The sequence below is a fragment of the Actinomadura fulvescens genome, assembly GCF_039533225.1.
Classification (GTDB): Bacteria; Actinomycetota; Actinomycetes; order Streptosporangiales; family Streptosporangiaceae; genus Spirillospora; species Spirillospora fulvescens.
In genome coordinates, this window is the sequence record NZ_BAAATD010000025.1 from 1 (window position 1) to 57671 (window position 57671).

Here is a 57671-nt window from a genome sequence, read left to right on the forward strand (position 1 = left end):
CCATCCCGAACCCGGAAGTTAAGCCCTTCAGCGCCGATGGTACTGCACGGGAGACTGTGTGGGAGAGTAGGACACCGCCGGACACAAACAAAGGGAAAGGCCCCGCCACCACGGCGGGGCCTTTCTTTATTTCCGCGTGTCCCTTAAATCTCTTCGCCCGCAAGCACCGCGTCCGCGTCCACGATGCGATAGGCATAGCCCTGCTCCGCCAGGAACCGCTGGCGGTGCGCGGCGTAATCCTGGTCGAGCGTGTCCCTGGCCACCACCGCGTAGAACCGCGCTCCGTGCCCGGAAGCCTTCGGGCGCAGCAGACGTCCCAGTCGCTGGGCCTCTTCCTGCCGCGACCCGTACGCTCCCGAGACCTGGACGGCGACGGACGCCTCCGGCAGGTCGATGGAGAAGTTCGCGACCTTCGACACGACCAGCACGTCGACCTCTCCCGAACGGAAGGCGTCGAAGAGCCGCTCGCGTTCCCGTACCCGCGTCTCGCCCTTGATGACCGGAGCGTCCAGCAGCTCGCCGAGCTCGTCGAGCTGGTCGATGTACTGGCCGATGACGAGGGTCGGCTCGCCGCGGTGCCGGTCGACGAGGGCCTGGACGAGCCTGGTCTTGGTGTCGGTCGTCGCGCAGAAGCGGTAGCGCTCCTCCGGCTCCGCCGTCGCGTACGCGAGGCGTTCGGAGTCGGTCAGCGTCACCCGGACCTCGACGCAGTCGGCCGGGGCGATCCAGCCTTGCGACTCCATGTCCTTCCAGGGGGCGTCGTAGCGCTTCGGCCCGATGAGGGAGAAGACGTCGCCCTCGCGGCCGTCCTCGCGTACGAGCGTCGCCGTGAGGCCCAGCCTGCGCCGGGCCTGCAGATCGGCGGTCATACGGAAGATCGGCGCGGGCAGCAGGTGCACCTCGTCGTAGACCACCAGGCCCCAGTCACGGGCGTCGAACAGCTCCAGATGCGAATAGGCGCCCTTCCGGCGGGTCGTCATGATCTGGTACGTGGCGATCGTGACCGGCCGGATCTCCTTCTTCGTCCCGGTGTACTCGCCGATCTCGTCCTCGCTCAGCGACGTGCGCTTGATCAGCTCCTGCTTCCACTGGTGCGCCGAGACGGTGTTGGTCACCAGGATCAGCGTGGTGGCCTGTGCCTGCGCCATGGCGGCCGCGCCGACGATGGTCTTGCCCGCGCCGCAGGGGAGGACGACGACGCCGGAGCCGCCGTGCCAGAAGGCGTCCGAGGCCTCCTTCTGGTACGAGCGCAGCTCCCAGCCCTGCTCGTCCAGCGAGATCGGGTGCGCCTCGCCGTCGACGTACCCCGCGGCGTCCTCCGCCGGCCAGCCCAGCTTGAGCAGCGCCTGCTTCAGCGCGCCGCGTTCGCTCGGGTGCACGACCACGGCGTCCTCGCCGACCCGGTCGCCGAACATGCCCTTGATCTTCTTGGCGCGCAGGACCTCCTCCAGGACGGAACGGTCGGTGGAGGAGAGGACGAGGCCGTACGTGGGGTGCTTCTCCAGCCGGAGCCGCCCGTACCGCGCCATCGTGTCGGCCACGTCGACCAGCAGCGCGTGCGGCACGGGGTAGCGGGAGAACTTGAGCAGCGTGTCGACCACCTGCTCGGCGTCATGTCCGGCGGCGCGGGCGTTCCAGAGGGCGAGCGGCGTCACGCGGTAGGTGTGGATGTGCTCGGGAGCCCGCTCCAGCTCGGCGAACGGGGCGATCTCCTTGCGGCACGCGTCGGCCAGCTCGTGGTCGGTCTCAAGGAGCAGGGTCTTGTCGGACTGGACGATGAGCGGACCCTCGGTCACAGGAAGAAACCCCCGGTTGGGACTGGAAGATGATGCGCGACTGCTGCACGGTACCCGAGCGCGACGTCGGCGTACCGGCACTCGGCCTGGAGGCCCGGCCTGAGGTCCAACAGCCGCGGCCCGTCGTCTCTTCCCGAGCCGCGTCTTCCCGAGCCCCGTCTCTTCCCGGGGCCCGTCCGCGCCGCCGGTGTCTCAGCGGCTCACCGTCCGGAGGCTCAGATGCTCCCGGTCGACGAGTCGGCCTGGCTGATGATCACGGCGACGTAGACCACGATGATGATCAGGCCGATGACCAGGGAGACACCGAAGATCACCCAGCTCCAGGTGGTGAGCTTGCGCGCGGCGGCGGGATCGGTCTTGACCTTGGACATGGCCATGGCGGACGTGATGATCCCGGCGATCCCGAACACGCCGCAGCAGAAGAGCGTGACGATGATGTTGGCCACGAGGGCCCCGATGGCCGAGCCCTCGCTGGCCGGCGGTCCGTACACCCCGGGCGGGCCGTAGCCGTACGAGCCGCCGCCCTGGTTGTACTGGCCGTGGGGATCCCAGCCGGGCTGCTGCCCCGCCCCACCCTGCCCGTACGGGCCTTGCTGCTGCCCGTACGGGTCGTTCCAGCCGGGCGGTTGGCCTCCGTAGCCGCTCACCGGCAACCTCCCCGCGCCGATCGGACCGGGCACGGCCCGTCTGAATCCCACATGAATCGCACGCTACCTGCCCGGTGTCTCATTTCATTGGACTGAGGAGGTTATCGGTTGGTTCCTGGTCCCGGTGGCCGGTCCCGGGCATTCTTGATCGAGGACACCGTGACGAAGCGAGGGGATCGATCATGACCTTGACGATGAACGCCGCCGAGCGGGAACGATTCCTGGCCGATCCGCACGTGGCGATCCTGAGTGTCACCGCGGAGGAGGGCCGTGCGCCGCTGAGCGTGCCGGTCTGGTACCTGTACGAGCCGGGCGGCGAGATCTCGTTCGTCACCGGCCAGGACAGCCGCAAGATGGAGCTGATCCGCAAGGCCGGCAGGCTCAGCCTCACCGTCCAGAACGAGCAGCTGCCGTACGGGTACGTCTTCGTGGAGGGCGCTGTCACCACCATCGAGCAGGCCCATCCCGAAGAACGCCGCGCCCTGGCCGAACGCTACCTCGGCGCTGAGGATGCCGCCCTGTACCTGGAATCCACCAGCGAGATAGCCCACACCATGGTCGTCGTGCGCGTCCGCCCCGAACACTGGCTCTCCCGCGACTACGCCAAGCAGTAGCCCCGGGTCATTCGTCGGAGGTGGGTTCGGAGTCGACTTCGGCCACGCCGGTGATGCGGTGGAGGGCGAAGCGCTGGACAGCGGCGCGGGTGGCGTCGTAGCCGGTGAGGAAGCCGCCCTCGACGCGGACGGGCTCGACGATGCGGCTGGAGGCCTGGCCCTGCTGGTCCAGGTAGCCGATCCACATGCGGGCGCCGCGTTCGACGGCGTCCCGGAGCTGCTCGATGGTGGCCATGGCGGGAGAACGGGGCGGCTCACCGGACGGCGTCTCGGCGCGCAGCCGGGCCTGTTCGGCGCCGTGGCGGGTGGCCTCGTCGCCCGCCCGCAGGGCGCGGACGGCGGCGGCGATCATGGCGGTGTCGGCGTTCGCGTCGGGGCCGAGCCGGACGATCTCCGTGCTCGGCGGCGGCTCGGCGCGGTGCGCGTCCGGACGGGTCACGATCACGCCGCCGCCGGGGGCCTCGGCGACCGGGGCGAGGCCCATCGCGCGAAGTGCGTCGAGGAGCTCCTGCCGGGGCAGCGCCGAGGCGAGCACGGTCGGGGCGAGCCGGAACAGGCGCAGCGTGCCGGAGCGGCGGTCGGCCATGATCTCGTCCAGGGTGGCGGGCGAGTCGGTGCGGACGTACGAGGTGAGGCTGCCGACGCGCAGATGGCCGTGGCGCCGGGCCACGTCCTCGATCAGGTACGTCAGGGGCTGTGGCAGAGGCGTCGCCGAGTGCCTGGCCAGGAAATCGACCAGGTCGGCCCCCGTCCGGCCCGCGTCCAGGGCACGCCGGACCGACTCGGGGGTGAAGCGGTAGACCGTGGCGCCGCCGGTCGACTCGACGTCGGCGCAGAGCGCGAGCTCGCGGGCCAGGTCGGTGACCAGCGGGCCGGGGGCCACGGCGGTCAGGTCGGCCTGGATGAGGATCCGCTCGACCGGGGCCGGCAGGTACTTTTCGAGGCGCGGTTCGGGATCTCCGCCGTCGAGGAGATCGCGGGTGTACGGGACGACCTGGCCGAAGCCCGTGAGGCCCAGCGCGGCGGCCTCGCGCAGCGTCCAGTCGACCATGCGGTCACGGAACGGGCCGCCGCGGCGGGGCCGCGCCCAGGTCAGGTAGGTCCTGATCGTGTCCGCGTCCGGGACCTCGCCCGTCGCCTCGGCCAGGACGTCGAGCGTCGTCCGGCGAAGGGCGGGGGCGGAGCCGCGGACCATGCCCTCGCTGAGGGCGTTGATCAGCCGGTCGCGTTCATCGCGTTCCCCGGCCAGCCCAGCGGCGCGGTCGCCGCGCAGCCAGCCGCGCGCCAGTTCGGCCCACCGGCCGGCGATGTCGCGCAGCAGCCACAGGTCGTAGGCGGGGGTCGGCAGCCATTCGCCGTCCAGATCGCCGCTGCGGGTGAGCAGGCCCGTCGCGTACGCGACCTCGACGAGCAGAGCCGCCCGCCATTCCTCGACGTCCAGCGACGCGGCGGCGGCCCGCAGGTCGCGGACCGCGAGCCCGCCGCTGCGCAGCACCGCGGGCGGCTCGACGCCCCAGCGTTCGAGGAGTTCCTCGGTCTGGCGGACGGCGGTGAACGCCTCGCCCGCGGCCGCCCGCACGGCGAGCTCCTCCGGCCGGGCGGGCGGGCCGGTCAGCGGGGGCGGCCGCGGGGTGACGTCGCGGAAGAGCCGCCCGCCGCGCAGGTGGAGGGCGACCTCCCGGGGGAGCGTCACGGTGCGGTCGTCCTCGGCGGCGAGAAGACCGCGGGCCAGCAGGCGTTCGATGGGGGTCTCGGCGGTCTTCAGCCGGACCGGGCGGCGGGCGTCGTTGACCCGCCCCATCGGCGGCCCCCAGACGAGCTGCTCCAGGGCGGCGCGGGCCTCTGGACCGGCGTCGCCGACCAGCGGCCCGGGGTCGGCCAGGACCGTCGCCAGGCGCTGCAGGAGGCCGCCTGCGTCCACGAAGCCACGGGGCTCCTCGCCCTCCAGGTCCGTGATCAGCGTGGTGAGGCGGTCGAGTGGGTAGCCGGCGAAGGCCTCCTGGACGGGCGGGCCCAGACCGGCCGGATGGGGCAGGGCCTGACGCACGCCGGGAGCCGGGCTGCTCGTCCCGTTCCCCCAAACGAGCCCGTACCGGCGCAGGACGTCGAGGGCCGCCTCCGTCTCCTCGGGCGTGGCGTTCAACGCCGCGGGCAACGCCTCCGGCTCGGGAAGGGCGGACTGGACGAGCAGGGCCTCCAGAACGGCCAGCGAGAAACGGTCGAGCCGGTCCAGGGCGCGGGAGATCGCGGCGGGCGTGGCGGCGCGGGCGGCGAGAGCGGTGAGGTCGGCCGGAACGGGCGCGACCAGTTCCGGCCGGACGGACAGGAGCGCACGCAGCTCGTCATCGCTGCGTGCGCGCAACCAGTCCGCGTACGTGTCCATCCCGCTCCAAACTTAATGTGGCGTGCCCAGTGCTTCCCCGGCACTATCAGCGTAGGAGGCGGGGCGGCCTCCCTGGGCGCACTGCCGGAGCGAGGTGGCGCTATGACCGAGGTTGCCGATCAGCTGGTCCTTGAGTATCTGGGGAAGGTCGCCGATGCCGCCCACGGCGAGCTCAGCTCGCGGGAGCGTCTCGACTTCTGCAACCGGCTGCGCCGGCGGATCGACGAACACCGGCACGGCAGCACCGATCCCAGACGGGTGCGGCAGGTCCTGGCGCGCTTCGGCGACCCGACGTTCCTGGTGGCCCGGGAGCGGCGCCGGCTGGACGAGATCAGGGCGGCGACGGACTCGGCGGCTGCGGGCGACGGAGAGGTCCGAACGCCGGAACGCGCGTCCAAGGCCGACGCCAACGACACGGCCCAGGACGCCCAAGACGACGCTGGCGACGTCCAGGGAGGCCTACCGCAGCCGAAGCCGCGCGCCCCGGTACCCACCGTTCGCGGCGGTGGCCGTACGACCCGCCGATTCACCTGGAGCCCCTCCGGCGCCGTTCAGCTACGTCGCGAACGGCGAAAGGAGAAGGTCCGCGGCCCGTTCGCCCGCGTCATGGCCGCACTGCGCGGGGCACGGCGCGTGTCGTTCCGCCGAAGAAGCAGAGGAACCGGCTGAACGGGGCCAGCGGGCTCAGGGCGCGGCGGTCGACTTCTCCAGGTTGACCAGGCCCAGGCCCAAGCGCGCCCAGCTGGCCACGAAGCGTTTCTCGTCGATGCGGGTGGGCGGCTCGTACATCGACTCGTTGGCCAGCCAGTAGTTGACCACCGCGCCGCCCAGGATGGAGGCGATGGCGGCCCAGTCCTCGTCGATGCCCTCGAACTCGGGCTGTGCGCCCAGCCACGTCGCGATGCCGTCGTAGAGCGGGTTGACGATCCCCTCGCGCATCTCCGCCACCAGGTGCGGGAACTGGTCGAGGTCGCGGAACAGCACCCGGATGAGGTCCTGTTCCTCGCGCATCTTCGCCAGCCCGGCCTGGCAGGTCATCTTGAGCCGGACTTCGAGCGGCCGGTCCTCGTACGCGACGGCATGGTCCAGCACCTCGCTGACCTGCTGCCGGGTCCGGTCTATATGCTCGCGGATGGCCGAGGCGAGCACTTCCTCCTTGGAACGGAAGTGGCGGTAGAGGCCGCCCGCGCCAGGGGACAGCCCCGCTGCGGCCTCGATCTCCGCGACCGAGGTCGCGGCGTAGCCCCGGTCGGCGAACAGCCGGAGCGATTCGGCCACGATCCGCTCGCGCGTAGAAGTCGTCATGTTCTGTAGTTCCTCCGCAAGAACACTAAGGCATGTTCGACCAGGTGTCCGTGCTCCGCGCTAGGCACGCCCGAATTCGTGATCTGTCTCGCACCGGCGGGCGGCCTACTAGAGTTCGTTCCTCCGCGCCCCGTCGCCGTAGGGGCGTTGCCGGAAGGGTCGACGATGCCTGAATTCCTCCCCGAGGATTTCGTGATCCCCACCCTGGTCGCCGGGCCGCGGTTCCGGATCCGCCCCATCACCGTGCACGACGTGGTCAAGGACTACGGCGCGATCGTGGGCAGCATGGACCGCCTCCGCGATCAGTTCGGGCCCGAATGGGGCTGGCCCGCGCCGGAGTTCACTTTCGAGCAGGCCCTGATCGACGTGGCCTGGCTCCAGAAGGAGGGCCAGCTGCGGCGGTCGTTCAGCTACGTGGTGACGACGCCGGACGAGGAACGCCAGCTGGGCCGCATCCACGTGGCCCCCTCCGACGACCCCGACGCGGACGCCGTCGTGGTGTTCTGGGTGCGCTCCGACCAGGACGATCCGACCCTGGAGAAGGAACTGGAGGAGTTCGCCCGCGAGTGGGCCACCACGGCCTGGCCCTTCGAGCTGGTCCGCTTTCCCGGCCGCGAGCTTTTCTGACCGACCCGACCCGACCCGGCCGCGACCCGCCGGTCAGGACGGGACGCGACCTGCGGGTCAGGAGAGGCGGCGGACGAGGGACGTCAGGATGCGGCCGACGATCAGGTAGACGAGGGCGGCGAGCCCGTAGTTGACGGCGACTTCGACCTTGTGGTCGTCGGGCTGGAAGACGTCCTTGAACTGCCAGGCGAGGCCGTCCGCCCAGTCGCCGACGGTGTTGACGAGGTCGTTGGCGGTGTTGGCCTCGAACGTCACGAAGACGATGTGCACGGCGAGGATCAGCACGACGACGGTCGTGACGAGGGAGATCAGCCAGGCGACCACGTTCACGGCGCGTTTGCGGGCCATCGCCATGGTCTCGCCGCGCGGGGAGCGCGGGCGCCGCGCACGGCCGTGGCGAGAAGTCTCCGTGGGCGCAGGCGAAGGGCCGGCCACCTTGGTCTCCGCCGGGTGCGGGCCTGTGTCTCCCGGATGCGGGTTCTGGGTGCGATCGGTGTCGTCTGCCATGACGCCTCCCTGTGGGCCGGGCGGGGCGGGTGACGCCCGGGGTGGATTATTCGGGTCGCGTGTTTTTCCTGGTAGCACGGTTTACGGCTGCGGAGGCGGGTATATCCGGATCACGAAACGCTGTTTCGGTCGGCCGGACCAACCAGTTCCGGTCAAGTAAAACCGGAATCGCCGTTACGCGCACAGATTCCCGCGCCCTCCTACTCGGATCCCGTCGCATCGCCACTACCAGGGGGGCGCGGGTGCGCGTGCTGGTCAGGCCCCACATCGAGCGTACGGAGACGACGGTCCGGGCTCGGGCCCAACGCCTGGTCATCTCCGTCATACCTTCCCTTTACCCTGTGGAACGTGCTGGAGCTAGATTCTCGCGGCGCCGATGTCCCCGCGGTCGCGGTGGGGTTCGACCTTGATCTGACCCTGGCCGACACGCGTGCGGGCATCAGCGCCGTCTATGACGCCCTCGCCGCCGAGACCGGCGTGCCGATCGACACCCGGCTGGTCGTGACCAGGATCGGGCCGCCGCTGGAGGCCGAGCTCGGATACTGGTTCCCGCCGCACGAGGTCGCCGCCATGGCCGCACGCTATCGGGAGATCTATCCGGACATCGCGATCCCGGCGACCGTGGTGATGCCGGGCGCCGCCGCGGCGATCGAGGCCGTCCGGGCGCGCGGCGGCCGGACGATCGTGGTCTCGGGCAAGAACCAGCGCGACACCGAGCGCACCGTGCGCTTTCTCGGCCTGGAGGTCGACGAGGTGGTGGGCGGGGTCTTCGGCGCCGACAAGGGGGTGGCGCTGCGCCGGTTCGGTGCCGGCGCGTACGTCGGTGACCACACCGGTGACGTGGACGCCGCCCGGGCCGCGGCCGCCGTGGCGGTCGGCGTCGCCACCGGCCCGTTCGATAGCGCGGCGCTGACGGCCTACGGCGCCGACATCGTGCTTCCCGATCTTCTGGCGTTCCCCGGGTGGCTCGGCGGGTTCTCTGCTACGGGGCGCGGCGGCGACGGCCGATAGTGGCCTCTGCCTGCAATCTTCCTGGGATGATCTGTTCTGGCCGAATATCTGGATGCCATCGGCGCCGGTCACCTGTAGCTTCTGTCCGTTGGCTCGCAGCCGTCTCCAGCCGTCGCTCGTGTGTTCACCGTCTCGCGGCCGGGCGCTAATCTTGGGGCCAATTCAGGACGAGATTCGAACGAGGTCCACCGTGCCGACTGGCAAGGTCAAGTGGTACGACGCCGACAAGGGTTTCGGCTTCCTCACCCGCGACGACGGCGGGGAGGTCTTCGTGCACTCTTCCGCGCTCCCCGGCGGCGTGCCGGCGCTCAAGCCCGGGCAGCGCGTCGAGTTCGGCGTGGTCGAGGGCCGGCGCGGGCAGCAGGCGCTCCAGCTGCGCGTGCTCGACACCCTGCCGTCGGTCGAGAAGGCCGTGGCCAAGGCCCGCCGCAAGAAGCCCGACGAGATGGTGCTGATCACTGAGGATCTCATCAAGCTGCTCGACGGCATCTCCAACACCTACCGCCGTGGCAAGCACCCGGCTCCGGCCGAGGCGAAGAAGATCGCGACCGTGCTCCGCGCGGTCGCCGACGACCTCCACTCCTGACGCACGGTGGCGGCGGGAGGTCAGCCGGGGCGGGCCGGGGTGGCGGGCGAGTCGTCCAGATCGAGCTGAGGGCGCAGGGCGCGGCCACCGGACCGGCGTGCCAGGAGGGTAGCGAAGGCCAGGGCCAGGACGCCGGCGACGATCGCGAGGGCGAGCCGGCCGTCGGCGACGATCGACATGCCGAGGCCCAGCAGGCCGCCGATGACCCAGACGAGCTGGTGCAGGGTCTCCGAGACCGCGAACGTGGACGAGCGGACCTCCTCGCCGATCTCGCGCTGGACCACGGCGTCCAGGGAGAGCTTGCCGAGCGACTGGCCGAGCCCGGCGGCCAGGGCGACCGCGAGGGCGGCCCAGAGACCGAAGAAGGCGGCGCTGACCGCGGTCACGGCGGTGACGAACGCGAGGGTGGCGAAGACGATGATCCGCGGCGCCCGCGACTTCATCCAGGCGCCCAGGGCCGTGCCCGCCAGGCCACCGGCTCCGGCGGCGGCCGCCAGGAGGCCCAGCGCCACGTTCGGCGAGACCTGGTCGAAGCGCGCCTGCCGCAGCAGGAACGCCAGGTAGAGGATCAGGAAGCCCGAGAAGGCGCGCAGGATCGCGTTCGCCTCCATCGCCTCGGCGACGACGGGGCCGACGCGCGGAAGCGTCCGCCAGCGGTGCCTGCGGGGAGGAGCCCGGTCTTCGGAGTCGGCGGAGTCGGCGGAGTCGGCGGGGACCACGGGGACGGTCTCGGGCGAGTCGACATGGCCCGGCAGCCGCATGCTGAAGAACACGCCGATCAGGAAGACCAGCATGGCGAGGCGGAGCAGCCAGGCCGGGCCGATGAGCACGGTGAGGCCCGCCGCCAGCGGCGCGGCGATCGAGGCCGCGATCAGCCCGGCGAACGAGGCGCGCGCGTTGGCGGTGACCAGCGTGATCTGGTCGGGCAGGACCCGTGGCGTGACCGCCGCGCGCAGGACGCCGAACGCCTTCGACAACACGAGCACGCCGAACGCGGCGGGCAGGAACGTCACCACGTCGTCGTTGGAGACCGCTCCCGCCATGCCCCAGCACAGCAGGCCGCGGGCGACGAAGGTGCCGGCGACCGCGTAGCGCCGGGCGTGCCGCATCCGGTCGAGCGCCGGGCCGATCAGAGGCGCGACAAGGGCGAACGGGGCCATCGTGACCAGCAGGTAGAGCGCCACCTGGCCGCGTGCCTGGTTGACGTCCAGCCCGAAGAACAACGTCCCGGCCAGGGCCACCGCGACGAGGGCGTCACCGGTGGAGTTGACCGCGGCGGCCTCGATGAGGCTGCCCAGACCGCTGCGGCCCGCGCCCTGGGCGTGCGTGGCGCGGCGGGTCAGCCTGCCGGTGGACCGGGCGGCGGCGCCGACCCGCCGAGCGGCCCGTCCCGCCCCGCGCGTGGCCGTTCCCACGCCGTCCCGGAAACCCATGCGGCTTGTTCCCCCAGTCCGCTCCGCCTCATATCTCTCTGGTGTGCCCTCGACCATCTTCACCCGGGAAGGCCCCGTCTTCACCCCCCACCAGGCCAGGACTGACGTTTACCCGGGCGATCGGCGAGCCAACCTCGGGCTCCGCGGGCCCGCAGATCTACGGGAGTTTGTGGGGTCTTGAACGGACGGGGTGGGCGCTGTGGCCGACGGGGTGCGCGGCCACGTCATTCCATGAGCGAGAATTGGGATGTGAGCCCACTGCGTCAATCCCGTCCCGCACCTTCGTCCGCCACCGTGGCCGCCCGGCGCAGCCGTCCGCCGGCCGTCGACGCGGCCTGCGCGGAAGCCGTCGATCTTGCCCGGGAGGCCGCGGTGCAGACCGCGCGGCCCAACCCGGTCGGCGAGCATCTGGGTGTACGGGCCGAGGGCGACCGGCTGGTCACGCACTACTTCGACTGCCTCGACCCGGCCTACCGCGGGTGGCGCTGGGCCGTCACCGTGACGCGGGCCGCCCGGGCCAAGGTGGTGACGGTCGACGAATGCGTCCTGCTGCCCGGCGACGACGCCCTGCTCGCGCCGCCGTGGGTGCCGTGGCTCGAACGCCTGCGTCCCGGCGACCTCGGCCCGGGAGATCTGCTGCCGACGGCGCCCGACGACGTCCGGCTGGCGCCCGGGTTCGCCCAGGTGGGCGATGCCGCCCCGGGGTCCGGGTACGCCCAGGCCGGTGACGCCGCTGATCAGCAGATGGTGTGGGAGCTCGGGCTCGGCCGGGTGCGCGTGCTGTCCCGGGAGGGGCGCGACGAGGCCGCGACCCGCTGGTACGAGGGGGTGGCGGGGCCGCGCGCCCCGATCGCGGCCTCGGCTCCGGCGCAGTGCTCGACCTGCGGCTTCTACGTGCAGCTCGCGGGTGAGCTGCGCCAGGTCTTCGGCGTCTGCGCCAACGGGTACGCCCCCGACGACGGCCGGGTCGTGTCCGCCGACCACGGCTGCGGCGCGCACTCCGAGGCGGTCAGCCTCCCGGCGGCCTCCGAGCACAACCCGCCGGTGATCGACGACCTCGGTTACGACCTGATGCCCGCGTCGGGCGCGGCCCCGCCGGACACCGCGGCCGAAGAGGCGCTCGGTCACAGCTGATCGCCTCGTACGGTCCCTGTTGATGTCGTGCGGACGGGTGGGTGAACGGGCCGGTGGCTGAACCGTCGGGTCGCGGCGCGGCTCCGGATCCGTTCGGGACCGGGGCGCTCCGGGAACGGGTGCTCCGCGCCTGGGCGGAGTCGCCCGCGCGGTTCCGTGAGGACGCCAACGCCGAGGAGGACTACGCCCTCGGCGGTTACCGCGACCGTGTCGTCGTCGAGCTGGCGCAGAACGCCGCCGACGCCGCCGCGCGCGCCGGGGCGCCGGGGCGGCTCTGGCTGAGCCTGCGCGACGGCGTCCTGGTCGCCGCCAACGACGGGTCGCCGCTCGACGCCGCCGGCGTGGAGGCGCTGTCCACCTTGCGGGCGTCGGCCAAGCGCGACGACGAGGGGGCCGTGGGACGGTTCGGCGTCGGGTTCGCCGCCGTGGTCGCGGTGAGCGACAACCCCTCGATCGGGGGCGTCGAATGGTCGGCCGTCCGGGCCCGTGAGCTGGTGGCGCGGATTCCCGCGCTCGCCGACGAGCTCGCCCGGCGGGGCGGCCAGGTGCCCCTGCTCCGGCTGCCGTTCCCGCTCACCGGCCCGCTGCCGCCTCCGCCTATCCCCGAGGGCGCTATGACGGTCGTCCGGCTCCCGCTGCGCGACGACGCCGCCGAGGCGCTCGTACGGGATCAGCTCGACCAGGTGGGCCCGGCCCTCATGCTCGCGCTGCCCGCCCTCGCAACGATCGAGATCGAGGTCGACGGCGTCCTCCTCCGTACCGTCACCGCCGACCACCGCGCGCCGGGCACGGCGGTGATCGACGAGGTGCCCTGGCGGACGGTCGAGGCGCACGGCCGGGTCCCGGCCGAGCTCCTGGCCGACCGTCCCACCGAGGAGCGTGCCCGTCCGACGTGGCAGGTGCGCTGGGCCATGCCCGAGTCCGGCGGGCTCCCCGCGGGCACGCCCGCGGTCGTGCACGCCCCGACGCCGAGCGACGAACGGCTCGGCCTGCCGGCCCTGCTGATCGCCTCGTTCCCGCTCGCGCCCGACCGCCGCCACGTCGCGCCCGGACCGCTCACCGGCTTCCTGGTGGAACGGGCCGCCGAGGCCTACGTACGGCTCCTGCGGGAGCTGCCGACGACGCCGAGCCTGCTCGACCTGGTCCCCGGCCCGGTCGGCGCGGGCGAGCTCGACGCCGCGATCCGCCGCGCGGTCCTGGCCCGCCTCCCCGAGACCCCGCTGCTTCCGACCGCGGCGACCCAGGACGGCGAGGTCGTCCGGGGGCGTGACGCGGTGGCGGTCGACGGACCGCCGGCGCTCATCGAACTGCTGGCCGGCGGTCCGGCGGGTACGGAGGTCGTCGTACCGGGCCTGCTTCCCGCCGGGTGGCCCGTCCGGCACCAGGCGCTCGCCGCGCTCGGCGTCCGGCGCATGGAGCTCGCCGACATCGTGGACGAACTGGCCGCGCTCGACCGGGAGCCCGCGTGGTGGCGGCGGTTGTACGAGGCGTTCACGGGCGCGTCCACCGACTCGCTCGGGGCCCTGCCGGTGCCGCTGGCGGGAGAGCCCGATCCGTTCAGGGAGCACGCCGCCCGGATGGTGCGCGGGCCGCGCGGGCTCCTCGTCGCCGCCGAGGGCATCGACCCGGCGGCGCTCGGCGCCCTCGGGCTGCGCTTCGTTCACCCGGAGGCCGAGCATCCGCTGCTGCTGCGGCTCGGCGCGGTGGAGGCGGGGCCGCGCACGGTGCTCGCCGATCCGGCCGTACGGGCGGCCGTGGACGGCTCGTTCGACGCCGACGACCCCGACCGGGTCGCCGGGGCCGTGCTCGGGCTGGCCGCGGCGGCGCACCTCGACCCCGGCACCGAACCGTGGCTCGCCGAGCTCGCGCTGCCGGGCGACGACGGCGAGCTCTACGCGGCGGGAGAGCTCCTGCTGCCCGGCAGCCCGCTGCGCGACATCATGGCCGGCGACGCGCCGTTCGGCGTGGTGGCGGGCGAGCTGGTGGAACGCTGGGGCACCGAGCCCCTGGAGGCCGTCGGCGTGCTCGACGGATTCGCCCTCGTCCGGGGCGAGAACGTCAGCCTGACGGCCCTCGCGGATCTGGCCGACTCGTTCGACCTCGACGGCGAGGACCTGTGGGCGGAGGAGGTGCTGGACCGGCTCGGGCTCCAGGAGCTGCCGCCGCTGGTGCCGGAGTTCCAGGCCGTCCGCGACCTCGAACTCGTCGCCGACTGGGACGCCGCGCTCCGCTGCCTCGCCCGGCCGCCGTGGCGTGCCGCGCTGGTCGAGCCCGCCCACGTCACGCTGGACGACGGCCGTCGCGTCTCGGTGCCCTCCTACACCGCCTGGTGGCTCGGCCGCCATCCTGTCCTGGACGGGCGGCGGCCCGCCGAGCTGCGGTTCGCCGCCGGTTCGGAGCCGCTGGCCGGGCTGTACGAGGCGGTGTCGGGCGACCTGGACCGCGAGCTCCTGCTGGCACTGGGCGTGCGCACGTCGCTGGACGCGCTGCTCGCGGAGCCGGGTGGCGCCCAGGAGCTGCTCGACCGTATGGGCGACCCGGACCGCGCCGTGGCACGCGACCAGCTGAGCGTCTTGTGGACGGCGCTGGCCGATCTGCCCGAGGACGCGCGGATACGGCCTCCGGAACGGGTGCGCGCCGTCGTGGACGGTGAGGTGGAGGTGGCCGACGCCGCCGACGCGCTCGTGCTCGACCGCCCGGACCTGCTGCCGCTGCTGGTGGGCCAGCCGCTCGTCATCGCCGCGTACGGACGGGCCGAGCGCCTTGCCGAGCTGCTCGACCTGCCGATGGCGGCCGAGGAGATCCCGGGCGTCGTCGAGTCTCCCGGCGAGAAGCGTTCCGTCCCGCACGTCGTCCACGCCCTGCTACCGGACGCCCCTGAGACCTACCTGGCGCACGAACGCCTCGTCGTGGACGGCCAGCCCGTGCCCTGGTGGTACGAGCACGGCGAGATCCACGCGTCCGGTCCCGCCGGACTGGCCCGCGGGCTCGCCTGGGCCTGTGAACGCTGGGACGACCGGCTCCTCCTGGAGGCCGCCCTCCGCGACCCGTCCGCCCTGCCTGCCCTCCAAGCCGAATCCGACCTGCGCACGACCTGAGCAGCGACGCCGCCGAGCACCGGCGGCGAGCGCCGGCGGCGCTGAGGTCACTCCGGGTCGGCGGGGGCGCGGTCGGCCGCTCGGGCGGCTTCCTGGCGGGCACGGCCCGACTGCAGGCGCGGGACGTACCAGATGGCGAAGAGGCCGATGGCGATACCGGTCACGCAGACCCACAGCCACCAGCGGTCGGCGCCGACGATCAGGAGCACGACCAGCGCGACCGCCCAGGCGGCGGTGCCCGCCACGGCGATGCGCACGTCGTTGGTCTCCAGCGGCGGCGGATCGGGGCGGCGGGGTCGGGTCATGCGCTCAGCCTAAACGGCGATTGAGGTCTTTTGGGTCAGCCACGTTTCTGTCACCGTGCGCGCATGAGCACAACCGATGAGGCACGCGGGCGGCGGGTGAGCCCGCTCGACCGGTACTTCAAGATCTCCGAACGCGGCTCGACCGTGGCCCGCGAGGTCCGCGGCGGGCTGGCCACGTTCTTCACGATGGCCTACATCGTCGTCCTCAACCCGCTGATCATCGGGACCGTCGCCGACGCGGACGAGCAGTTCCTCGGCGACCTGACCACGCCCGGCGCGAGCATTCCGCTGGTGGCGGCGGCGACTGCGCTGGTGGCCGGGATGCTGACGCTCGCGATGGGCGTGGTCGGGCGCTACCCGTTCGCGATGGCGGCGGGCCTCGGCCTGAACGCGCTGCTCGCCTACAGCATCGCCAGCGGCATGTCGTGGGAGGACGCGATGGGCATCATCGTCCTCGAAGGCCTGATCATCCTCGTGCTGGTGCTGACCGGGTTCCGGGTGGCGGTGTTCAGGGCGATCCCGGCGGGGCTGAAGACGGCGATCGCGGTCGGCATCGGGTTGTTCATCGCATTGATCGGATTCGTGGACGCCGGGTTCGTGCGGCGCATCCCGGGAGCGGCCGGTGAGGCGACGGTGCCGTTGCAGCTGGGCGCCACGGGCAGCCTGTCGGGCTGGCCGACGCTGGTCTTCGCGTTCGGGCTGATGCTCACCGTGCTCCTGGTCTCCCGCCGGGTCCGCGGCGCGATCCTGATCGGCATCCTCGGCACGACGGCCGTCGCGATCGTGGTGGAGGCGCTGGCCGAGGCCGGGCCGTTCAACAAGGGACCCGGCCCGGACGGCAAGCCCGTGATCAACCCGGACGGCTGGCAGCTGAACGTGCCGGAGCTGCCCGACAAGATCGTCGATACGCCGGACCTCAGCCTGATCGGTGACTTCAGCCTCTTCGGGAGCTTCGAGCGCGTCGGGGTCACGGCCGCGATCCTGTTCGTCTTCACGGTGATGCTGGCCGACTTCTTCGACACCATGGGCACGGTCGTCGGCGTCGGCAAGGAGGCCGGGCTGGTCGACGAGAAGGGCGAGCTGCCCGGCATCCGCGAGGTCCTGCTGATCGACTCGGTCGGGGCGGCGGCCGGCGGCGCGGCGTCGACCTCCTCCAACACCACCTACATCGAGTCGGCCGCGGGCGTCGCGGAGGGCGCGCGGACCGGGCTGGCGAGCGTGGTGACCGGCGGGCTGTTCCTGGTGGCGATGTTCTTCGCGCCGCTGGTGACGATCGTGCCGTTCGAGGCGGCCACGCCGGCGCTGGTGGTGGTCGGCTTCCTGATGATGACGCAGATCAGGCACATCGATCTGAACGACTACGACATCGCGATCCCGGCGTTCCTCACGATCGTGCTGATGCCGTTCGCGTACTCGATCACGGTGGGCATCGGGGCGGGCTTCATCAGCTACGTGGCCATCAAGGCGGCCCGGCGCCGGTTCGCCGAGATCCACCCGCTCATGTGGCTGATCGCGGCGTTGTTCGTGCTCTACTTCGCGCTCGACCCGGTCAAGGAGCTGCTGAACGTCGGCTAGTCCCGGTGGAGGCCGCCGACGACCATCTGGATGAGCAGTTCGTAGCTGGTCTCCAGATCCTGCGGGAGGCCGAAGCCTCCCGACGCCTCCAGAATGGCGAAGCCGTGCGCGGTCGACCGCAGGGCGCGGGCGGCGTGGACGAGACCGGCGTCGTCGAGCTCGTACGCGCGGAGGGTGGCGAGGATGATGCCGAGGAGCCGGCCGGAGGCGGCCTCCAGCCGCGGATCGGGGTCGGGTGCCTGGTCCATGGCGGCGTAGCGGCCCGGGTGGTCGACGACGTACGAGCGGTAGGCGCGCATGATGGCGCGCACCGCGTCGTCGCCGGACCGGCCGAGCACCGCCTCGCCGAGCCGTTCGGCCAGCTCGTCGAGGACGCGCAGGTTCACCAGCCGGCGCAGCTCGGCGAGGTTGCGCACGTGCTTGTAGAGGGACGGCGTCTGCACCCCGGCCCGCCCGGCGACGGCGGAGAGGGTGAGGGCGGCGGGGCCTTCGGCGTCCACGATCGCGATCGCGGCGTCGACGACCCCGTTGGGGGAGAGCCCGGCGCGCGGCATCAGACGTCTCCCCGGGTGGCCGGCGCGACCCGGCCGAGGAAGGCCAGGACGGCGGCGGCGGTCTCGCCGGGGAACTCCTGGTGCGGATAGTGGCCCGAGCCCTCGATCATCACGGTCTCCGCTCTGCCCGCGAGCTCGCCCGCGACGAGCGCGGCCTCGGCCCGGGGGTCGGGGAAGTCGGGGTCCTTGGCGCCCATGACGACGAGCGCGGGCTGGGAGACCCGGGCCAGCACGCCCGACAGCTCGGCCTTGCGGTCCAGGCCCATGGTGCGGGCCGCCGCCAGCCTGCCGCGCTCGCGCAGGTTCGCCTTCAGGGCCTTGACGTACGCGGGGAAGTCGGCGGGCTTCGGGCCCTTGAGGAGGCTCTTGTAGTACATCGCCCACAGCGCCGGGCTGCTGAGGACGACCCTGACGAGCTGCCGCGTCACCGCGTTCATGGTGACGGGCCGGGCGAAGGGGGCCTCCAGCACGATGCCGCTCACCAGGGAGGGCTCGGTGGCGGCCAGCCAGGCAGCCGTGCCGCTGGAGAACGAATTGCCGAGCACCACCGCCGGCCCGCCGCCGAGGTGCCGGATGAGCGCCGCCAGGTCCCGGCCGCCATCGGCGATGCCGTACGAGTCGAACGGGACGCTCGACTCGCCATGGCCGCGCAGGTCGACCGTGGCGACGCGGTGGCCCGCCTCGGTCAGCTTGGGGACGAGCAGCCGGAACGTGGCCCGCACGTCGCCCATCCCGGGAGCGAGGACCACGAGAGGTCCTTCGCCGGTGATGTCGTGGGCGATCCGTCCGCCCGGGACGTCGAGGTGATCGGTCATGCCGTCGCACTCCTTATGTCTGATAGCCGTAAAGCTAATTCCATTAGCCATCCTTGTCAAGCGGGCCCGTGGGACGATGAGGGCCGGGAGTCCAGCGACCGATCGGAGGGGCCGGAGTCGTTGCGCGCCGCCGCCGGTGGCGGGGAATAGCAGAGCCCCGGCGGATCGTTAGCAAAAGCAATGACTTCTGCGAACGAACATGACGATGTCACCGACCGGAGAGCCCGTGCCGTCCGCGCACGGGCTGGCCGAAGACCTGCGCATCTCGATCGCGCGGCTGTCGCGCCGGCTGCGCACGCTGAGACCCGTCCCCGCCGCGGGCGCCGGCGCACCGGGTCCGCTGTCCCTGACACAGTTCGCCGCGCTCGCCGCACTGGAGCGCCATCGGTCGATGACCCCGCGGGAGCTGGCCGATCACGAGAAGGTGCAGCCGCCCTCGATGACCCGAGTGATCGCGTTCCTGGAGGGTCGGGGGCTGGTGGAGCGCAGCCCGCACCCGACGGACGGGCGCCAGGTGATGCTGAGCGCGACGGCGGCGGGACGGGACCTGCTGGCCGAGGAACGGCGCCGCAAGGAGGCGTGGCTCTCGCAACGCCTGGGCGAGCTGACGCCGGACGAACGGGCGATCCTGCGGGAGGCGGCCCCGATCCTGGACAAACTCAGCCAGGCCTGACGCCGGCGGCCGGTGGGACGTTCCGGTCGCTGCGCAATCGCAACTACAGGCTCTTCACCGCCGGCCAGGTCGTCTCCAACACCGGTACCTGGATGCAGCGGGTGGCCCAGGACTGGCTCGTCCTCGAACTCACCCACGGCAGCGGCGTCGCGCTCGGCATCACGACCGGGCTGCAGTTCCTGCCGCTGCTGCTGTTCGGGCTCTGGGGCGGTGTGATCGCCGACCGCTACGCCAAGCGCCGGCTACTGATGATCACCCAGGTGTCGATGGGCGCGCTCGCGCTGGTCCTCGGCGTGCTCGCCTTGAGCGGGACGGCGCAGGTCTGGCACGTCTACCTGCTGGCGTTCGGCCTCGGGCTCGCCACGGTGATCGACAACCCCGCCCGGCAGGCGTTCGTGGTCGAGATGGTCGGCAAGCGCGATCTGCCCAACGCCATCGCCCTCAACAGCGCCACGTTCAACGGCGCGCGGCTGCTCGGACCGGCGCTCGCCGGACTGCTGATCGCGGCGATCGGCACCGGCCCGGTCTTCCTGGTGAACGCGGCGTCGTTCGGCGCCGTGCTCCTCGGGCTGTACGCGATGCGCGAGCGCGAGCTGAACGTCGCCGAGCCGGTCGCCCGCGCCAAGGGGCAACTGCGCGAAGGGCTCCGGTACGTACGCGGACGCCGTGACCTGATGCTGGTGCTCGCCCTCGTCGGCTTCGTCGCCACGTTCGGCATGAACTTCCAGATCACGGTCGCGCTGGTGGCCCGCGAGGTCTTCCACACGGGCGCCTCCTCGTTCGGCCTCGCCTCCAGCATGCTCGCGCTGGGCGCGCTCACCGGGGCGCTGCTGGCGGCTCGCCGCGTCGCCCGTCCGCGCCTGCGCCTGCTGCTGGCCTCGGTCCTGGTCTTCGGTGTGCTGGAGGTCATGACGGGGCTCATGCCGACGTACACCACGTTCCTGGTGATGCTCGTCCCGACCGGCATCGCGCTCATGACCTTCACCACCGCGGCGAACGCCATGATGCAGCTGAGCGTCGAGCCGGAGATGCGCGGCCGCGTGATGGGCCTGTACATGCTCGTCTTCATGGGGACGAACCCGCTCGGCGCCCCGATGGTCGGCTGGATGGCGCAGGCGTTCGGCCCCCGCATGACGATCGTCTTCGGCGGCGTCGTCGCCGCGCTCACCGCCCTCGTGGTCGCGGTGCTGGCCGCTCCGCGCGAGTCACGCAAGGTCGTCCGCGTGCCCGCGATGCTGGCGAACCGGATGACAGCGGGGCGGGGCTACTGACACTCTTTGACGGTCATTGCTCGGCATGCCGGGGTTCGCCCGGTTTGGTGCCTGCCGGCTACTGATGCAGGGTGCTGCTCGTACGGAGGAGGGGTGGGGCACGGCGATGGCCGTTTCGATGGAGAAGGGCCAGCGGATCTCGCTGGAGAAGCCCGGCGACACGCTGACGATGGTGCGGATGGGGCTCGGCTGGGACGCGGTGAAGAAGAAGGGCTTCTTCGGCGCCCGCCAGCAGGAGATCGACCTGGACGCCTCCTGCGTGCTGTTCGCCGACGGACGGCTCGCCGACGTCGTCTACTTCGGCAAGCTCGTCAGCGACGACGGCTCCGTCCGGCACACCGGCGACAACGTGACCGGGCACGGCGACGGTGACGACGAGTCGGTGCTCGTCGACCTCGGCCGCCTGCCGGTGCACGTCACCTCGCTGGTGTTCACGGTCAGCTCGTTCAACGGCCAGACCTTCGACGAGGTCGACAACGCGTTCTGCCGCCTGGTCGACGAGACCGGCGGCGGGGAGCTGGCGCGCTACACGCTCACGGGCGGCGGCGGGCACACGGCCATGGTGATGGCCCGGCTCTACCGGCACAGCAGCGGCTGGAAGATGGCCGCCGTCGGGGAGCCGAGCCAGGGCCGCACGTTCGAGGACATGCTGCCGACGATCACCGCGCACGCCTGAGCGCGGACGATCCCCGGATGACAGAGCTGCTGCGCGGGGCCAACGCCCCGCTGCCCGCGCGTCTTCTCGCCGTCGTCGTCACCTGCGCGGTGCCGGTCGACGTGAGCGCGCTGATCGTGGGTCCCGGCCGGCGGGTGCGTTCGGACGCGGACCTGGTCTTCTTCAACGCCCCCGAGGCGCCCGGCGTGCGCTGGTCGGACGCGGGCGGCGGCCAGCGCGTCGACGTCGACCTCGACGCCGTGCCGGGCGACGCGGACGCCGTGGTGGTGGCCGTGAGCCTCGCCGGGCCGGGGTCGTTCGGCGCCGCCGCGCCGCCCCGCCTGGAGGTCGTCGGCACCGACGGGGCGACGCTGGTGGCGTTCACCGTCGACGGGCTCGGCCCGGAGAAGGCGATCGTCGGGTTCGAGCTCTACCGGCGCGCCGGTGCCTGGAAGGTGCGCGCGGTCGGGCAGGGGTACGCGGGCGGCCTGGCCGAACTGGTCACCGACCACGGCGTGGAGGTCGAGGATTCCGGCGAGGACGACACGTCCACGCAGCCGAGCCCGCCCCCCGCGGCGCCTTCGTTCACCCCGCCCGCGGGCTTCCCGGCCGCGGCGACCGCTCCCGCATCCGCGGAGCAGCGGCAGGAGCCGCGCCAGCCGGGGTCGCACGAGGTCGGCTACGTCGAACGGTGCTGGTTGGTCTGGGAGGACGCGAGCCGTTCACTGTCGGCGTTCCGGGCCGCCACCGAACACGCGCTCGTCATCCGCAACGACGAGATCGCCGGGCGCGCGCCGTCCGGCCGCTACCAGGAGCTGATGAACGCCGCGACCGAGCGACTCCACGCCGACGCCGCGCAGCTGCGCGACGAGCTCGCGAGCCGCGACCCGTTCTCCACGGCCGACGTCGCGCCGTTCTCCGGACCGGCCTGGCTGACCTGGCAGCCGCGTACCGACCTGGCCGACGGCGTCCTGCTGGGCGGGCTGTCGGTCGACGAACTGCCCGGGCTCCAGGTGCCGCTCGTCCTGCGCATGCCGTGGCGGCGCGGGATCTGGATCTCGCGCGGCGCGCTGCCGGGCGACTCGATCGCGTACGCCTGGTCGCTGGTCACCCGGTTCTTCGCCGCCGTGCCGCCCGGCGTGGCGGGCGTCGAGGTCATCGACGCCGCGGGCCTGGCGGGCGCGGGCTGGCTCAACGACCTGGACCCGGCCGGAACGGTGCTGCGCGAGGTGCTGCTCGGCGGAGGCGTCGCGACCGGGCCCGCCGCCGCCGAACGGCTCGGCCGCCTGCTCGACCTGATCGATCTGCGCGGTGTGGGCGCCGACGAGTCCGAGCTGCCCACCGGCCCGCCGATCAGGCTCGCCGTCATCCTGGACGCGGGCTCGATGCTCGACGGCGACCAGGCGCACCAGGTGCTCCGGCTGGTCGAGGACGGTCCGCTGGTGGGCGTGCCCGTGTTGCTGGTGGAGACCGACACCCCGGCTTCGGAGTCCGTCCGCGCGATGAGGGTCCGCCAGGTCTGCAACAGCCTGCCGTCCATCCCCGGCAGCGTCGCCGACGGGTGGGTCGGCGCGGACTGGACGCTCACCCCGGACGTGCTGCAGGACGCCGGTGACGGCACGCGGCCCCCGTCCCTTCTGGCGCACGTGCTCGGCGCTCACGCCCGTACGATCGCGTCGTACGGCGGAGAGTCCCAGTCGCTGGGGTGACCGGACCGGGTTCGGGGCGTGACAATGCGGCTCATGTGCTGACAGGCTGTGCACGTGGCGATGCGCATCGGGCACCTGGAACGCCGATGAGACTGTTCGTCGCGCTCGTTCCGCCGCCGGAGGTCCTGGATGAGCTCGACGAGTTCCTGGCTCCGATCAAGGCCGACTGGCCCGCCCTCAAGTGGATCCGCCGGGAGCTGGTCCACGTCACGCTGACGTTCCTCGGCGAGATCGACGAACGCACGCTGGAACGACTGCTGCCCCGGTTGGAACGTGCCGTGGGCCGGTACGACCGGCTCTCGCTCTCGCTGGCGGGCGCGGGCGCCTTCCCTGGCAGCGGCGCGCACGCCCGCGTCATCTGGGCGGGCATCTACGGCGACCGGCGCGGCCTCGCCCGCCTGGCGGCCTCGACGACGGCCGCGGGCCGGCGCGTCGGCACCCTGCCCGACAAGCACCGGGGGTTCCGTCCCCACCTCACGCTCGCGCGCTCCCGCCAGCCGGTGGACGTGCGGCCTCTGGTGGAGGTGCTGTCCGCGTTCGCCGGCTCCTCCTGGACAGCGAGCTCGGTCCACCTGATGCGCAGCCATCTGCCGGGCAAGGACAACCCGCAGCCGGTGTACGAGCCGCTGAAGACGTGGTCGCTCCGCTGAAACGATAAGAGCGCAGATGTGGCCGCTGTACGCGGCCGGGTTCACCACCGCGTTCGATGCCCATGGCATCGCCGCCAACCCCGGTTCCGAGGGCGCGGTCACCTCGGTCCTCGTGCTCGGCGGCTTCCTCGCCCCGTACGACGGCGCCGAGGCCTTGCTCAAGCCCCTCTTCGGCTCCCTCGCCGACCGCGTCGGAGCCCGGCCCTTCCTGCTGGGCGGGCTCATCGCGTTCGCCGTGGCATCCGCCCTCTACACCGCCGTGGACAGCACCGCCTACCTGTGGGCGGCGCGGCTGGGCCAGGGCGCCGCCGCCTCCGCGTTCAGCCCCTCGGCCTCCGTGCTGGTCGCCCGCCTCAACCCGTCCTCGCACGGCAGGGCCTTCGGCTCGTACGGCTTCTACAAGTCCATCGGCTACACGCTCGGCCCATTGCCCGGCGGGGTCCTCATGTGCGCCTCCTCTTCCTGACCCTCACGGTCCTGGCCGCCGTGGCCGCCCTCTGGCCGCGCTCTCGGTTCCTGTCGTCCCGCCCCTGCCCAAGCTCGGCAGACGGTCCTCGACCTGGCCCGCCGCCTGTTCGACCCGAACCTTCCTGGGCCCCACCTCCGCCCTTGCTGCGGCGACGGCTGCCCTCTCCGTCGGCGTGGGCTTCCTGCCCTGTCCGGCGCCGCCGCGGGCATGGGCACGCTGGCCACCAGCGCGGTCGTCTCCGTGCTCGCCGGCTGTGCCGCGGTCGTCCAGTCCCGGACGGGCCGCGCGCTCGACGCCGGACATATCACCGCCCGGCGCGGCATCCTCATCGGCCTGGCCCTCACCGCCACCGGCCTGGCCGCCGCCATCCCCGGACTGCCCGGAGTCCTGACCGCAGCAGGCCTGATAGGCACCGGCACCGGCCCGATCACCTCGCTGGGCTTCGCCGCCCTCGCCGCGACCACCCCAGCCTCACACTTCGGCCAAACCTTGGGAGCCGCCAAAGTGGGCCGCGAGCTCGGCGACGCGGGCGGCCCCCTGCTGGTCACTGCGGTAGCCACCGCAGCGACCCTCACCTACGGCTACGCAGTCCTGGCCCTCCTCCTGGCCGCACTGGCCTTGGTCTTCATTGCCATGCGAGGCGGATGACCTATCCGTCAGGTTCTATAAAGGAAAGTCGGTCTGCCATCAAGTCACTAGCGCGAGCGAATGTCGTTTGGTCGACGACCATCGTTGACTCGATTCCTAAACTCGCTGGTCAACCTGTCCAAGGTGTCGCATCGTGACTCACTGTGATGTTGATAGACGCCCTTCCACGTGGCCTGCTCATCCGAACTAGAGAGACGTGCAGTTCAGGGCGTCGGTTGACAAGGATGCAGAGTGACGAGCGTCACATTATTTCCTGGAACTTGATCTTTCAGACCAGAGCGCTGTCACGTTAAGTTAAGCCGACTTTATTCCGGCTTTACTGTGTGTTGGGGTGTCTGTGGCTACTCGGCATCGACCAAGGTCAGCGGCTTCTCACTGCCATTCCTCCGTGTTTCTCGGAACTCGTCCCCGGGCCTTGGCCGCAGTGATCTCGGCTGCGCTGGTGGCCTCGTTGATCTCGGCTGCACCGGCGGGGGCGTCGCCATCAGAGGTGGAGTCCACGCCAGCTCCGGCGCCAGAGCTCAGCGCGTCGGTGCGGGCGAAGGAGACCGGGCGGCCGGTGGAGGTGACCGAGCAGGCGTCCGAGACGACAAAGCTGAGCGCGCTGCCGGACGGTCAGTTCCAGTTCGAGACCTCGCCGGTGCCGATTCGAGTGAAGCGGAATGGAACCTTCCACGACGCCGATCTCACGCTGCAACGCACAGGGGCTGGGATCGCCTCACGGATGTCGGTCAACGGCGTCTCGTTCGGTGCGGGCGGCAACGATGTCTTGGCGACTATGACGCGGGACGGCAAGTCCCTGACTTTGACATGGACAGGGGCCAAACTGCCCGCCCCTGTCCTGGACGGTGACAACGCCACCTACGTTGACGCCGGCGGTGCCGGGGTCGACTTGGTGGTGCGGTCGACTCCGACCGGGTGGAGCCACTCTGTCGTCGTACGGACTCCGGAAGCGGCGAAAGCCCCCGGCCTGGCCAAGATCAAGTTCGGCATCCGGGCGTCCGGTGTGAAGCTGAAAGAGCTCTCGGGGGAACGCCTGGCCGCGGTCGATGCCACCGGCAACGAGCTTTTTGCCGCACCTGCACCGTTGATGTGGGAAGGCACTGAGCCCGCTGGTCAGAGGCCGATCGCGAAGTCCGCGCCGGAGGAGGTGGCGGCAGGGCCGGCACCGCGGGCCACGACCAAGCCGATGGCGGTCGAGGTCGGGTCCGGGTCGTTGGCCCTGGTGCCCGACCGTAAGCTGCTCACCGCGGCCGACACCAAGTTCCCGGTCGTCCTGGATCCTTCCTGGCAGACCTGGAACGGCGACCGTGAAGCCGACAACGACGGTCATGGCGCCTGGAACTCCGGCTGGGCCTATGTCGACCGGACCTTCCCCGATGCCAAGTATTGGAAGCCGGACCGGTTGCCCACCGGGCGGGAGGTCGAGGACGGGACCGACAAGCGCTCGTTCATCCGCATGGACGCCTCGAAGCTGCACCAATGGTCGGGCAACGTCAAGGTCAAGGTCAACGACGTGGCGATCACGTTCGACACCCTGCACGCCTGGTCATGCACGCCGCGGGATGTGCGGCTGTTCAACACCGGGCACTTCGACTCGTCGACGACCTGGAACTCGCGTCCCGGCGAGTCCGTCCCCTCGGGGTCGGGCTGGGACAACGGATGGCTGTCCAGCGCCTCGGTCAGGGTCGGCAGACCCGAATGCGGCAACGACAATGGCGCCAACGACGCGAGGTTCACCGGCGGAAACCTGGTCCGCATGCTGCAGTGGGTGACCGACTACAAGTGGGACATCTTCAACCTCGGGCTGTATCCCGACAAGGACTACGACGACACCCACACCTGGAAGGTGATGGATGTCGATCCGCGCATGGTCGTGAAGTATTCACGTGTCCCCCTGGCACCCAAGGACGTCCACTTCAAGAACGGCGGCACAACCAAGAAGCCGTGTGTCCAGGGTGCCAACCGCCCCTGGGTAGGACTGTCCAGAGACCGGACGCTGCACGGCAGCTTCACCGACTATGACGGGGACAGCGCGGGGGGCGCCGAGGGCCAGCTCTTGCGTGCGGAGTACGAGGTGGCGCCCCTGGGCAAGCCGGCGGAGAGCTGGAACCGGTACGACCCGCCGGATGGCAAGTTCCGGAAGGCGGCCGCTGACGGTTACCTCCACGGAACCCTGACGATGGTCAAGGGAGACGAGGCCCCCACCAGCCCGGACGGCGGGACGGGCTTCATGTGGCGAGTCCGCGGCCAGGACGACACGCAGTTGTACGGCCCCTGGTCGGCCTGGTGTGAGTTCGTGATCGACGGCAAGCGGCCGAACCAGCCTACCGTGACCTCCGCCGAGTACCCGGAGGGCAGGACCGGCGGCTACGACGCCGAGGGTCGTAAGTACAAGCCGGGAACGTTCACCTTCGGTCCCGGTGGCTCGGGCGACGTGGTGAAGTTCTTCTACAAGTTCTCCGACGGCAGGTCGGGCACCCTGGACAAGATCGCGCCGGGAGCGTCGGCGACGACTCCCGCCTGGACCCCGAAGCGATTCGGGTGGCAGTGGCTTGAGGTGACCGGATACGACCGTGCGGGGAATCCGAGCCCTGTCAAGAAGTACGAGTTCGGTGTCGAGCAGCCGCCCCGGGACGCCGGCTGGGCGATGGACGAGACGAGCGGGAACATCGCCCACGCGGTGGCCGGCACCGGGACCGCGAACCCGAACGCGGACATGGTGTTCAGCAGCGGCACGGCGATGAACCAGCCGGGGAATCTCGCCAAGGTGCCCGCGGACCGCTCCGTTCGATTGAACGGTGCCCAGTTCGGCGAAGTCCGGCCCGGTACGGGACCCGATGGCAAGCCGGTGCCCTTGGTGGATACCAGCAAGCGGTTCATGTTCTCTACCTGGGCGAAACTCGCGACCACCACCGGCGACCAGATCGTCGTCAGCCAGGCGGCAGCTGATGGGAGCGTGTTCGAACTCGGCTGGATCGGAAACCGGTGGACCTTCCGGCACCGGAAAGCCGACGGCACCGAGATCGGCAAAGTGAGCAGGAATCTCCCGCAGGCGGCCGACGGCACTCCCTGGACTTCTCACTGGGTCTCGTTGATGGCCGGGTACGACCCGATCAAGAGTGAGATCTGGCTTCGCACCCAGGCGGAGGGCGAGACGAAGGTCTGCCCTGTGCCTGCGGAACCATGGAACTGCACGACCAAGCGAGTGATGCCGGAGGAACTGGCAGCGGCGACCACGACCTGGGTACCCGCGGCCGGAACCGGATCACTGCTGTTTGGGACCACGACCACCGCCACCGGGAAAGGCTCGTACTGGAACGGGTGGCTGGACGACTCGCAATTGTGGCCGCTCGCGCACCCGGACGAGTCGGTACTGCGGGCCATCTACGGCGAGTCGATCCAGGATCAGCAGTTCGCCGGAGAGACGCTGCGGCTGGTCAACGTGAATTCGGGGCAATGCCTGGACGTCGTCGATGCAAGCGGAGCCAGCCAGGCCAACGTGCAGCAATGGATCTGCAACCGCGGAGAAGCCCAGAACTGGCAGTTCACCGACGCCGGGGACGGCTACTACACCTTGACGAACCCGAACAGCGGTAAGTGCCTTGATGTCGATGCCACGGATGGCTCAGGCACGGCAGACGGACGCAACGTGTGGCAGTACGACTGCAACGGCAATCCCGGCCAGCTGTGGAAGGCCGAGAAGAAGGCCAACGGCTACTGGCTGAAGTCCAAGCGCAGTGACAAGTGCCTGACTGTCGAAGGCGGCAGCATGGGATCCGCGGCGAACGTGCTGCAATGGTCGTGCGGGGACCCGGTGCTGGACGAGCAGCTGTGGAACATCACCGATCAGAAGTTCCACGAGCTCGACGGAGTCACCTACCGTCTGCGGAACACGTCGAGCAACAAGTGCATGAACGTGCTGGGCGGGTCGACCACCGACGGTGCCGATGTCATCCAGTGGACCTGCGAGGGTTACCCCTGGGAGGACTGGAAGTTCGTCCATCAGGGCAACGGCTATTACACGCTCATCAGCGTGAACACCCTGAGCGATCCCAAGACCGCCAAGTGCCTCGAAGTGGCCGACGGTTCAACGGTCGCGGGCGCCAACATCCGGCAAGGGCTGTGTGAACCCGGAGCGCAGCACCAGAGCTGGAAGGTGACGCCGATCGCGGGCGACGGCAAGGACGGCTACCAGCTCATCGCAGCGCACAGCGGACAGGTCGTCGAGGTCAAGGACGCCTCAGCCGACGATCTCGGCGATGTCGTTCAGAACGTTCCTCGGGAGCCCGTCGAAGCGCATCAGGTGTGGAAGCTGAACTGCCTTCCCGGCTCGGAGTGGCGCTGCGCCTAGCCGGCTGCAGTCGATCCGGCGAAGTACTGGCTCATGTACGGCGACGTGTGGATGTGAGGCGTCAGTGAGTGGTGTGCTGAGGGTGCTCGGCCGAGCACGCGGAATGATCGTACTGGTCGCCCTGATGACCTCACTGGCGCTGTTCACCGGAATGATCGGTGAAGCGGCGGCGGCGGTCCGGCCCAAGTTGTCAGAGTGGGGCAAGGACCGCCGTCCCGGCACCCAGAAGACACCTCGAATCGAGGGGAAGACGCACAAGGCCGGCACGCCGAAACTCCCTGGCCAGGCCGGCACGCCCATAGACAAGCAGATCCCTGAGCCGACGTGGCCGGCCAGCGGACAGGTCACCGCGGACCTTTCCGCGATCAAGCCGGATGCCAGCACCGCGGCGCCGTGGGTCCAGGCTGGCAAGCTTCCGGTCTGGCTCACCGCGCCGACTCCGAAGCGGGGCGTTCAATCGAGCACCAGACCGGCGCCTTCGAAGGTGAGGGTCCAGTTCGGCGATCAGAAGCTGGCTGAAGCGGCCCGTACGGACGGTGTCCTGGTGACCCTGTCTGGCCAGGAGGCGGGCCGGGCCAAGGTCGGGCTGAACTACTCACAGTTCGCTACCGCGCATGGTGGTGACTGGGCATCGCGGCTGCGTCTCGTGCGATTGCCCTCGTGCGCTCTGACCACTCCGGCCAAGCCCGAATGCCAGAAGCGGACTCCGCTCCCGACCTTGAACGATCCCAAGACCAAGTCACTGTCCGCCGACGTGGACATACCTGCTGGCTCGGTCACACCGGAAGCCCAGACCGGTGCCGTCGTGCTGGCGGCGGAGGCGGGCGCGTCCGGTCCTGGTGGTGACTGGTCCGCCACCCAGCTGACGCCGGCGTCCAGCTGGAACGCGGGAACCAACACGGGGGAGTTCTCCTGGTCCTATCCGGTCCGGTTGCCTCCCGTACCGGGTGGCCTGCTGCCGGAGATCACCATCGGGTACAGCTCGGGGGCGGTCGACGGCAAGACGGCCGCGGACAACTCCCAGGCGTCGTGGATCGGCGATGGTTTCTCGTATTGGCCGGGCTTCATCGAACGCAAGTACAAGCCCTGTATCGATGACGGCCACACCTCTGGGGACCTGTGCTGGGGCCGGGACAACGCGGTGCTGTCCTTGGGAGGCAAGGCCACCGAACTGCTGTACGACTCGGGCTCGAAGTCGTGGCGGCCCAAGAACGACGATGGCTCGAGGGTCGAGCGGCTGACCGGTGCGGCCAACGGGGACGACAACGGCGAGTGGTGGCGCGTCACCACGATGGACGGCACCCAGTACGTGTTCGGCAAGGACCGTCCGGACGACTGGTCGACGGGCAAGACCGAGACCAACTCGGCGTGGACGGTTCCTGTCTTCGGTGATGACTCCGGAGAGCCCTGCTACGACGCCACCTTCAAGGACGCGCACTGTCCGCAGGCATGGCGGTGGAACCTCGACCATGTGATCGATCCGCACAAGAACACGATCACGTACTACTACGGCACCGAGACCAACAACTACACGCGCGTTGAGCAGTTCTCCGGCGGCACCAAGTACACCTCCGGCGGCTACCTCAAGCGCATCGACTACGGCCAGCGCCAGGGCGAGACCTATGCCACGCCGGCCACCGCCCGGGTCCGGTTCGATGTCGCCGACCGCACCGACTTCCCTGACGACCAGATCTGCAAGGACGGCGACACCTGCGGTTTCAAGAAGATCTCGCCGACGTTCTTCGACCGCAAGCGCCTGACCAGCATCACCACCGAGTTGCTGACGAACAAGACCGCGGGTACCTACAGCCCGGTCGACGTGTACGACCTCGGCCAGACGTACCAGAACGGTGTGCTGTGGCTGCACACCATCGACCAGACCGGAAAGTACGGCACCGACACCAAGGCCCCGCAGATCACGCTGACCGGTCAGCTGATGCCCAACCGCGTCGTGACCGGGCGCGGGGGCAGTGGTGTGGACGCGCTGCCCGGATTCGATCGGCCGCGTCTGGTCGGCGTGAACAACGGGACCGGGTCCACCACCTCGGTCGGTTACTCAGATCCGTACGTGACGCCGACCCCGGCGGGCGAATGCGTCTATTCGGCGGGCAACATGCCCGAGCCCAAGTCGAATACCAAACGCTGCTTCCCCGTCAAGTGGACCGACCCCAACGGCAAGACGATCGACGACTGGTACCACAAGTACGTCGCCAGCTACGTCATCGAGTCCGATGACACCGGAGGGTCTCGCTCTCGCATCACCGACTACACCTACGTGGGCGGTGCCGCATGGCGGTACGCCGAAGACGACGGGCTGACCAAGGACAAGTGGCGGCACTGGTCGCAGTGGCGCGGCTACAGCAAGGTTCGCACTGTCGTCGGTGATGGCAAGAACGGCGAAGTCCAGTCGCGTACTGAGACGACTTATGCCCGCGGTATGGACGGGAACTACCAGGGCAAGGGAGTCACCCCTTCCAACGTCACCATCAACGACTCCAAGAACCTGCTCAATACGATCGACGACATCGACACCCTCGCCGGTGTGGCGATCGAGACACGCACGTTCAACGGCTCGTTCGACACTGACGCCGAGGTGACCGCCAGCGTCTCGATGCCCAAGTGGCAGCGCACCGCCACCCGTACCTTCAAAGACACCAACGGCGACGACGACATCACGGTGTACGCCGGCTGGGTCAAGCCCGCGTGGACGAAGGCCCGCTCCCGCAAGGCCGACGGCACCGATCGTTATACCGAGACCTACAACACCTACGACCCGCGCGGCCGTACCGTCGCCGTCGACGATGAAGGCGACCCTGGCACCGCCGCCGACGACACCTGCACTCGCACGGTCTACCCCAGCGGTCTTCTCGGCAGCAATCAGATCCCCATCGAGACCCTGCCGATCCGGACTCTGAAGGTCGCCGTCGACTGCGACAACGGCGCCAGCGACGAGCCCAACCTCGTCCCGGGCGACATGATCTCCGACGTCAAGACCATCTACGACGGTGGCAACTACGGCGACTTCCCGACCAAGGGCGACGACTCACGCGTCGAAACACTCACCAACGTCTCCGCCGGGCGCTCGGTACTGGCCCCCACGGTCACCAACATCCACGACCGGTACGGCCGTGTCACCTCCACCACCCAGGTCGGCGACCCCGCCACCACGTCCGACGATCGCACCACCACCTCGGGCTACACCGACGCCGCCGAAGGCTGGCTGAAGTCCTCCACGGTCACCACTCCGCCGGTGAACGTCAAGGGGACGGCGACCCGGTTCACCACCACTACCGAGTACAACCCCGCGCGCGGCACACCGACCAAGGTCACCGACACCAACGGCCGCGTGGCCGAAGCCGTCTATGACGGAATGGGCCGGATCGTCCAGGCCTGGCTACCGGGCAACAGCAAGAGCTCAAACCCGGACCGGCCTTCCACGATCTACACCTACGCCTTTCCCGCCAACGGGAACCCGGTTTCGATCACCACGAAGACCCTCCGCAAAACGGACCCGAACACCTACGACACGTCGGTTGAGGTCTTGGACGGGCTGCTGCGTCCGCGCCAGTCCCAGACCGAGGCACCCGGCGGTGGCCGGATGGTGACCGACACCAAGTACGACAGCCGGGGGCTGGTCTTCAAGGCCAACGCCCCGTACGCCATGTCCGGCAACCCGTCCAGCGTGCTCACCAGCGCTGACGACAACCAGGTGCCATCCCAGACAATCAGCACATACGACGGCATTGGGCGTCCGCTGACGGCCACTCTCTTCAGCAACTCCACCAGGAAGTGGACGACCACCAACCAGTACAAGGGCGAGCAGAGCATCGTCATCCCGCCCAACGGGGCGATGCCGACGATGAGCATCACCGACGCCCGCGGACGCACGGTCGAGACCCGCCAATACAAGACCGCCGACCTGTCCGGCGCCTACCTGGCCTCCACCTATTCCTACGACGGCGCAGGCCGTCAGCACGAAGTACGCGATGCCGCTGGCAACGTGTGGAAGACCACCTACGACGTCCAGGGCCGTCCGGCGACCACCATCGACCCCGACAAGGGCGCCACCACCCTCACCTACGACCACTTCGACCAAGTCGCCACATCAAAGGACGCCCGCGGTACCACCCTCACCAAGAGCTACGACAAGCTCGGCCGGACCCTGGAGGTCAAGAACGGCTCCACGCCGCTCACCTCCTACATCTATGACACCCTCCCCTACGCGCTAGGCCTGCCGGTCTCGTCCACCCGTCACATCGGCGCCGACAAGTACGTCACCGCCATCACCGGATACGACGGGCTCTACCGCGCCGAAGGCACGTCCATCACCATCCCGGCCTCCCAGGGCACGCTAGGGAAGACCTACACCACCACCCAGTCTTACAACTTCAACGGAAGCCCGCTCTCAACTACCTATCCGGCAGCCGGCAACCTGCCGGAGGAGAGGGTCACCACCGAGTACGACGCCGACGGGCTCCCTGAGTGGTCGCACGGCCTGGCCACCTACGTCGCCGACACGATCTACAACTCGCACGGCGACGTCACCCAGCTGTCGCTGGCCGCGGTCTCCGACAAGTTCATTTGGCAGACCTTCGACCGTGACGAGGCCACCCAGCGCCTCACCCGCGCCACCACCAAGCGCCAGACCTCCACCGCGACCTACGACGTGGAGGCCAAGTACGACTACACCGACTCCGGGTCGATCAAATCGATCCTGACCAACACCGTCAGTCAGGCACCCGACCGGCAGTGCTTCAACTACGACTACGCCCAGCGCCTGACCCAGGCCTGGAGCTCCACCACCAACTGCGATACCGCGCCCTCAGCGACCACGGTCGGCGGACCGGCCCCGTACTGGACCACCTACGAGTACGACGCCAACGGCGAAAAGATCGGCGCCCGGACCAAGGAAATCCAGCACGCCTTCAGCGGCGGACCCGCTAGCGACAAGACCCGCACCTACACCTACCCGGCCTCCCTCGGTGGCAGCGGCCTGAATAGCCCGCACGCCCTCAAGAGCGTCACCGAGACCCAAGGCCCGAACACCCGCACCGACCTCTACTCCTACGACGAGACCGGAAACACCACGACCCGGCCAGGTCAAAAGCTCATCTGGGACGCCGAAGGCAACTTGTCCAAGGTCACCGATACCTCCGACAAGGAATTGGCCAGCTTCATCTACGACGCAGGCGGCAGCCGCCTGATCCGCAAGGACAGCACCGGCACCACGCTCTACCTGCCAAGCCAAGAGATAAGGCTCTCCTTCACCGGCGCGGTCAGCGCGATCCGCTACTACAGCCACGGCGGCCAGACCGTCGCCTACCGCACCGGCACCTCGAACTCCACCGTCCAGTTCCTCCTTCCCGACTACCAGGGCAGCGCCGACGCCACCGTCAACGCCGTCGCCCAAGACACCTGGAGCCTGCGCCGCTTCGGCCCCTTCGGCGGAGAACGCCAAAGCCCCATCGGCACCTGGCCCACCCAGATGGATAAGGGCTACGTCGGCGGCACCAAAGACGCGTCCACCGGCCTCACCCACCTAGGCGCACGCGACTACGACCCTGGCACGGGCCGCTTCATCAGCGTCGACCCCATGTTCAACGCCGAGCTGCCCGGCAGCTGGAACGGCTACGGCTATGCCGAGAACAACCCGATCGACCGCAGCGACCCCAGCGGCATGTGCTCCCCTGAAGCCGGCTGCCCCCACCACCCAGAAGCCGTCTGCGGCACCTCCTGCGACAGCGACCACGGCGGCCAAGCCAGAAACAGCAGCGGCGCCCCGGTCTACCGGACCCCGGTCTTCTCCCCACAACCGCAACCCCCGGCCAAGCCCCCGTGCACCAGCTGGGTCTGCAAGGCCAAGAAGGCCACCGGCGGCTTCGTCAAGAAACACAGCGCCACCATCGCCTCAGTCGCAGTAGGCGTCGGCTGCGGAGCCGCCGTCGGCTGGACGGGCGTAGGCGCCGTCGGCTGCGCCGCCGCCGCAGGAGCCGTCTACGGCGCCATGAGCCATGCCCAGAACACACCCCGCGATCAATGGAGCGCCAGCGGCTTCCTCAAAGCCACAGCCACCGGCGCCGCCGTCGGTGCGGTCACCGCCGGAGCCATGGGCCTGGCCGGCCGCGCAGCCGCCCCGCTCATCTCAAGAGTCGCGCCGAAAATCTCCAGCAAGATCAAGTTCGGCTCCGGAGGCAAGGGAGGCAGCCCAGCCAAGGGCAACCCCGCCGCCAAGGCCGCACCAGCCTCAGCCAAGAAGACCAACTCTTCCTCCAGCGGTCGCTCGGCGGCTTCGACCTGCGCAAAGAAGAGCTTCGTCCCAGGCACCGCCGTACTGATGGCCGATGGCACACAGAAAGCGATCGACAAGCTAAAAGTCGGCGACAAGGTGCTGGCCACCAACCCGGAAACCGGCAAGACGGCCCCTCAGACAGTCCTGAGCACCTTCGCCAGCGCCGGTGTAAAAAACCTCGTTGCACTCACCATTGACCTCGACGGTGGACGCGGTCACAAGACCGGCACGCTCACCGCCACTGACAACCACCCCTTCTGGCTCCCTGACCAGAAGCAGTGGACCGAGGCCGGGAAGCTCAAGCCCGGCATGTGGCTCCGCACCAGCGCCGGCACCCACGTCCAAATCACTGGGCGCAAGACCCGGACCGGCTACCAGCGCGTCCACAACCTCAGCGTTGACGTCGACCACACGTACTACGTGGCCGCAGCTGCCACACCGGTCCTCGTTCACAACTGCGGAAACCATCCAGACGATCGACCCGGCTTGGACTTCACGGATGCCGGTCGGCAGCAGGTCTACGATGACAACGCAGCGCGCAACGGGGGGCAATTTCTCTGCGAATACTGTGGTCAGGAGGTAACCCGCCGCGCATCGATCATCGGAGGGGTGCGTCAACGCGGACTCCCTGATGATGCTCAGATCGACCATGTACGGCCGAGATGGGCCGGAGGTTGTGGCTCCCCGCACAACGGCTGTGTCGCCTGCAGGACATGCAACAGAGACAAATGGACAAAGACGCTCGAGCAATGGGACGATGAACTTCGTGACTTCCTGCCCAAGCCCTTGGCTGATGCCAGGCATCTAGGCTTGATCACGATATAAGGATGTAGCTGGTGTCTATGCCCGAAAAGCGTCCCCCCGGGAAGTTTCTCGTAGCGTTCGACCTTCAACCGATTTCAGAAACCTGGCCGCCATTCTCTACCGAACGTATCTGGGCAAGAAAGGGAACGGGTCCCTATCAGCTCGTTCTGGAGAATATCCCGTTCTTCGTCAGAGGGTTGGCCTGCGGAGATGTCATCCGTGCCAAGCCTGACCACGAGCGACGGGAGCTGGTTTTTGCGGGCGTGGTCGCCCATGGCGGAAATTCGACCATCAGGCTGATCCTTCGGAACGGCGAAGAGAGTTTTCAGAGTCGCGTGCTGGCCATCCTCGCTGAAGCTGGATGCGAGTGGGAATTCAGCTCGGTGAAGTCTCACTTGGCTGTGAATATTGCTCCGCAAGCTGACTATATGTCGCTGCGATCGACGCTTGTCAGCCTGATTGAAACGGGGGATCTGGAAGTGGAAGAGGCCTACATTGCGGAGAACCATCGTCCTGCCTGACCGTGACCACGGGTAGATCGACCGACGTCGAGAGTCTTCCGACGGTGTCACGATCGGGGCGGCGGGCGACTTGAGCGGTCAGAGCTCGGGGGGCGGTGGGGCGGGGCGGTCGGCGTCTGGTGGGCCCCAGGGGAGGCCGTACTGTTCGCAGGCGCGGCGGAGCTCGGTGAGGTCGGGCGGGAAGGTGACTTGGCGCAGGACGCGGCCTGCCGGGCTCCAGACCACCAGGCGGGGCATGCGGTCGGTCGAGTCGTCGATGCCGACGCCGCCGACGCGGTCACGGTCGAGATCCCATTCGACGCGGCCGCGGCGGGTGATGACGGCCAGGCCGGCGGACGAGACGCGCAGCTGGGCGCGGTTGCGGTCGTAGAGCCAGTAACCGCCGAGCCCGATGAGGAGGCCGGCGGGCATCGACCAGCTCGCGGTCGTCAGGATGCCGCCGAGGTCGGGGCCGAGCCAGACGGCGCCGAGGAGGGCGACCAGCTCGCAGAGGAGCATGCTCATCCCGTACGTGCCGATGCGGGACCGCCGGGTCGCGTCGAGCAGGATGCCGGGGGCGGTCACGGGGCCGGGCGGCGGGGAGAGTTCGAGCTGGGGAAGCGTGACGGACGGGGCGGAGGCCGAGAGGGTGGACACCGCCGAGTGGAAGGCGGCGCTGAGGTAGGCGTCGTACTCGGCGTCGGTGATGGGGAGCCCGGCGCGCCGGGCGGCCTCGCGGAGGTCGGTGCGGGAGATCCGGAGCGCGGAGAGCGGCGCGGCGAAGAACTCGTCGCCGTCGGAGTCGTAGAGGCGGACCCAGGCGTGGCCGCCGATCGTCAGCAGCTCGATCCCGCCGATGCGGTCCTGCGGCATGCGGAGCACGACGTCGCCCGCCGCGTCGGCCCAGCCGAGGCCGTCGTCGGCGACGACCAGCCGGCCGCCGGGAACCTGCGCGAAGACGTCCGGCAGGCCGTCGAGGCCGTAGTCGGGCGTGCGGGGCGGCCGGGTCGCGGCGGTGATCACGCGGAGGCCGTGGTCGTCGAGGGCGTGCGCGAGCTGGAACGCGTCCAGTCCGTGCGCGGGCAGGCGGGCGACCAGGCGGAGCCGGTGGTCGAACGCGAGGACGGCGAGGGGCGCGGGCCTGGGGTCGCCGGAGACGGGATCGGCGCGCAGACCGGGGCCGAGGACGAGCGCGGCCACGTCGGCGGCGGCGACCTCGACGTTCAGCCGGGGGCCGCGGACGTGGAGGCGTTCGCCGGTGATCTCCCACTCGACGTGGTCGCTGCGCAGCAGCCGGCGCCGGGCGACGAGCACGGCCGCGATCGCGGTCAGTGCCCAGCAACCCGCGGCGAGGCGGGGACCGAAACCGTCGGCGCCCTCGACGGCGATGCGCGCCACCATGGTGACGCCCAGCAGGCCGGCGAGCCCGCCGAGGACGGCGATGCGGCGGCGGCTGGGCAGGGGGGCCGGCGACGAGAGGTGGACGGGCGGGCCGGGGGAGCGTTCGGCGGAGGGCTCATGGGAGGCGGCCAGGAGCTGGGCCTCCTGGTCCATGAGGCGCTGCTCGGCGACGTGGTCGCGGGTCAGGCCGGTGTCGTCAAGCCCGGGCACGCGCGGGCCGTCCTCGACCGCCGGGTCGAGCAGGTCGGCCGCCTCGCCGTCCAGGATGTGCATCGGGATGCCGAGGCGGCGGGCCGTCACGAACAGGGCCAGCGGCTCCATCCCCATGGCCGACACCTCGCCGACGGCGGTGCGGCCGAACTTGTGGAAGACCGTCAGGACACCGTCGTCTGAGGTCAGGGCCAGGCCCTCGATCCGGGACCGTTCGTAGCGGACCCCGCCGGGACCGACCCGTTCGAGCCCGTCCGCGGTCAGGCGCCAGTACGGCCGCGTCCGCCGGCCGCGTGCCTCGGGCGCGGCGCCCAGCAGCCACGGTGCGGCGGCCACGGCGGCGATCAGGGCCGCCCAGAGCCAGACCGGGCGGATCGGCAACAGGGCGAGCGCCACCGCCAGCAACGAGAACGGTCCCGCGGCCACCGGACGCCATCGGCCCCCCGGCCCGCGCAGGCCGGCAAGCTCATGCTCCACAGTTCCCATCCTCTCCGGCGCCTCGCGGGGCCGTCGCCTCCTTCCGACGATCCGATGGTGTGCTTCAGGTCCGTTTTCGTACGACGCCGTAGCCGACGGCCGCGGCGATGCCGAGCACGAGGAACATCCCCACGCCGGTGCTCTTGGAGCCGCGGCCGCCCTCGCCGCCCCCGTCGCCGCCGCCTCCGGTCTTGGCGGCCGGGGACGGGATCGCGCCGTCGGGCAGGGCCACCTGGTACACCGGCTGGTCACCGCCCTCCGAGCCGACGAGCAGGGACCTGCCGTCCGGCGAGTACGCGACCGACTCGCCCTGCTCCTGGGCGGGCAGCCCCACGGTACGCATGGATTTGCCCGGCCTTCCGTCGTCCTTCACGGAATAGATTCGCGCGCCGAAGTAGGTGCGGATGACGAAACTCCGGCCGTCGGGCGCGAAGGCGCCGTCGGTCGCGATCGCGGGGGCGTCCCCGACCTTGCGCAGCTTGTTGTAGCCGCTGCTCCGCAGCCGTGCCGGCGCCTCGTACAGCGCCCCGGAGAACAGCTTGCTCGCGACGTACAGCCGGTTGGTGCGCGGGTTGATCATCACCGTCTCGGCGTTGCGCGGGCCGTCCTCGTACTTGAGCTTGAACGCGGTGGCGCGGACGGTCTGGTTCCGCAGCCGGGCGGGCTCGGGAATCCGGTAGACCGTGACGTGCGGCCACGCGCCGCCGAGATTGTCGCCGATGTCGGCCACGTAGATCGCCGGGCGGCCCTTCTCGTCCTGCCCCACCGCCATGCCCTCCCAGTCGCGGGCCTGCGCGCCCGCGAGCGAGAGCACGGCCCTGGTCGAGCCGTCGGGACCCAGCGCGAAGATCTGCGCCACGCCGCCGGAGTCGTTGTGCGTGTAGGTCACGCCCGCGTGCCGCCTGCTGAGCGCCAGCCCGCTCGACTCGTTGATCCGGGGATCGGAGATCTTGAACGCCACCTTGGGATCGCGGGCGCCGCCGACCGAGCCGGACGCGGCGGACGCGGCGGACGCGGAGGTCGTGGCGCCGGCGAAGGTCACCGTGCCGGCGAGGGTGAACGCGGAGGCGAGGGCGGCGGCGGATCGGGCCGGCCGGGCTCGGGGCGGCGGTTGCGATCGCATGAACTGATCTTCCCCGGTCCGGGCCATGTCGGTCAGATCCTCCACGCCGTTCCCGTGCGGACCGGACCCGGCCTCGGTGGCGTTCAATTCAGCAGCGCACCGACGACCACCGCGAGGACGAGCGCGGTGAGCACGGTGGGGAGCAGCCATTGGGGCGCACGGTTCACGTTCTGAGCTTATTCGCCCGGGGGGACGGCTCGAACCGGGAGCTCATGATCTGCATCTCATCCAGCATGTGTGGATTGTTCGGGTTGCTGCGTTCGCCCCTCGCCGACCACCCGGAGCGGGCGTCGGACGCGTTCGTCACGCTGGGCACCCTGGCGGAGGAACGCGGGCGCGACTCGGCCGGCGTGGCCCTCCTGACCGGCCGCCCGGCGTCGCGGGCGACCGGCGGGGGCGGGACGCCGCAGGGGCACGCGGACGACCGCAGGTCCGAGCTCGACCACGGCGGAGTACGGGTGATCAAGGGCCGCGGGCGCTTCTCCGGTGTCTGGCGCACGGACCTGCTCCACCTGCTGGACCGGTCGCCGGTCGTGCTCGGGCACACCCGGTGGGCGACCCAGGGCTCCCCGTTCGACCTGCTGAACGCCAGCCCGCTGGTCGTGCCTGACGGCGGCGGCGCCGGCATCGTCGCCACCCACAACGGCGACGTGGACGCGGTGGCGCTGCGCGAGCGGCACCCGTGGCTGCCGCCCGCGCTGGGCACCACCGACAGCGAGCCGGTCTTCCAGCTCCTCGCCCGATGCGATGGCGCGGCGAACGTGACGGACCTGCTCGGCTCGCTCGTCGGCAGGGCCGCCCTCGCCTGGGTCGACCGGGCCCGTCCGGACCGTGTCAACCTCGCCAGGGCCGCGCTCAGCCCGCTGACCGTGGCGGTCGACACCGAGCAGAACTTCTACTGGGCCTCCAACCCGCGCTGGCTGCGCGAGGTCGAGCGGCACACGGCCGTGCGCTTCGCGTCGGCCGTCATGCTCCGCGAGGGCACCTACCTCCAGATCGGGCTGTCCACCGCCTCGTCCCGCCGCCGTCCCCGGCCGCGCGTGCTCACCCGGGCGGGCTTCATGCCCACGGCCCGCGCCTGGGACCTGGACGAACGGGTGTGGACCGGCTTCACCGCCGCCGACCTGGCCCGTGACCGCGCGTCCCTGCGGCACCGCGTGGTCGGCACGCCGGGTGCCGCGGTGTCGGACGGGATCGCCGCCACGGGACCGTCACCCGAGCTCGTTCCCACCGGATGACGGCTTCGCCGACGGTCAGAGACGCTCGACGACGTGGTCGACGCAGGCGGTGAGGGCCTCGACGTCGGCCGGGTCGATGGCCGGGAACATGCCGATGCGCAGCTGGTTGCGGCCCAGCTTGCGGTAGGGCTCGGTGTCGACGATGCCGTTGGCCCGCAGGACCTTGGCGACCGCCGCGGCGTCGACCTCGTCGGCGAAGTCGATCGTGCCGACCACCTGGGAACGCTGCGCCGGGTCGGCCACGAACGGGGTGGTGTAGGAGGTCTTTTCGGCCCAGGTGTAGAGGCGCTGGGACGAGTCGGCGGTGCGGGCGGTGGTCCAGGCCAGGCCGCCCTGCTCGTTCATCCACTCGATCTGCTCGGCGAGCAGCAGCAGCGTGGCCACGGCCGGGGTGTTGTACGTCTGGTCCTTGGCGGAGTTGTCGACCACCGTCGGCAGGCTGAAGAACTCGGGGACGTAGCGGTCGGTGGCCGCGATCTCGTCGATCCGGGCGAGCGCGGCGGGGGACGCGAGCGCCACCCAGAGACCGCCGTCGGCGGCGAAGCACTTCTGCGGCGCGAAGTAGTAGACGTCGGTCTGGCTCACGTCCACGGGCAGGCCGCCGGCGCCGGAGGTCGCGTCGACCAGGACGAGGGAGTCACCGCCGCCGACCCGCTGGATCGGCATGGCCACGCCGGTGGAGGTCTCGTTGTGCGTGAGGGCGTAGACGTCGACGCTGTCCTCGGCGACGGGCAGCGGGTGCGTGCCGGGGTCGCTGGAGATCACCGAAGGGTCGTCCAGCCATGGCGCGCCCTTGGTGACCTTGGCGAACTTGCTGGAGAACTCGCCGAACGTCACGTGCTGGGACTTGGCGCGCACGAGCCCGAACGCCGCGATGTCCCAGAACGCGGTCGTTCCGCCGTTGCTGAGCAGCACCTCGTAGCCGTCCGGCAGCGAGAACAGCTGCGCCAGGCCGCTGCGGACGCGGCCGACCAGGGACTTGACCGGCTTCTGCCGGTGCGAGGTCCCCAGGTAGGCCGAGCCGGACTCGGCGAGGGCCGCGAGCTGCTCGGGCCGGACCTTGGACGGGCCGCAGCCGAAACGGCCGTCGGCGGGCTTGAGGTCTGCGGGAATGACAATGGCTGGATTCGCGCTCTCGGTCACCCGTGCAAGGGTAGTTGAGCAGGCGAATCGATCTTCGGCGGGTCCGCATCCTGAGATGTGGCGTTCCGGCCGCCGCCGGGCGCGGCGGACTCGTAACCGCTGGCCTGAAGGGTGAACAGCCGTGCGTACTCCCCGTCCAGGGCCATGAGCTCGTCGTGCGTGCCGCGTTCGGCGATCCGTCCGCCGCCGAGCACGACGATCAGATCGGCCTCCCGCACCGCGCCGAGCCGGTGGGAGATCAGCACGCTGGTACGGCCCGCGCGGTGGGTACGGAGCCCGAGGTGGATGGCGTGCTCGGCCTCGGCGTCGAGACCCGAGCTCGGCTCGTCCAGGATGAGCAGGTCCTGCCGGTCGCGCATCAGGGCGCGGGCCAGCGCGAGCCGCTGCCACTGCCCGCCCGACAACATCACACCCGCTTCCTCCTCGTCGTTGTCACCGAAGAAGATCCGGCTGAGCAGCGTGTCGTAGCCGCGGGGGAGCGCGGCGAGGACATCGTGGACGCCCGCGCGGCGGGCCGCGTCCTCCACCGCCGCCCGGTCACCGCCGCTCGCCAGGTCGCCGAGCATGATGTTCTCGGCGGCGGTCAGGTCGTAGGACATGTAGTCCTGGAAGACCGCGCCGATCCGGCGGCGAAGCTCGTCCGGGGAGGCCTCCCGCAGGTCGACGCCGTCCCAGTGGATCGAGCCGCGCACCGGGTCGTACAGCCGGCACAGCAGCTTGACCAGCGTGCTCTTGCCCGCGCCGTTGAGGCCGACCAGGGCGACCGACACGCCGTACGGGATGAACAGGTCCACCCCGCGCAGCACCCACGGGTGGCCTTCGTCGTAGCGGAACCACACGTCGCGCAGCTCGATGCCCTTGCGCAGCGCGGGCAGCGGCACCGGATCGGCGGGTACGGGAAGCAGAGGGTCGGCACGCATGACCTTCAGGTAGCGGCCGAACACCAGCAGGGCGTTGTGCGCGTCGGCCCACTGCCCGACGATCGTGTTCAGGGCCGTCTGCACACCCGCCACCGCGGCGATGAAGACCGAGACGTCACCGATGCTGAGCGCGCCGTCGGCCGCCGCGAGGATGGCCCACAGCAGGCCGGCGCCCGCGATCACGGCCCCCAGCAGCGAGAGCAGGCCCTGGCTGTGCAGGGTCCGGCGTTCCACGTCCTCCTCGGCGGCGTTGATGGCCGCCAGTTCCCCGAGCATCCGGCCGCGCAGGTGGTCGCCGAGGCCGAACAGCCGCACCTCCTTGGCCGCCTCCGGGCTGCTGAGCAGTGAGCTGTAGAAGAACTGGCGGCGGGAGTTGGTGCTGATGCCCCACAGCATCTTGGCGCGGCGCCTGCTGAGGAGCAGCTGGGCGCGGGCGGAGGGCATCGCGGCGAACAGGATGAGGGCGACCATGACCGGGCTGATCACGATCAGGGTGCCGACGAAGCCGACGAGGGTGAGCGTGCCCTGGCCGATCGAGAGGGACGAGCGGACGATGCGGTCCGGCGCGTTCTGCCCGGCTTCCTGCGCGAGCCGGAGATCGTCGTGGAAGGCGGGATTCTCGAAGCGGCCGAGCCCCGGGTCGTCGTTCACCCGTCCGTACAGCCGGCCGGAGACGTGGGCGCGCAGCGACCGGTGGAGCCGTCCCCGCAGGTACTCCGAGACATGCGGCAGAACGATGAGGACGAGGCCCGCCGTGGCCAGCGCGCCCGCCGCCGGCACCAGTTCGGAGGCGCCCGAGCCGCGGCCGATGCCGTCCAGCACCACCTTGGTGAGCCAGGCCGTGACCACCGGCGCGATGCCCATCAGCACGGACACGATCACCGAGCAGGCCGTCGTCCTGGGCTGCGCCTGCCAGGCCAGCGTGGCGGCGGTCCAGGCCCGTGCCCGGAGAGAGCCCTCCTCGTGCCGGGTGTCGTCCTTCATGTGCCCCCGCTCGTGCACCGTCGGAACGCCGACGATCGGCGCCCGGCTGCCTGGACGTTAACCGCTTCGTGATTTTCGAAGAATGGGCAGTCTCGCCAGTGCCGGTCGCCGGATTTGATCAGCACTTGGACGTTTGTGCGGGCCGGTCGTGTCAGCGGCGGCGGCGCCGGAGGACCCAGATGAGCAGGGCGACGAGGGCGGCGACGCAGACCGCGGCGATCGCGCCGGGCGGGTAGAGCCAGGGGTCGCCCTTGTCGCGGGCCTGCAGCGCGGTGTCGATCGAGTCGTAGGCGAGGAACGCCAGCAGCGACGCGGCCAACACGGCCGCGATCCGGCCGGAGGCGGCGTTGGTCCGGCGGCGGCGCGCTTCGCGTTCCTCCTCGTACCGCCTGAGCTGCTCCGCAGCGTCGGCGGGGTCGGCGTCGGCCGTGCGAGGCGCCTTCTCGGCGGCGGGCGGCACCGGTGACGGAGGCCGGACACGGGGGCCGATATCGCCCTCCAGCGGCTCGTCGTTGTCGTCGATCACGAATCAATCATGGCAAAAGCCCTTCCCCCGTCCTCCGGTGGCCGATTTCATGGCGAGCGGCGTCCGATGGGCCGGCGGGCGGCGAATCGGGGATCGCGGAGGTGCCGGGTGAACATGGGCGGGGATCTCGTGCGGCTGGAAGGCCTGCTCAGCCTCTTCCAGCGGCTCCGCGAAAGGCCGGTCCGCAGGGCGGGCGACCGGCTGCGCCCGCTGTTGCTCACCGTCGGAACGCCTCACGAGACGCGCCAGGTCACGCAGCTCCTCGTTCACCGACCTCGCCCTGCTGCTGCGGCATATCAAGTGGTGGCGCCGTTCGGGCTCGAAAGGCGGGCGGTGCGCCGCGAGGTCACGGCTTCTCCAGGTGTGCGGCAGCCTGGTCAGCGGCGGCCAGCCGGAGGCCGCCTGCCCTCAGGAGTGAGCACGCACCCGAGTACGTGGCATGCACCCGGGGACGTGGCATGCAAAAGGCCCCCGGCTGACTGCCGGGGGCCTCGAGCGCGTTGTGCGGGGGTGGCGGACGCCCTGGCGGGGGAAACCCGTCAGGCGTCGTTGCGCTTGAGGACCTCCGCTGCGCCGGCGACGTCCTCGATGGAACGGCTGCCGGGACCGACGTACCGGGCGCTCGGCCGGACAAGGCGGCCGGTGCGCTTCTGCTCCAGGATGTGCGCGGCCCACCCGGCGGTACGGCCGCAGGTGAACATGGCGGGCATCATCGCGGTCGGGACCTGGGCGAAGTTCAGGATGACGGCGGCCCAGAACTCGACGTTGGTCTCGATGGCGCGGTCCGGGCGGCGCTCGCGCAGCACTTCGAGTGCGGCGTCCTCCAGGGCCTTGGCGGCCTCGTAGCGCTCGGCGCCGAGCTCCTTGGCGGTACGGCGGAGCACGCGGGCGCGCGGGTCCTCGGCACGGTAGACGCGGTGGCCGAAGCCCATCAGCCGCTCGCCGCCGTCGAGGATGTCGGTGACCACCTTGCGCGCGTCGCCGACCTGCTCGACCTTCTCGATCATCGGCAGCACGCGGGCCGGGGCGCCGCCGTGGAGCGGTCCCGACATGGCGCCGATGGCGCCGGAGATGCTGGCCGCGACGTCGGCGCCCGTGGAGGCGATGACGCGGGCGGTGAACGTGGAGGCGTTGAGACCGTGCTCGGCGGCGGAGACCCAGTACGCGTCGATGGCCTGGACATGCTTGGGGTCAGGCTCACCACGCCAGCGGATCATGAACCGCTCGGTGATCGTCTTGCCCTCGTTGATGCGGCTCTGCGGCACCATCGGCACCGCCACGCCGCGAGCCGACTGGGCGGCGAACGACAGCGCCGTCACCGAGACCTGGGCCAGGTTGGCGCGCGCCTCCTCGTCGCTGATGTCGAGCAGCGGGCGCATGCCGTACGCCGGGGCGAGGATCGGCAGGGCGCTCTGGACGTCGACGCGGACGTCGCCGGAGTTGACCGGCAGGACGTGCGGCTCGGCCGGGGCGAGACCGGGGTCGAAGCTGTCGTCGACCAGCAGGCCCCAGGCGTCGCCGAAGGAGACGCGGCCGACGAGTTCCTCGATGTCGACGCCCCGGTAGCGCAGGGCGCCGCCTTCCTTGTCCGGTTCGGCGATCTCGGTCTCGAAGGCTACGACCCCCTCGAGACCAGGTTTGAAGTCGGACATGTCGTCCTGCCTTTCGTCCCCATAGTGATAAGGCGGTGCCGTGCCATTGAACCCTGTCCGCCCTACTGGTGAGTACCCAGGCCTGTGTGAGATGCGTAATGACCTGGTGGGAGGCTCAGACGCTGTGGATCGCCCAACGCCAGACCCCGCACGGCTCCGCAGATCCTACGAGGGAGCCGAATTGCTGGAGACGCAGGTACCCGGCGAACCGTTCGCGCTCTTCGACGCGTGGTTCGCCGACGTCGCCGCCGCCGGCCTGCCCGAACCGAACGCGATGATCCTGGCCACCGCCTCCGCCGACGGGGTGCCGAGCGCCCGGACGGTCCTGCTCAAGGGGTACGGCCCGGGCGGCTTCCGCTTCTTCACCAACCTGACGTCGGACAAGGCCCGCGACCTCGCCGCCAACCCCCGCGCGGCGCTCGTCTTCCCGTGGCACGCGATGTACCGGCAGGTGCGGGTCATGGGGCGGGTCGAGCCGCTGACGCACGCGGAGAACGAGGCCTACTTCTCCACCCGCCCGTACGGGTCGCAGCTGGGCGCCTGGGCCAGCCGCCAGTCCACGGTGATCGCCGGCCGGGACGAGCTGGAGGCGCGCTACGCCGAGCTCGCCGAGCGCTGGCCGGATCCGGCCGATTCGACCGGCCGAGCCGGGGGCGAGGACGAGGGGCGACCGGGGGTGCCGAGACCCGACTTCTGGGGCGGGTACGCGGTGCTCCCCGAGTCGGTCGAGTTCTGGCAGGGCCGGCCCGACCGCCTGCACGACCGGCTCCGCTACCGGCGCGCGGACACCACCTGGGTGCTGGAACGTCTCGCACCTTGATCAGCAGGTGACCGTTCACCCGGGGTCATCAGTGACCCCGGGTTAGGCGACTGTCGGCGAAGTGCTTAACCTTGCTAAGGAATTGCCCCCGACAGGTAGCGAGCGACGTGCCGAACGCGACCGAGCCCCCCGAAGAGACCGTCGAGCCCCGATCCGGCTGGATGAGGCGGATCGCGATCGACACGCGCCCGCTCGCCCATGGCGCCTACCGGCGGTTGTGGCTGGGCCAGGGCGTGTCGTTCGTGGGCTTCCAGGTCACCGCCGTGGCCGTCCCGGTGCAGGTCTACGACATGACCAAGTCCTCGTTCTGGGTGGGCGTCCTGGGCGTGGCCAACCTCGTGCCACTGATCGTCTTCGGGCTGTGGGGCGGCGCCGTGGCCGACCACATGGACCGGCGCCGGCTGCTCTTCCTGTCCTCGTGCGTAACGTGGGTCTCCACGCTCCTACTGCTCGCGCAGGCGCTGCTCGGGCTGCACAACCTCTGGCTGATCATGTTGATCGTCGCCGTGCAGGCCACCGGCTTCGCGGTCTCCTCGCCCACCCGCAGCGCGATCATTCCCCGGCTGCTGGACAAGGAGCTCGTCCCGGCGGCCAACACGCTCAACTTCACGGTCAGCCAGATCGGCATGCTCGCCGGGCCGCTCTTCGCCGGGGTGATCCTGGCGACCTTCGACTACTCGGCGGCCTACGCGCTGGACGCGGTGCTCTTCACCGTCGGGCTGTACGCGGCGCTGCGGCTTCCGCCCGTGCCTCCCCTCGGCGACGTCACCGGAACGCCCGGCCTGCGTTCGGTGTTCGAGGGCTTCCGCTACCTGGCGACTCAGCCGGTGCTGCTCATGTCGTTCGTCGTCGACATCATCGCGATGGGCGTGGCCATGCCGCGCGCGCTCTTCCCCGAACTGGCCGACACCCGCTACGGCGGTGGCGAGGCGGTGGGCTGGCTGTTCGCCGCGATCGCGATCGGCGCCGTCCTCGGCGGGCTCTCCTCGGGCTGGATCGGCCGGGTCCGCCGCCAGGGCATCGCCCTCGTCGCGTCGATCGTGGTCTGGGGGCTGGCGGTCGCCGCCGCCGGGCTGGCCCACAGCCTCTGGCTGGCGGTCCTGCTGCTCGCCGTGGGCGGCGCGGCGGACCTCGTCTCGGCCGTCTTCCGCCAGACCATGCTCCTGACGTATGCCCCTGACGAGATGCGCGGCCGCCTCCAGGGCGTCTTCACCGTCGTCGTCGCGGGCGGGCCCCGCCTAGGCGACCTCCGCGCGGGAGCCACCGCCGCCATGGCCGGGGCAACGGTTTCCTGGGTGGGCGGTGGTCTGGCCTGTGCCGTCCTCGTGGTTGTCGCCGCCCTCGCCGTACCGGCCCTGCTCCGCTACGACACCCGTACTGCGACACCCGCCCACACATCAGCACCGGCCGCCAAATAGGCACCTGCCACCTACCCGCGCCTTCCTAGGCCAGCCTTGGGTGCTCTAGGTGAGCGCGCCGGCGACCTTCCGCAGGTCGTCGACCAGGCCGGCGTACATCTCGTCGCGATTGTCCGAGCGGAGCACGGCGGAGGGGTGGATGGTCGCGAGCAGCCAGGCGGCCGAGTCCTTCTTCTCCTCGGCGTCGACCTTGGCGGCAGGGGTGCCGAGCAGTTCCAGGTCGGGCATCGGGAGGAGCTCGCCGCGCTGCTTGGTCACGCGGAACGTGGAGCCCAGCAGCGCCTTGCCCGCCGTGGCCCCCAGCGTGACGACGACGTCCGGGTCGAGGCTCTGGAGCTCGGAGATGAGCCAGGGGCGGCAGGCGCGCATCTCGCCGGTGTTGGGGTTCTCGTGGATCCGGCGCTTGCCCTGGTACTTGAACTTGAAGTGCTTGACCGCGTTGGTCACGTAGACGTCGCCGCGTTCGATGCCCGCCTCGTCCAGGGCGCGGTCAAGCAGCCGGCCGGCCGGGCCGACGAACGGCGCCCCCTGGCGATCCTCCTGGTCACCCGGCTGCTCGCCGACCAGGACGACGTGCGCGTCCGCCGAGCCCTCGCCGAAGACCGTCTGCGTCGCGTTCTCGTAGAGCGGACAACCCCGGCAGCCCGCCGCGGCCCGCCGCAGGGCTTCAAGATCGGTCCGGAGCTGGGGATCTTCCGGCAGGAAGGGCCCCGCGTCATGGGAAGAATTCGCAGTCATGGTGCGTTCCTCCATACCCGCCACGAGAGGGATATGTGCAGGCACCGCCTTTGGGTGGTGCCGAGCAAGTAGACTCGGGTCGCACAAGACTGGAGGGAGCTCGTGACCTCACACGGCCTGATCGATACCACGGAGATGTACCTCCGTACGGTGTTCGAGCTCGAAGAGGAGGGGATCGTCCCTCTCCGCGCGCGCATCGCCGAGCGGCTCTCGCAGAGCGGCCCGACGGTGAGCCAGACGGTGGCACGCATGGAGCGCGACGGGCTGCTGCGGGTCGAGGGGGATCGGCACCTCGAACTGACCGACACTGGCCGCCATCTGGCGGTGTCCGTCATGCGCAAGCACCGCCTCGCCGAATGCCTGCTGGTCAATGTGATCGGCCTGCCCTGGGAGGACGTCCACATCGAGGCGTGCCGCTGGGAGCACGTGATGTCGGAGGAGGTCGAGCGGCGCCTGGTGGCCCTGCTGGACAACCCGACCGCCTGCCCGCACGGCAACCCGATCCCCGGCCTCGACGAGCTGGGCGGCCAGAACGACGACTCCGACGTCGCGCCGGTCTCGGTGATGTCCGACGTCGCGACGACCGCCGGCGCCCACGCGATCGTTCGCAGGATCAGCGAGCAGGTGCAAAGCGACAGTGATCTGATGCTTAAACTCAAGCAAATCGGGATACAACCGGGACGCGAGGTAACTCTCCGGACGACGGACGACGGTGTGCGGGTGATTTGTGACGACGAAGCCGACAGCCCTGCGAGCGAGCTGCCGCGCGACATCGCAGAGCACGTCTTCGTCAGCCGGCGCTGACGAGGGTCCGTTGGTCTTTTCCGAAGATCTCCGTTCCGTCCCGGCGTTCTCGCGTATCCCTGAGGCGAGTTCGTCGTTCAATACTGGGGACGTATCTGGATTCGGACGGGCGGGGTCATGAAGAGCTGGGGGGAATCGCCGTTCGCGGCGCACCTGCCGCCCGAGACCGTCCTGAGCCAGATGGAGATGGCGGTCATCGTCTGCGACCGCTTCAGCAACGTCATCTACGGCAACTCGTTCGCCCGTCAGCTCTTCGGCTTCGGCGGAGACGAGGTGATCGGTCACTCGGTGCTGTCGCTGGGCATCGCCGAGGAAGATCATGAGCAGGCCACGGAGCTGGCCAGGCATGTGCTCAAGGGCGGCGTGTGGGAGGGCACCTTCTGCAACCTGCGCGCCGACGGGACCTCGGTCTACACGCGGGCGCACGCGGTGCCCCTGCGGCATCCGTCCGGGGCCGTCGACGGCATCGTGATCTTCGCACGCGAGGCGCTCCGCAGCAACCAGCGCGAGCAGGACCGCTACGGCCTGCTGGAGCGCATCGGCGAGCGGCTGGCCGGCTCCCTGGAGCTGCAGACGACGCTGCGGCGGGTGGCCGACATCCTGGTGCCGCAGTTCGCCGACCACTGCTTCATCGATCTGTTCGACACCGGCGAACGCCACAACCAGGCGTACGGCCGGCTCATCCGGCGCGCGGCCCGGCACGCCGGCGGCTGGGAGCCCCCGCCCGGCACGTGGGCCGACATCGGCGAAACGATCTCCTACCCGCCCGGCCATTTCAGCGCCAAGGCGATGAGCCGCCGCGACGCGGTGCTGGTCGAGGACATGGTCCAGCACCGTTTCTCCGCGCCGAGCGACTCCAGCAAGCGGCTCGGCGACGAGATGGGCATCACCTCGGTGATCTCGGCGCCGCTGATCGTCCGGGGCGAGCTCCTGGGCGTCATGAGCGTGGCGCTGTCCAACCTGACCAAGCGCCCCGACCCGCACTACGACGGCTTCGACCGCGACCTGATGGGCGCGATCGCCGGACGGGTCGCGATCGCCGTCGACAACGCGATGCTCTTCGAGGAGGAACGCGAGACCGCGCTCGCGTTCCAGAAGAACCTGCTCCCCAGCGAGCGGCCGCCGCGCCTCGACGGCCTCCAGGTGGCTTGGCGCTACGAGCCCGCACGGCCCATCGAGTCGCACGGGCACGGCGTGCAGACCCAGGTCGGCGGCGACTGGTACGACGTCATCCCGCTGTCGGCCGGCCGCGTCGGGCTCGTCATAGGCGACGTCGAGGGCCGCGGGGCTCGGGCCGCCGCGGTGATGGGCCAGCTGCGCGCCGCGATGCGCGCGTTCGCCCAGGACGACAAGTCACCCGCCGAGATCCTGCGCAAGCTGGACGAATGGGTGCGCACGATGACCCGGCCGGAGCGGCAGCGTTCGGGGTGGGCTCCCTACAACGACGAGGTGCGGCCTCCGCTGGTCTCGTGCACCTACTTCGTCTACGACGCGTGGTCGCGGGTGCTGGAGTTCGCCAACGCCGGGCACGACCCGCCGCTGCTGATCGCCGACGGCGAGGTCACGGAGCTGAAGTTCGAGAGCGAGGGCGCCATGCTCGGCGTCCGCGGCCCGGGCCTGGGCGGCGAGATCCTCTTCAACGAGGAGTCCACCGAGCTCAAGCCCGGAGCCACGCTGGTGCTCTACACCGACGGCCTGATCGACCGCCGGCCCAAGGAGAACGGCGAGTACCACACCCGCGAGGAGGCCCGCGAGATGGTCCGCGCGGCCATCGCCGAGGTGGCCCGCCGGGACGTGGAGACGATCGCGGGCGCCGCCTACGACGCGGTGCAGGGCGACATCGACGACGACGTGGCCATCGTCGTGATCCGCACCGGCGGGGACGAGCTCGCCGTGGAGGAACGGGTGTTCCCCGCCGAGCCCATCATGGTGTCGGAGGCGCGCCGGATGGCCGCCGACGCGTTCGCCGCCTGGGGCATGCTCGACGAGCAGGCCGAGCTTGCGTGCCTGCTGGTCTCCGAAGTGGTCACCAACGTCGTGCTCCACGCCACGACGACGCCGACCCCCCGCCGTGAGCTGGTGCCCTCCGGCATGCCGCAGGTGCAGTTCAACTCGGCGGGCGACCTCGACGCGGTCTTCGACGAGGACGACTGGAACCTGGGCGCCGACCTCGGCCGCCGCGAGCCACCGACCAAGGACTTCCGGCTACGCCTGCGCCGCGGCGCGGAGGCGATCTGGGTCGAGGTCTTCGACTCCGACCTGAGACTCCCGCGCATCCGCAGCGCGGGCGAGACCGACGAGGGCGGCCGCGGCCTCTACCTGGTCGACCAGCTGGCGACCCGCTGGGGCGCCCGCCCCACCGCCGACGGCAAAGCAGTCTGGTTCGAGCTCCCTTTGCGTTGAGCGGCAGCTCCGCACGCCGCAGCGCCCGGTACCCGATGATCCCGGCGCACAGCAACAGCGCGACTTGCACATCGTCAAGCTCAGGCGGCAGCGAGTAGGCCTACGCGTCCACGGCGATGGCGTATTCCGCGTATCCGCCACGCGCGCCCCACCCCGACCCAGGTTCGGGAACCTCCCGTTCCAGGAGTCTCATCGGCCCAGCTGAGATCGGCCGTGGCATCTCCACCGCCCAAGCCTTCATCACATCACCAAGCTACGCCGGAACCCCGCAACAACCCCAGCAGGCGCGAGCGCGCTACCTGAGCTCTGAGCGAGCGCCAGCGAAGGTCAGAGCGAAGATCGCGAAGCGATGTCGCGCTCGCACGAGACGCGGGCCGCTGGGCGAGCCGCCAGGCGAACCCGGCGGAGCCGGGGCTCAATTCAACACGCGGCCGTACGGGCTGGACGAGGCGGACCGGGCTCTGGCCGATCTTGCCGCCGACCGCTTCACCGGAGCCGCGGTGCTCGTGCCCTGAGGTCAGATCGGCTCGGCGGCGACGTGGGCCCAGTTCTGGGTGAACCAGAGTTCGCCGCCGATGACGCGGGGCTTGGCGCCGGTCCGGGGGCCGCCGTCGATCTCCTCTTCGAGGGCCTCGCGGATCTCCGCGGCGGCGGCCAGGGAGTGGGCTCCGGCGAGCCACGGCTCCACCGGCCGTTCGACCGTGAAGACGTCCAGCCGCCGGACGTTCGCCCCGGCGCTGGTGATCAGGTCGGTCAGACCGGCGATCGAGAAGGTGCCCGGGTGGTCGGGGTCGCGGACCCGTTCGATCCAGTCCCGGTCGGCCCCGGCCAGATTGGTGCGCACCACATCGGCGATGATCAGCCGTCCGCCGGGGCGGGTCACCCGCAGCAGCTCCCGCAACACCCGCGCGGGGTCGCCCAGGTTGTAGAGGGAGAAACGCGTGGTGACCAGGCTGAACGCGTTGTCCTGGTAGGGGAGCGCGGTCGCCTCCGCCCGTACGGTCAGCTCGTCGGCCGACGTGACCGGGAAGCCGTCGGGGTCGGTCAGGTCGTTCTGCCGCGGTGCGGCGTGCTGGGACCGGCGTGGTCCGGCCGGGTCGGCGTCTGCGATGCGGACGGGGCCGGTGCCGAACTCGACTGTGGGCACGCGCCCCTTGCCGTCAGGGCGGCCGTCCCAAGCCGAGGGGGGCGGCGCCGCGTCCACGGCGGTGACGTGGCGGACCTGGGGGGAGAGGGCGGCGGGCATCGGCCCGCGGCCACGGGCGACGTCGAGGCAGACGTCGTCGCCGGTCGGCTCGGCGAAGTCCAGCAGGCGTCGTACGTGCGGGGTCACCGTGCCGCCGGACTCATGGATCTCGGTCGCGGGGTGCGGCACGGCGGATCTCCCTCGGCTCAGGTCGGCTTCGCGCTGCGGGATGCCGCTCGGTCTGGCCGTGCGCGTGCCACCGGCACGACTGCGAGCGGGGTCTGGAAACCGGATTCGTCAGTTATGACTCCTCGCAAGGGGAGAAAGTTCGCCCCTCCGGGAGAGAAAATGCCACCTGGACTCACCCTTCGAGCCGCTGTCCGAACAGCGCCAGCGTGACCAGTACGAACACGACGAACACCGCTATGTAGGTCGGCACCGGCAGCCGCATCCGCAGGGCGGCCCAGCGCACCGCGAATCCGCACAGCAGCGCCGTCACGACGAGCGCGATGATCCCTTCCATGGTCACCTTCGTTCCGGGGGGAGGTGCCTTCCCCCCACGATAGACGGGTTGATCGGGCGGGTCCCGGCGCGTTGTGATCTTCCGTCCCGGCTGGGTAGATCTCCTCCGTATGTCCACGTCACGGGGGGCGCGGGATGACCGCTGAGACAACGACCCAGGGAGAGACCAGGTCCATGCCGCGGGGCAGGGACCTGTATGTGATCCTCGGCGCGCTCATGCTCGCCATGCTGCTCGCGGCGCTGGACCAGACGATCGTCTCCACGGCGCTGCCGACGATCGTCAGCGATCTGGGCGGCCTCAACCACCTCTCGTGGGTCGTGACGGCGTACCTGCTCTCGTCGACGGCCTCGACGCCGCTGTGGGGCAAGCTGGGCGACCAGTACGGCCGCAAGCGGCTGTTCCAGACCTCGATCGTCATCTTCCTCGTCGGGTCCGCGCTGTGCGGTGTCGCCCAGGACATGACCCAGCTGATCGCGTTCCGCGGCGTGCAGGGCCTCGGCGGCGGCGGGCTCATGGTGCTCGTCGTGGCGATCGTCGGGGACGTGGTGCCGGTCCGGGAGCGTGGCCGCTATCAGGGCCTCTTCGGCGCGGTCTTCGGCGTCTCCAGCGTGTGCGGGCCGCTGCTGGGCGGCTGGTTCGTCGACAACCTGTCGTGGCGCTGGGTCTTCTACATCAACATCCCGATCGGCATCCTCACGCTGATCGTCATCGCCGCCGTCCTGCACACCACGTCCGTCCGCGAGCAGCACCGGATCGACTACCCGGGCATCCTGCTGATCGTGGGCTGGTCGGTCGGGCTGGTGCTGATGACCACCTGGGGCGGCACGCAGTACGCGTGGGCGTCACCGCAGATCATCGCGCTCGGTGTCGGCTCGGTGATCCTCATCGTGTTGTGGATCTTCGTCGAGCTGCGCGCCGCCGAGCCGGTCATGCCGCCGCGGCTCTTCCGGTCGGCGGTCTTCTCGCAGAGTTCGGCGATCAGCTTCGTGATCGGCTTCGCGATGTTCGGCGCCATGACGTTCATCCCGATCTTTTTGCAGGTCGTGCACGGCGTCTCGCCGACGATGTCCGGCGTGCACCTGCTGCCGATGATGGTCGGCATGCTGGTCGCCTCGATCGGGTCCGGCCAGCTCATCAGCAACACCGGCCGCTACAAGATCTATCCGGTCGTCGGCACGCCGATCGTCGCGGTGGCCATGTGGTGGTGCTCGCGCATGGACGAGACGACCTCCACGCTCTCGATGAGCCTGCGCTTCGCCCTGCTCGGCTTCGGGCTCGGGCTGGTCATGCAGGTGCTCGTCATCGCCGTGCAGAACGCCGTCCCGTACCAGGATCTCGGCTCGGCCACCTCGGGCGTCACGTTCTTCCGCCAGATCGGTGGTTCGTTCGGCGTGGCGGTGTTCGGCTCGGTGTTCGCCAACCAGCTCTCCTCCAAGATGGAGAGCGTGGCCCGCAGCGGCAAGCTGCCGCCGGGCTTCGACCCCACGGCCGCCGAGGGCGATCCCAAGCTTCTCGACCGGCTGCCGCCACAGGTCAGGGGCGACGTGCTGCACGTTTACGCGGAGTCCATCCAGACGGTCTTCCTCTGGGCGGTCCCGATCGCCGTCGTCGCCGTCGTGCTGACCTGGTTTCTGCGCGAGGTGCCGCTTCGCGCGACCGCGGGCGCCCAGGACTACGGCGAGGGCCTCGGCGGCGCTCACACGGTCCGGTCGTCCAGGCACGAGATCGAACGCGCGCTCAGCTCGCTCATGCGCAAGGACGCCAAGGCCATGGAGCTGTACGAACGGCTCGGCGCCCTCGCCGGGGTCAACCTGCCCGCCGGGAGCATGTGGGCGCTCTGCCGGATCGCCAAGGACGGCACGGTCTCCGGCGCCGAACTCGCCGAACGCGCGGAGGTGCTCGTCGAGCAGGGCCGCCCGTACGTGGACCGCCTGGTCAACGCGGGTTTCGTCGTTCGCAGCGGCGGTGACCTCAGCATCACCGAAGCGGGACAGGCCGCCGCCATCCGGCTGTTCGAGGCCCGGCGCGAGGGGCTGGCCGAGCACCTGGCGGGCTGGTCGCCCGAAGAGCACCGGGAACTCGCCGAGATCCTCACCCGCCTTTCGCGTGAAAGCCTGGGCGACGACGCGGACGGAAAGGCCGTCTACGCCGGGGCGGTGCCTGGCGAGGGCCACGCGGGAGGCGGGCGGCACGCCGCTCCCGACTGAGGGTGGGGCTTCCGAGACCCAGGTCACATGGCGTTGCGTCCGAGGGGATGTAATCTCATACTGACAGACCGAATCTCACTCGGTTTCGGGACGGAACCCCAACCCCACATTGGAGGCGTAGTGGCCGAGGCGTACATCGTCGGCGCGGTCCGTACCCCCGTCGGCACCAAGAAGGGTGCCCTGAAGGACGTTCACCCCGCCGACCTCGGTGCCCACGTGCTCAAGGAGCTCGTGAACCGCACCGGCGTCGACCCGTCCGCCGTCGAAGACGTGATCACGGGCTGTGTCATGCAGGTCGGGCCGCAGTCGCTCGACATCGCGCGTACCGCCTGGTTGTCGGCCGGCCTGCCGGAGAACGTGCCCGGCGTGACCATCGACCGGCAGTGCGGCTCCTCGCAGCAGGCCATCCACTTCGCCGCGCAGGGCGTGATGTCGGGCACCCAGGACCTCGTGGTCGCCTCCGGCATCGAGCAGATGGCCGTCGTGCCGATGGGTTCCTCGGTCACGATGGCGCTTGAGAAGGGCATGCCGTTCCCCTACGGCGACGGCTGGGCCGAGCGCTACGGCAGCCAGGAGATCTCGCAGTTCCGCGGCGCGCAGCTGATGGCCGAGAAGTGGGGCTTCTCCCGCGAGGACCTGGAGAAGTTCGCGCTGGAGAGCCACCAGCGCGCGGCCAAGGCCATCGAGGCCGGCTACTTCGACCGGGAGATCGCGCCGATCGCCGGGCTGTCCAAGGACGAGGGCGCCCGCCCCGACACCACGCTGGAGAAGATGGCGGGCCTCGACCCGCTCCGCGAGGGCTGGGCCATCACGGCCGCGGTCGCCTCGCAGATCTCGGTCGGCGCCTCCGCGCTGCTCATCGCCTCCGAGGAGGCCGTCAAGCAGCACAACCTGACGCCGCGGGCGCGGATCCACACCCTCGCGGTGTGCGGCTCGGACCCGGTCTACATGCTGACCGGCCCCATCCCCGCGACCGAGAAGGCCCTCCAGCGCAGCGGCCTGAAGATCGACGACATCGACGTCTTCGAGGTGAACGAGGCGTTCGCCCCCGTGCCGATGGCGTGGGCGGCCGACACCGGCGCCTCGCTGGAGAAGACCAACCCCAACGGCGGCGCGATCGCCCTCGGTCACCCGCTGGGCGCGACCGGCGGCATCCTGATGACCAAGCTGCTGCACGAGCTGGAGCGCACGGGCGGCCGCTACGGTCTGCAGACGATGTGCGAAGGTGGCGGCCAGGCCAACGCCACCATCATCGAACGGCTCTAGCGGCCTCGGCCCCTCGCCTGGCGGCTCGGCGCCGAACCGCTAGAGCTGCGAGCGCGACATCGCTTCGCGATCTGTCCGGTGGAACTGCGCCTTCGGCTTGTTCCACCGGACAGCGCCGCGCGCTCGCGGTGGCTGGGGTTGTCGCGTGGCTGGGAAGCCGGTTGAGGTCGGCGGGTCCGTGGAGGGATGAATGTACGAGGCGATCCTGTACGAGGTGGCC

General features: G+C 70.5%; 44 protein-coding genes and 1 rRNA gene (1 of these 45 running past the window's edge). 27 read left to right on the forward strand and 18 right to left on the reverse strand.

Going from position 1 to position 57671, the window contains the following annotated elements:
• Positions 1-83 (forward strand): 5S ribosomal RNA (rrf, locus tag ABD333_RS45675); the annotation flags it as partial.
• 60 nt (positions 84-143) lie between these two features.
• On the opposite strand, the gene ABD333_RS45680 is transcribed toward rrf, so the two are convergent.
• Entirely contained in the window at positions 144-1796 is a 1653-nt protein-coding gene (locus ABD333_RS45680) for a DNA repair helicase XPB (RefSeq protein ID WP_344549184.1), read from the reverse strand.
• Positions 1797-2011: 215 nt separating this feature from the next.
• Positions 2012-2443 carry a CD225/dispanin family protein gene (locus ABD333_RS45685; RefSeq protein WP_344549185.1) on the reverse strand — a complete coding sequence of 144 codons (432 nt, stop codon included), beginning with the start codon at positions 2441-2443 and terminating at the stop codon, positions 2012-2014.
• Positions 2444-2625: 182 nt separating this feature from the next.
• On the opposite strand from ABD333_RS45685, the gene ABD333_RS45690 reads away from it, so the two are divergent.
• Positions 2626-3057, forward strand: coding sequence for a pyridoxamine 5'-phosphate oxidase family protein (locus ABD333_RS45690; RefSeq protein WP_344549186.1), 432 nt, complete (start codon positions 2626-2628; stop codon positions 3055-3057).
• A 7-nt stretch (positions 3058-3064) separates the two neighbouring features.
• Here the strand turns inward: ABD333_RS45690 and ABD333_RS45695 are convergent, their stop codons facing one another.
• Positions 3065-5440, reverse strand: a complete 2376-nt coding sequence (locus tag ABD333_RS45695) for a helicase-associated domain-containing protein (protein WP_344549187.1) — start codon at positions 5438-5440, stop codon at positions 3065-3067.
• A 102-nt stretch (positions 5441-5542) separates the two neighbouring features.
• Here ABD333_RS45695 and ABD333_RS45700 point away from each other — a divergent pair, with 102 nt between their 5' ends.
• Positions 5543-6109 (forward strand): hypothetical protein, encoded by a 567-nt coding sequence (locus tag ABD333_RS45700; RefSeq protein WP_344549188.1) that lies wholly within the window; start codon positions 5543-5545, stop codon positions 6107-6109.
• Positions 6110-6124: 15 nt separating this feature from the next.
• On the opposite strand, the gene ABD333_RS45705 is transcribed toward ABD333_RS45700, so the two are convergent.
• Complete coding sequence (locus ABD333_RS45705) at positions 6125-6745, reverse strand: TetR/AcrR family transcriptional regulator (RefSeq protein WP_344549189.1); 621 nt, start codon at positions 6743-6745, stop codon at positions 6125-6127.
• A 165-nt stretch (positions 6746-6910) separates the two neighbouring features.
• On the opposite strand from ABD333_RS45705, the gene ABD333_RS45710 reads away from it, so the two are divergent.
• Positions 6911-7372, forward strand: coding sequence for a GNAT family N-acetyltransferase (locus ABD333_RS45710; RefSeq protein WP_344549190.1), 462 nt, complete (start codon positions 6911-6913; stop codon positions 7370-7372).
• 57 nt (positions 7373-7429) lie between these two features.
• On the opposite strand, the gene ABD333_RS45715 is transcribed toward ABD333_RS45710, so the two are convergent.
• Complete coding sequence (locus ABD333_RS45715) at positions 7430-7879, reverse strand: hypothetical protein (protein ID WP_344549191.1); 450 nt, start codon at positions 7877-7879, stop codon at positions 7430-7432.
• A gap of 348 nt (positions 7880-8227) precedes the next feature.
• Here ABD333_RS45715 and ABD333_RS45720 point away from each other — a divergent pair, with 348 nt between their 5' ends.
• Positions 8228-8890 carry an HAD family hydrolase gene (locus tag ABD333_RS45720; protein WP_344549192.1) on the forward strand — a complete coding sequence of 221 codons (663 nt, stop codon included), beginning with the start codon at positions 8228-8230 and terminating at the stop codon, positions 8888-8890.
• A 190-nt stretch (positions 8891-9080) separates the two neighbouring features.
• Entirely contained in the window at positions 9081-9476 is a 396-nt protein-coding gene (locus tag ABD333_RS45725; RefSeq protein ID WP_344549193.1) for a cold-shock protein, read from the forward strand.
• 20 nt (positions 9477-9496) lie between these two features.
• Here ABD333_RS45725 and ABD333_RS45730 read toward each other — a convergent pair whose 3' ends face one another.
• Positions 9497-10909 (reverse strand): MFS transporter, encoded by a 1413-nt coding sequence (locus tag ABD333_RS45730; protein WP_344549194.1) that lies wholly within the window; start codon positions 10907-10909, stop codon positions 9497-9499.
• 294 nt (positions 10910-11203) lie between these two features.
• Here ABD333_RS45730 and ABD333_RS45735 point away from each other — a divergent pair, with 294 nt between their 5' ends.
• Both ABD333_RS45735 and ABD333_RS45740 read left to right on the forward strand, forming a co-directional pair.
• Entirely contained in the window at positions 11204-12043 is an 840-nt protein-coding gene (locus tag ABD333_RS45735; protein ID WP_344549225.1) for a DUF3027 domain-containing protein, read from the forward strand.
• Positions 12044-12096: 53 nt separating this feature from the next.
• Entirely contained in the window at positions 12097-15141 is a 3045-nt protein-coding gene (locus ABD333_RS45740; protein WP_344549195.1) for a sacsin N-terminal ATP-binding-like domain-containing protein, read from the forward strand.
• 47 nt (positions 15142-15188) lie between these two features.
• Here ABD333_RS45740 and ABD333_RS45745 read toward each other — a convergent pair whose 3' ends face one another.
• Positions 15189-15446 (reverse strand): DUF2530 domain-containing protein, encoded by a 258-nt coding sequence (locus ABD333_RS45745; protein ID WP_344549196.1) that lies wholly within the window; start codon positions 15444-15446, stop codon positions 15189-15191.
• A 63-nt stretch (positions 15447-15509) separates the two neighbouring features.
• Between ABD333_RS45745 and ABD333_RS45750 the strand changes: the two genes are divergently transcribed.
• Positions 15510-17021 (forward strand): NCS2 family permease, encoded by a 1512-nt coding sequence (locus ABD333_RS45750; RefSeq protein WP_344549197.1) that lies wholly within the window; start codon positions 15510-15512, stop codon positions 17019-17021.
• Here ABD333_RS45750 and ABD333_RS45755 read toward each other — a convergent pair.
• Positions 17018-17575, reverse strand: a complete 558-nt coding sequence (locus tag ABD333_RS45755; RefSeq protein ID WP_344549198.1) for a TetR/AcrR family transcriptional regulator — start codon at positions 17573-17575, stop codon at positions 17018-17020. The genes ABD333_RS45750 and ABD333_RS45755 overlap by 4 nt on opposite strands.
• Positions 17575-18390: an alpha/beta fold hydrolase gene (locus ABD333_RS45760; protein WP_344549199.1), complete on the reverse strand. Its 816-nt coding sequence runs from the start codon at positions 18388-18390 to the stop codon at positions 17575-17577. Before ABD333_RS45760 ends, ABD333_RS45755 begins: the two co-directional genes overlap by 1 nt.
• Before the next feature lie 205 nt (positions 18391-18595).
• Here ABD333_RS45760 and ABD333_RS45765 point away from each other — a divergent pair, with 205 nt between their 5' ends.
• The 10 genes from ABD333_RS45765 to ABD333_RS45810 all read left to right on the forward strand — a co-directional run bounded on the left by ABD333_RS45765 (position 18596) and on the right by ABD333_RS45810 (position 36433).
• On the forward strand, positions 18596-19063 hold the full coding sequence (locus ABD333_RS45765) for a MarR family transcriptional regulator (protein WP_344549200.1): 468 nt from the start codon (positions 18596-18598) through the stop codon (positions 19061-19063).
• A complete protein-coding gene (locus ABD333_RS45770; protein WP_344549226.1) occupies positions 19060-20334 on the forward strand; it encodes an MFS transporter in 1275 nt (424 codons plus the stop codon). Before ABD333_RS45765 ends, ABD333_RS45770 begins: the two co-directional genes overlap by 4 nt.
• Positions 20335-20440: 106 nt before the next feature.
• Positions 20441-21010, forward strand: coding sequence for a TerD family protein (locus tag ABD333_RS45775; protein WP_344549201.1), 570 nt, complete (start codon positions 20441-20443; stop codon positions 21008-21010).
• A gap of 17 nt (positions 21011-21027) precedes the next feature.
• Positions 21028-22698 (forward strand): TerD family protein, encoded by a 1671-nt coding sequence (locus tag ABD333_RS45780; protein ID WP_344549202.1) that lies wholly within the window; start codon positions 21028-21030, stop codon positions 22696-22698.
• An 86-nt stretch (positions 22699-22784) separates the two neighbouring features.
• Positions 22785-23348, forward strand: coding sequence for an RNA 2',3'-cyclic phosphodiesterase (gene thpR / locus ABD333_RS45785; RefSeq protein WP_344549203.1), 564 nt, complete (start codon positions 22785-22787; stop codon positions 23346-23348).
• 16 nt (positions 23349-23364) lie between these two features.
• On the forward strand, positions 23365-23814 hold the full coding sequence (locus tag ABD333_RS45790) for an MFS transporter (RefSeq protein ID WP_344549204.1): 450 nt from the start codon (positions 23365-23367) through the stop codon (positions 23812-23814).
• Positions 23815-24024: 210 nt separating this feature from the next.
• Positions 24025-24465 (forward strand): hypothetical protein, encoded by a 441-nt coding sequence (locus ABD333_RS45795; RefSeq protein ID WP_344549205.1) that lies wholly within the window; start codon positions 24025-24027, stop codon positions 24463-24465.
• A gap of 559 nt (positions 24466-25024) precedes the next feature.
• Positions 25025-28819 carry an RICIN domain-containing protein gene (locus ABD333_RS45800; protein ID WP_344549206.1) on the forward strand — a complete coding sequence of 1265 codons (3795 nt, stop codon included), beginning with the start codon at positions 25025-25027 and terminating at the stop codon, positions 28817-28819.
• A gap of 103 nt (positions 28820-28922) precedes the next feature.
• Positions 28923-35933 (forward strand): polymorphic toxin-type HINT domain-containing protein, encoded by a 7011-nt coding sequence (locus ABD333_RS45805; protein WP_344549207.1) that lies wholly within the window; start codon positions 28923-28925, stop codon positions 35931-35933.
• A 17-nt stretch (positions 35934-35950) separates the two neighbouring features.
• On the forward strand, positions 35951-36433 hold the full coding sequence (locus ABD333_RS45810; RefSeq protein WP_344549227.1) for a DUF4265 domain-containing protein: 483 nt from the start codon (positions 35951-35953) through the stop codon (positions 36431-36433).
• 78 nt (positions 36434-36511) lie between these two features.
• Here ABD333_RS45810 and ABD333_RS45815 read toward each other — a convergent pair whose 3' ends face one another.
• Together ABD333_RS45815 and ABD333_RS45820 are read right to left on the reverse strand one after the other, a co-directional pair.
• Positions 36512-38500 carry a hypothetical protein gene (locus ABD333_RS45815; RefSeq protein WP_344549208.1) on the reverse strand — a complete coding sequence of 663 codons (1989 nt, stop codon included), beginning with the start codon at positions 38498-38500 and terminating at the stop codon, positions 36512-36514.
• Positions 38501-38564: 64 nt separating this feature from the next.
• Positions 38565-39623, reverse strand: a complete 1059-nt coding sequence (locus ABD333_RS45820; protein ID WP_344549209.1) for a hypothetical protein — start codon at positions 39621-39623, stop codon at positions 38565-38567.
• 242 nt (positions 39624-39865) lie between these two features.
• Between ABD333_RS45820 and ABD333_RS45825 the strand changes: the two genes are divergently transcribed.
• Positions 39866-40861: a class II glutamine amidotransferase gene (locus ABD333_RS45825; protein WP_344549210.1), complete on the forward strand. Its 996-nt coding sequence runs from the start codon at positions 39866-39868 to the stop codon at positions 40859-40861.
• A 15-nt stretch (positions 40862-40876) separates the two neighbouring features.
• Here the strand turns inward: ABD333_RS45825 and serC are convergent, their stop codons facing one another.
• From serC to ABD333_RS45845, 4 genes are all read right to left on the reverse strand, one after another.
• The gene (gene serC, locus ABD333_RS45830; protein ID WP_344549211.1) at positions 40877-42004 is read right to left on the reverse strand and encodes a phosphoserine transaminase; all 1128 of its coding nucleotides are present in this window, start codon (positions 42002-42004) and stop codon (positions 40877-40879) included.
• The gene (locus tag ABD333_RS45835) at positions 42001-43908 is read right to left on the reverse strand and encodes an ABC transporter ATP-binding protein (protein ID WP_344549212.1); all 1908 of its coding nucleotides are present in this window, start codon (positions 43906-43908) and stop codon (positions 42001-42003) included. The genes serC and ABD333_RS45835 overlap by 4 nt, the downstream gene beginning before the upstream one ends.
• Positions 43909-44059: 151 nt before the next feature.
• Positions 44060-44434 (reverse strand): hypothetical protein, encoded by a 375-nt coding sequence (locus tag ABD333_RS45840; protein WP_344549213.1) that lies wholly within the window; start codon positions 44432-44434, stop codon positions 44060-44062.
• A gap of 539 nt (positions 44435-44973) precedes the next feature.
• Positions 44974-46086, reverse strand: a complete 1113-nt coding sequence (locus tag ABD333_RS45845; RefSeq protein ID WP_344549214.1) for a citrate synthase 2 — start codon at positions 46084-46086, stop codon at positions 44974-44976.
• A gap of 91 nt (positions 46087-46177) precedes the next feature.
• Here ABD333_RS45845 and pdxH point away from each other — a divergent pair, with 91 nt between their 5' ends.
• Positions 46178-46906 (forward strand): pyridoxamine 5'-phosphate oxidase, encoded by a 729-nt coding sequence (gene pdxH, locus ABD333_RS45850; protein ID WP_344549215.1) that lies wholly within the window; start codon positions 46178-46180, stop codon positions 46904-46906.
• Positions 46907-47013: 107 nt separating this feature from the next.
• Entirely contained in the window at positions 47014-48324 is a 1311-nt protein-coding gene (locus ABD333_RS45855) for an MFS transporter (protein ID WP_344549216.1), read from the forward strand.
• A gap of 45 nt (positions 48325-48369) precedes the next feature.
• On the opposite strand, the gene ABD333_RS45860 is transcribed toward ABD333_RS45855, so the two are convergent.
• Entirely contained in the window at positions 48370-49062 is a 693-nt protein-coding gene (locus ABD333_RS45860) for a UdgX family uracil-DNA binding protein (RefSeq protein ID WP_344549217.1), read from the reverse strand.
• 102 nt (positions 49063-49164) lie between these two features.
• Here ABD333_RS45860 and ABD333_RS45865 point away from each other — a divergent pair, with 102 nt between their 5' ends.
• Entirely contained in the window at positions 49165-49866 is a 702-nt protein-coding gene (locus tag ABD333_RS45865; protein WP_344549218.1) for an iron-dependent transcriptional repressor DtxR, read from the forward strand.
• A gap of 117 nt (positions 49867-49983) precedes the next feature.
• Complete coding sequence (locus tag ABD333_RS45870; protein WP_344549219.1) at positions 49984-52269, forward strand: ATP-binding SpoIIE family protein phosphatase; 2286 nt, start codon at positions 49984-49986, stop codon at positions 52267-52269.
• 517 nt (positions 52270-52786) lie between these two features.
• Here ABD333_RS45870 and ABD333_RS45875 read toward each other — a convergent pair.
• Both ABD333_RS45875 and ABD333_RS45880 read right to left on the reverse strand, forming a co-directional pair.
• Complete coding sequence (locus ABD333_RS45875; protein WP_344549220.1) at positions 52787-53644, reverse strand: class I SAM-dependent methyltransferase; 858 nt, start codon at positions 53642-53644, stop codon at positions 52787-52789.
• A 172-nt stretch (positions 53645-53816) separates the two neighbouring features.
• Positions 53817-53978, reverse strand: a complete 162-nt coding sequence (locus tag ABD333_RS45880; RefSeq protein WP_344549221.1) for a hypothetical protein — start codon at positions 53976-53978, stop codon at positions 53817-53819.
• Between the two features lie 134 nt (positions 53979-54112).
• On the opposite strand from ABD333_RS45880, the gene ABD333_RS45885 reads away from it, so the two are divergent.
• The 3 genes from ABD333_RS45885 to ABD333_RS45895 all read left to right on the forward strand — a co-directional run.
• Positions 54113-56185 (forward strand): MFS transporter, encoded by a 2073-nt coding sequence (locus ABD333_RS45885; RefSeq protein ID WP_344549222.1) that lies wholly within the window; start codon positions 54113-54115, stop codon positions 56183-56185.
• Between the two features lie 120 nt (positions 56186-56305).
• Complete coding sequence (locus tag ABD333_RS45890; RefSeq protein WP_344549223.1) at positions 56306-57451, forward strand: acetyl-CoA C-acetyltransferase; 1146 nt, start codon at positions 56306-56308, stop codon at positions 57449-57451.
• A 190-nt stretch (positions 57452-57641) separates the two neighbouring features.
• Positions 57642-57671 carry the 5' portion of an enoyl-CoA hydratase/isomerase family protein gene (locus ABD333_RS45895; RefSeq protein WP_344549224.1) on the forward strand. Its footprint extends 759 nt past the window's final position, so the window shows 30 of its 789 coding nt (coding positions 1-30); the start codon lies at positions 57642-57644; its stop codon lies off the right edge, out of view.

Excerpts from the sequence above, each read along its gene's own strand:
- ABD333_RS45690 (WP_344549186.1), top strand. The coding sequence starts at position 2,626 with ATGACCTTGACGATGAACGCCGCCGAGCGGGAACGATTCCTGGCCGAT.
- ABD333_RS45695 (WP_344549187.1), bottom strand. The coding sequence starts at position 5,440 with ATGGACACGTACGCGGACTGGTTGCGCGCACGCAGCGATGACGAGCTG.
- ABD333_RS45700 (WP_344549188.1), top strand. The coding sequence starts at position 5,543 with ATGACCGAGGTTGCCGATCAGCTGGTCCTTGAGTATCTGGGGAAGGTC.
- ABD333_RS45705 (WP_344549189.1), bottom strand. The coding sequence starts at position 6,745 with ATGACGACTTCTACGCGCGAGCGGATCGTGGCCGAATCGCTCCGGCTG.
- ABD333_RS45710 (WP_344549190.1), top strand. The coding sequence starts at position 6,911 with ATGCCTGAATTCCTCCCCGAGGATTTCGTGATCCCCACCCTGGTCGCC.
- ABD333_RS45715 (WP_344549191.1), bottom strand. The coding sequence starts at position 7,879 with ATGGCAGACGACACCGATCGCACCCAGAACCCGCATCCGGGAGACACA.
- ABD333_RS45730 (WP_344549194.1), bottom strand. The coding sequence starts at position 10,909 with ATGGGTTTCCGGGACGGCGTGGGAACGGCCACGCGCGGGGCGGGACGG.
- ABD333_RS45745 (WP_344549196.1), bottom strand. The coding sequence starts at position 15,446 with ATGACCCGACCCCGCCGCCCCGATCCGCCGCCGCTGGAGACCAACGAC.
- ABD333_RS45750 (WP_344549197.1), top strand. The coding sequence starts at position 15,510 with ATGAGCACAACCGATGAGGCACGCGGGCGGCGGGTGAGCCCGCTCGAC.
- ABD333_RS45755 (WP_344549198.1), bottom strand. The coding sequence starts at position 17,575 with ATGCCGCGCGCCGGGCTCTCCCCCAACGGGGTCGTCGACGCCGCGATC.
- ABD333_RS45760 (WP_344549199.1), bottom strand. The coding sequence starts at position 18,390 with ATGACCGATCACCTCGACGTCCCGGGCGGACGGATCGCCCACGACATC.
- ABD333_RS45765 (WP_344549200.1), top strand. The coding sequence starts at position 18,596 with ATGTCACCGACCGGAGAGCCCGTGCCGTCCGCGCACGGGCTGGCCGAA.
- ABD333_RS45775 (WP_344549201.1), top strand. The coding sequence starts at position 20,441 with ATGGCCGTTTCGATGGAGAAGGGCCAGCGGATCTCGCTGGAGAAGCCC.
- ABD333_RS45780 (WP_344549202.1), top strand. The coding sequence starts at position 21,028 with ATGACAGAGCTGCTGCGCGGGGCCAACGCCCCGCTGCCCGCGCGTCTT.
- thpR (WP_344549203.1), top strand. The coding sequence starts at position 22,785 with ATGAGACTGTTCGTCGCGCTCGTTCCGCCGCCGGAGGTCCTGGATGAG.
- ABD333_RS45790 (WP_344549204.1), top strand. The coding sequence starts at position 23,365 with ATGTGGCCGCTGTACGCGGCCGGGTTCACCACCGCGTTCGATGCCCAT.
- ABD333_RS45795 (WP_344549205.1), top strand. The coding sequence starts at position 24,025 with ATGGGCACGCTGGCCACCAGCGCGGTCGTCTCCGTGCTCGCCGGCTGT.
- ABD333_RS45805 (WP_344549207.1), top strand. The coding sequence starts at position 28,923 with ATGATCGTACTGGTCGCCCTGATGACCTCACTGGCGCTGTTCACCGGA.
- ABD333_RS45810 (WP_344549227.1), top strand. The coding sequence starts at position 35,951 with ATGCCCGAAAAGCGTCCCCCCGGGAAGTTTCTCGTAGCGTTCGACCTT.
- ABD333_RS45820 (WP_344549209.1), bottom strand. The coding sequence starts at position 39,623 with ATGCGATCGCAACCGCCGCCCCGAGCCCGGCCGGCCCGATCCGCCGCC.
- ABD333_RS45835 (WP_344549212.1), bottom strand. The coding sequence starts at position 43,908 with ATGAAGGACGACACCCGGCACGAGGAGGGCTCTCTCCGGGCACGGGCC.
- ABD333_RS45845 (WP_344549214.1), bottom strand. The coding sequence starts at position 46,086 with ATGTCCGACTTCAAACCTGGTCTCGAGGGGGTCGTAGCCTTCGAGACC.
- pdxH (WP_344549215.1), top strand. The coding sequence starts at position 46,178 with ATGCGTAATGACCTGGTGGGAGGCTCAGACGCTGTGGATCGCCCAACG.
- ABD333_RS45860 (WP_344549217.1), bottom strand. The coding sequence starts at position 49,062 with ATGACTGCGAATTCTTCCCATGACGCGGGGCCCTTCCTGCCGGAAGAT.
- ABD333_RS45870 (WP_344549219.1), top strand. The coding sequence starts at position 49,984 with ATGAAGAGCTGGGGGGAATCGCCGTTCGCGGCGCACCTGCCGCCCGAG.
- ABD333_RS45880 (WP_344549221.1), bottom strand. The coding sequence starts at position 53,978 with ATGGAAGGGATCATCGCGCTCGTCGTGACGGCGCTGCTGTGCGGATTC.
- ABD333_RS45885 (WP_344549222.1), top strand. The coding sequence starts at position 54,113 with ATGACCGCTGAGACAACGACCCAGGGAGAGACCAGGTCCATGCCGCGG.